A 57,671-nucleotide genomic window follows, 5' to 3' on the forward strand; every position below is an offset into this window, starting at 1 on the left:
GCTCCCCCGGAAATGTTTCTGCAGAAGCAGCGCCAAAAGCAGCCCTCCCACTAATGTCGGAATCAATGTCCCAAGTGTAAAAATCAACGTATTCAGTAATGCATCGTAAAATCTGGCATCCTTGAACAAGGCGATAAAATTGTCAAGGAACACAAAATCGTATGTCGGACTCATATAATCCCAGTTTGTAAAACTGATAAACAGCGATCGGATAATCGGATAAATCCAGAAAACGACCAGTGGGATCAATGCCGGTACTACAAACAGCAATACATTTGCCGAATACTTCCAATCTCTTTTTTTACGTTCCAATGCTTTTTCTCCCTTCTTTTGATTGACGTGAACAGTATAACGGATACACGTTAAAATCAACCTGTGCACAAAGTTAAATGAGCGTAAAAAAGAATGCACGTTTGTATAATTTCACGTGCATTCTCTTTGCATTTCTCATTTTTCTTTTACAAAAGTTTACATTCTTGTCTTGCCCGCTCTTCTGATCGCAAAGCAGACAAGCAGCATGACCGCCTGCGTGACCGGAAGCGAGATCCATACTCCGGATAGTCCCGAAAAAAGCGGAATGACAAAAAGCAGGATAGGAGATATGAAAAAAAGCTCACTGTAGACAAGTCCCATTGCCTGTCTCACGCACATCGTTGCGTTCATATAAGAAACGTTGAGTTTCGCATTTCCCATAAATAAAAACGCCACAGCACTCAATCTCATACCTGGCACAAACATCTTTCCCGCTTCCCCTGACATCCCAAAGATACCTGGAATAGCTGGAGCTGCCGCCGTCACAAGCAGACAAAATCCAACTCCAAGCAATATCAGACAGATACGCGCCGCCCGCTGTATAAATCTGCAGATGTCCTCTCTTCCTGCTCCGTGATAATAACTCACAAGCGGCTGTATCCCATCGCCCACTCCTGTGAGCATAGACTGAACCGGAAAAACGACGTAGGAGATGACCGCATAACAGGCAACCGCCGTATCGCCCCCAAATCCTCCACATCGATAGTTTGTAAAAATCAGCACAACCGATGGTCCGATGGACAGTCCAAACCCAGGAATTCCTGTCTTTAGAATCCGCCAAACCTGTCCTGCCTTGAACGAAATCTGAAATTTCAGTTTCTCCTTTCCATAGAGGCAAAAAAGCGCAATAGCCATGACGACACACTGTGCCGCCACCGTCCCGATGGCTGCTCCCCGGATACCGATCTTGACCCGGAACATGAGGATATAATTCAGTGTGACATTTACTGCCATACCGGTTATCATAGCCGCCATCGCCTCAAAAGCCCGATGCCTGTTCCGAAGCACAGGGACAAGTCCGGCTCCAAGGACCTGGAATACAGCGCCCCCGGCGATCACTGATGCATACTCCCATGCATATCTGTACACTTTCCCCTGAGCTCCCAGAAGACTAAGGAGCGACGGTCCAGCCACGAGAAACAGCACGCTGATCAACGCCCCAAAAAGAAAAAGCGATGTGATCGTCACATGAAAAATCGCGGAAGCTTCTTCTTCCTCCTTACTGCCCATGCATCTGGAATAAAGAACGCTCCCGCCGATCCCGATGCCGATCCCAAGCGCCGTGATGACTGCCGGTATCGGCCATGCAAGATTGACTGCCGCCAGCCCGTCATCCCCTACAGCATGTCCGATAAACAGTCCGTCCACTACCGAATACATTCCTGTAAAGCATAGGGCAAATATTGTAGGTATGCAGTCCCTTGCCATCTTTTTCAAAATTGCTTTTCTGTTCATCTGTGTATGTCCTTTTCTTTTGCATTTGCAGCATGGATTTTGTCCGTACTGCCGTTCTATAGGATATCACAGAATTGTAAATTTTGTTCGCAAATAGAGTAAAAAATATGTTTATTCTTTATTTTGCCAGTTTCTATTTTCCGAGTTTCTCTTTGATGAACTCGTGGACCTCCTCCGCAGGAATCTGAAGAGAGACGGCAAGTTCGTTATAAAGCGCATCCTGTGCCGCTTTGAAATAGCGGCTGTCAGCCGATGTCATCTTTTTGCCCTGCGCTTCCCTTCTCGTCTTCCTTCTGTAGATCGTCTTCATCAGTTTGACAAGTTCTTTTCCATCGCAAGTCTTGATCGCCTCTTTGTATGTCTCCTCACGTTTTTTCTCCTCCCGAATCTGAAGTTCTGCTATTCCATTCATCGCGTCGATCAAATCCAGCGCCTCTTTCTCTGTCATAACGTCCCTCAGCGGGACTTTCCGGCCATCCACCGGCGCAAACACCGTGCTGTCCTTGCTGCGGCACGGGACGAGCGTATAGTACATTCTGTCCTTTTCTGCGGTTAGTGTTTCCAGGGTTCCGATCTTTTTTACTTCACAGACTCCGTTATGTCCATATACAACAAAGTCGCCTACTTTAAACATCTGCTTCCCGCCTTTCTACCTATTTATATATAGTTTAGCATTTTTTTGGTATTTTAGTAAGCGGAAAATAAATTTTCTCTAAAAACCGGCGTTTATTTGTTGTTTTTTGTTGTTTTTTGTCCTTTTTATCCCGTATATTTGCATCTTCTTATGCCGCATGGTGTTTTTCTGAACCCCTCTTTTTACACACTGCATCAAATTCCCGAAGCTTCTGCTCAGCCTCCGGGCTTAGATTTTCCGGCACCTCTATCTGTACTGTCACATACTGATCTCCGTATACTGACGGATCTTTCATGGAAACGATCCCTTTTCCTTTCAGTCTTATCTTTGTACCGGACTGTGTACCCTTGCGAATGCTGCAGACCACATTTCCAGTCAGTGTCTGCACAACAGCCTCTCCTCCCAGGGCAGCCGTTGCAAACGGAATACGTACAGACGAATAGACATCCATTCCCTTTCGTTCAAATCCCGGCTTCTTTTCCACATTGACCCGCAAGAGCAGATCCCCTGCTTCTGCTCCGCCTTGGCCCGGCATCCCTTTACCCCTGAGCCGGATACTCTTACCTGTGTCAATGCCGGCCGGTATATGCACTTTCAGCGACTGTACGCTGCCATCTTCTTTCTGGATACGGATCATCTTTTCACAGCCAAACACCGCCTCTTCAAAACGCAGAGAGACGTCGCTTTGAATATCACTCCCCCTCATTCGAAATGTCTGCCCGCAAAATCCGTCCCGAAATCCCTTTTCTCTTCTCCCGGCACCGCCACGGAACATATCTCCGAAAATATCTCCAAAAATATCCTCCATATTGCCGCTTTCGAAATGAAATTCCCGGTATCCTCCATTCCCGTCAAACCCGCGGAAACCTGAGCCGGATGCGCTGCCGCCGTACGTCTGGGCACTTCCGTCAAAGGCACTGTGCCCGAACCGATCATAAAGCTTCTTTTTTTCCGGATCGCCAAGCACATCATATGCTTCCGTGACTTCTTTAAATTTCTGCTCTGCCGCTTTGTTTCCGGCATTGGTATCCGGGTGGTATTTCTTCGCAAGTTTCCTGTATGCCTTTTTGATCATCGCTTCGTCTGCGTTTCTGTTTATGCCTAATACATCATAGTAATCTCTTTTTTGTGTCATTTTATTACCCTCTCCAAAAACTACTGTTCTATATGTAATATAACAATTAATTTTCAGATTGTCAATTGTTCCAAGTGGAGATTGACACAACTTCCACTACTCCAGGAAAATTTTTCTTGTGACAAAATTATATACCATGACGATCACTGTAGCTGCAACTTTCACAAACAGATAGTTCCACCCGATGACATCCGTCCCTGTCTTCATGAGAATCTCTGTCAGAGCAAGCCCGATCACACTGAATACCACAAACAGCACAAAATTCCGGCCCTTTCCATAGGCCGGATTTGTGTTGAACACGTATTTGACACTCAGCAGATAGTTAACTATGACCGATACTGTAAAGGAAACCCCTGCCGACAGCAGATAGTATATGTCCATCCACTCTGTCAGCACATACAGCATCCCGAAATCGATAACAAAACAAAGTATTCCTACACCGCCAAATTTTATGATCTGCTCTGCTAATTTTCTTCCATTTCGCATATTCCCTGCTCCAATACCTGTAGTCTGAATTCGAATTCCCGCTTTTCAATCTTGATAATCTCGTCCAATACCATGCCGTTAAAAAAAGCCATCAGTGCAGCCATCATCATGAACCCGCAGACAATCAATGTAGGAAACTTTGCCACCATTCCCGTCGCAAAAAACGGTACCAGAACCGCCGGAACAAATACCGCCGCATCTATGAGGATCAAAAGAACCGCAAGCACTGTAAAAAAGTGCATCGGCCTGTAATTTTTCCACAGTTTCACGATGGTACGCAGAACAGCTATCCCGTCTGATATCGTATTGAGTTTGGACGTACTCCCTTCCGGACGGTCTCGGTATCCGATAATGACATTGTCAATATCCATATTTTTGTCAACAGCGTGGATCGTCATTTCCGTCTCGATCTCAAATCCCTGCGACAACACCGGGAAACTTTTCACAAAAAGATAACTGAAGGCACGATATCCGGTCATCACATCCCGAATATCGTTTTGAAACAAACGATTGATCCATGATCGGACCATCCGATTTCCCGTATTATGAAACCGTCTTTTATTTTCTGTGAAATAGGTGGATGACAGACGGTCTCCCACAACCATATCTCTCTGCTTTTTCAATACCAGGTCTGCCATCTCTCTGGCATTTTCCGCCGGGTAAGTATCATCCCCATCTACCATGATATAACACTTGGCGTCGATCTCCCGAAACATCCTTCGGATTACATTTCCTTTTCCTTGTTTGTTTTCATAACGGACTACCGCGCCTGCATTTCTTGCGATTTCATCTGTATGATCCGTTGAACAGTTGTCATAGACGTAGATGACCGCCTCCGGCAGCACTCTTCTGAAATCTTTGACGACTTTCCCTATTGTCTGGCTTTCATTATAACATGGAATCAAAACTGCAATCTCATCCATCTTTTTTCATCTCCAACTTTCTCTCTCTTTTATCTTGATATTACTATTAATCTTTTTGAATCAAATAAAATTTCCAAGCGCATGAATCAACATTGCACAAAAAACAGTCAAATCTATCATACAAATGGCCCCATAACTGTTCCATGGCACATATCCCCCGTTTCTCGCTGCCTGCCTCTGAGGTTTTATTCCCAGAAGTAGCGGATAAAGAAGAGGGATGAAATATCTTCCCTGGATTCCTTCTATCCATCTTTGTCCGACCGGAGTCCACTGCCCGTACAGCGTCACAAAGATCAAGAAGAAAATAAAGACAGATGTCCCGACCATCAATGCCCGAATCGGACGTTTAAATGAATATCCTTCCGTATCATTGTCGAGGAATACATCCGCTGCCAGAATAAATGCAAACGGAAATACAATGAACGGCGGAATCTGAATCGTAAGCCATCCCATCTGATCCCCCAGCATCTGCATGAAATAATCCATCCATGCGATCTCCAGCGTCCGGAAAAATGTGGCACAAAATCGAAGTGGATGAATCAGGATATATTTGAGCTGCTCTGCCGTGTCCACATTGACATCTGCTTTTATCCCGCCAAGAAAAGACGATGCGATGGCAAGCCAGCCAAATGTCAATATAACGATCGCACATCCTGCGATCACAACATGCAGAAAGAATGATTTCCTGCTCTTAAATCGTTCGATCGGAATCGCAAACAACAGCAGACAGAATGGCACGTATACAATCTTACAACAACACAGAAAGACAATCAGTGTATACAGTACTGCAATTTCTTTTTTTCCAATCACACCTTTTTTCTTATACCTCAAAAACAAAATATATGACGTAAAAAGAAGTACGACTGCCAGCGCCAGTCCATCGGCTGAAAGGGAGTTTGCAGCCTGAAGGCTCATCGGCAGAAGGGCAATCATCGCAATGAGATTTTTTCCAAAAGGCGCCAGTATGATGGCCAAAACGTGTCCAGGTTCGGCTCCCGGAGGGAATCCTCCACACTTTTGATATCAATAGTGTGGTAGCCAACCTTTTACAAAATGCCATCGAAGCTTCCTCACAGTCCGCGGAAAAATATCTCTCCCTTTCCTTGTCCCTCAGCAAAGGCGTCTTAAAACTCCGAATAAGGAACAGTTTTTCGGAAGAGGCAAAGCCATCCCGCTCCCGTCTCTTCTCTGCTAAAAAGCAAGATACTCTGCACGGCTTCGGTCTTCGCAGCGTCCGCCATATCGTAGAAAAATATGATGGAGTTTTAGAACTGAATAAACAAGGGAATATGTTTGAAGCCACTGCCATCCTTTATCTTCCGGATGAGGCGGATAATTAAATACGATTCAAAGATGGAAAACTGATTTTTACATAAAAACCCGCTTAATTTTACACTGTCCGGCACAGCAATCTTTTTCTGATAATATGCCAAAGGATGTCCGATCCATGCTATATAAATCATCAGAAAGAGAGGTACACAAATGCAAAAGAAAGCTTGCGCTATTGCTGCTATACTGAAAAAAATGATTATCAAAACTGCCGTTTTCATGGCAATTCTGGATGCGAATCAGGCCTGTGGATTTTGGGGGTATCAGGAGTCGGAACCGAAATCGGTAAAAAAGCTCCGTAAATTCTAAGCGCCGCCATGAAACTTTCAGAAAGACTTGCAAAAGATGGACTCATATCCTCCGAGGAATTGCCTGTCGTTGCATATGGACTTCGAAGTCTGCGGGATAATGTGCTGAGTTTTATCATTACCGTCGGAATCGGCTTTGTTTTTCAAGATATTGTTTCCGCTATTCTCTTTTTCTTTTTTTGTTTTCCGCTTCGAAGGAGTGCCGGCGGATATCACGCACAGACACGTGTCAGGTGTCTTCTTTTTTCTACCGGTCTCCTTCTTTCCATGTGGACTTCCTGGGAGTATATGAGGATATTTCAAAGCTGCCGTTTGGTAGCTTCTATTTTCAGCACGGCCATCCTTTTTATCCTTGTCCCAGCAGAAACACATAACAAAAAGCTGGATCCTGCCGAGCGTGCCGTTTACGGCAGACGCGCCCGCCGGATCGCATTTCTGGAGCTTTTTTTGTGTTTTATTTCTTTTCATATGAAATGGAACCTGCTTTTTAAAAGCACTGCCCTCAGTTTATATACCTCTTCCATCGCTGTGCTGGCAGGAAAGTGGGTAATGCGGAAATAAATATTTTTCCTCCATTTGGTTGCTAAAAATGCCCGATCTGATTTTTATTAGTCAGATAGAAGAATCAGATTCGATCGGGAGGAGGCCGAAGAGTATGGAACAAACAATCGTGGACGTTGCTTTATCACAGGGAATCTGGGCTGTAGTCGCAATATTCCTGCTGCTCTACATCGTAAAGTCAAATGAAAAAAGAGATGCAAATTACCAGCTGTTGCTGACAGATCTGATGGATAAATTCTCTATTTTGCACGAGATCAAAACGGATGTTGAGAATATCCAGGATATCCTTGATAAAAATCTGGAAAGCCCTGAGAAAAAAACATAATACACCCCGAAAACGGTGCTGCTGCGAGAGTCTTAAATCAGACTCCAAAGCAGCACCGCTGTTTTTATTCTTCATTTCCTAAAAAAGTGTTGACACTTCCATTGGAACTGTATATAATCATACTGTCCGAAAACATACAGTATGATTTGAGACAAAGTGGAGGTGGTATATTTGAAAGAATCAGATTCAGAGAAGTTGAAGCTATTCCGCGAAACGTATAAGGATCTGGAGGGGATCTACGACATATTCCCGAAGCTCTGTGGGTTGTCCGGGACAGAATACTGGGCTTTGACTATGATAAATGAAGGGATTACCACACAACATGGAATCTGCGAACGCCTTACCCTCAGCAGGCAGACTGTCAATTCCGCTTTTCGGCAGCTTCGAAAAAAAGGACTGATCCGTCTGGAAGCCCTGGATGACAATCTGCGTGTCAAACATATTTATCTGACAGAAGCAGGGAAGGACTTTGTGGAAAAAGAACTTCAGTATATGCATGGCCTCGAACAGGCGGTCTGGCAAATGTTTGAAGATAATGAAAAGGATGAGCTGGTCAGACTACTTGATAAGTATAAGACACTGCTCTTAAAAAAGCTGAAAGATTACAAGAAAAATGAAACGGATTCATCGGAGGACTTGCAGTCGCAACTGTAAGAACGAGGAAGATGTCGAGTGCGCTCGGTTTTTTTAGAAACCAGCGCGCTTTTTTTATTTTACAGAACTTGATCAAACAGCAGGAGGATTATAACAATGAAACTGATTTTAAGGTTTATAAAACCGTACTGGAAACTATTTACACTAACATGCATCCTGATTATCGTAGATGTGGCTGGGGCTTTATATATCCCCACATTAATTGCACAAATGATGAATGAGGGAACCGCCCAAAGTACACTGCAGGATCTTTATATGACAGGGATTCAGATCGTGATCGCATCGGTCATATCCGGAGCAGGCGCGATCCTTGGGGCATGGTCATGCTCTCAGCTCTCCTCCAGAGTATGTAAGGACATCCGGGATGCTCTTTACAAAAAATCTCTGAAACTATCTATCCTATGATTTTAAACAGTTCGGTACAGCGTCCATTACCACAAGAACGACCGCGGATATCACGAATATTCAGACCGCGCTGATCAGCTTTATACAGATGGTACTTCCTGTTCCGGCGATATTTATCATTGCCCTGATTCTTACATTTCATCTGGATACGTGGGCCGGCTTTCCATTATCGGACTGTCTATCATCTTATATACGGCGCTTACTATTTACACACCTTTTAAAAGCGCGGAAGTTATCGATGCCATCTGGCAAAGCATCCAGTCTTCCAGAGAGCAAGGCACAGCCTTTGTCCTCACATGGGATGGACTGGGGAAGGATATCCTGTCTCTGACTACCCTGTATTTTTTTACATGGCTCTTCTATTATCTGCAGTCATTTTTGATGGCAAACGTGGCAGACATGCTTGTATTGAATCTAAGACAGCAGATTGCAGCAAAATTAAACGTCCTTCCTTTGAAGTTTTTTGACCAGAACAAATCCGGCGAAATTTTAAGCCGTTTGACCAACGACCTTGACAAGATTACAGAGACATTACAGACGGGTCTTTTGAAACTCATCGTTGCCGTGGGAACCATCATCGGTTCAATAGCGGTCATGATCTATTACAACGTATTTCTCACTGTCATATTTCTGATTTTCATGGCGATCAGTATGCTGATCACACGCGCAGTCGCCGGAAAAAACCTGAAGTATGCCGCTCTTCGCCAGGATTCCATCGGGGAACTGACGGGGATAGTGGAGGAATACTACACCGGAAGAAATATTATCAAAGCATATAACCGCGAACAGGAAAGCATTGCAAAGGTTCGCAAAAGCACAGAAGAAAACCGTCTGGCATCTCAGAAAGCCGACTTTATGACAAACAGTGTAAATCCTCTGATCCGTCTGGTCACAAGACTCGGTCAGGCAGGAATCGCCGTGATCGCAGGGGCAGCCATGCTCAAAGGAACAATGACTATCGGTGTGGTACAGGCATTTTTCCAGTATGTCAATCAGGCGGCTGAGCCTCTGACCCAGGCGTCCTTTATGATCAATACGCTGCAGTCCGCGCTGGCATCTGCAGAGCGTACATTTGAACTCCTTGACGATACAGAGGAAGTTCCGGATACAAAGACACCTGTTGTCCTGGAACACGCAAAAGGGACCATCTCCTTTGAGCATGTAAGCTTTGGCTATGATCCGTCAAAAATGCTGATGAAAGATATCAGCTTTACAGCAAAGCCTGGACAGAAGATCGCCGTGGTCGGAAGCACCGGAGCAGGAAAGACAACACTGATCAATCTGCTGATGCGATTTTATGAAGTAAACGGCGGACAGATTCTTGTGGACGGCATACCGTCTGTGAATCTGACAAGAGAGGGGCTGAGGCAGAATTTCGGTATGGTCCTCCAGGATACGTGGTTATTCGGCGGGACGATCGCAGAAAACATTGCCTACGGAAAACCGGATGCCACACGGGAAGAAATCATCGCGGCTGCCAAAGCTGCCAAAGTAGATTATTTCATCCGGACCATGCCGCAAGGTTATGACACTATGCTGGACAATGAAGGCTCCAATCTATCCGTAGGACAGAGGCAGCTTTTGACAATTGCCAGAGTATTCCTGTGCAACCCACCTATTCTGATCCTTGATGAGGCGACGTCAAGCGTGGATACGCGTACGGAGACAGAAATCAACAAAGCCATGCAGAAACTGATGAAAGGCAGAACAAGTTTCGTGATCGCGCACCGCCTGTCCACCATACGGGATGCCGATATCATCCTCTTTATGGAGAACGGTAATATCATCGAGCAGGGAAACCATGCGGAACTTCTGGCAAAGAAAGGGGCTTATGCAGCACTTTATTACAGCCAGTTTGCATAAAAATCCTTGAAAAAGGGGTTATCAGCTTCTCACATACAACGGCCAAGTACGTCCTCCGGCTTCCATTCCCTTGCCGGAAGGACGATGGCCTGTTCTTTGACCACTTCACGGATGATCCGAAGCTCTATTTCCTGTCTGTGCCGGAAATGGGCGATCAGATCATCCCACCCCTGATATCCCCGTTCCTGACCATAAGGAGAATGCACCAGATAGGACACCATCAGGCGGTACCACACTTCCTCTCCCCTTGTATCCACACGCTCTCTTTTTATCTCTTCTGTGATTTCCTCGATTTGATCACTGAATAAATACAATAAAAGGAAATCCTGTCTGTTTATGGACGCGTACAATATTTTGTAAAAGTCTAAAATTTCATCGTCACTTACCTGCTGAAACAGGATCAGTTCGTCCAATATATTCTGCATAAATGCACATTCGAACAGATGGGCTGTCCTGGAAAACTTCCGGTATCGAGACAGAATGATCTCTTCCAAATCATGCAGAGATTTTCTTCCTCCATAGATTTCAAACGTTTCCATTTCTTTGTGGAATCCCGGTATATCTGTTAGGATTCCTGTGTAAGGCACAACATAATGAGCGCCCTCCTCAATCGTCTCCCGCCTGATCTCTTCACGAATCGGGACATATTTTTCCAAAATTCCATCGTACTCCTCTTTTGTCATCCAGGCACACCATGCTAAATCTACCGGGGAATACTCTCCTTCCCTGCAAACACGATAATAAGGAAATGCTGCAGAAATTTTTCTTTGCAAAGTTGATTTTCCCATGCCGGGAAGCCCTTCAATAAATATATTTTTCATAGTCCCTCCCTAGTGTCGGCGTGTAAAAGGCAGCCATATCGTCTTTGTGGCAATTTTCTCGCAGAATCGTTTGTCATGCTCCACAAACAGCATCGTCGGCTCATACTCCAGCAGCAATTTTTCAATCTGCATTCTGGAAAACACATCGATGTAATTAAGAGGTTCATCCCATATATACAGATGCGCAGGAGTAAGAAGGCTGGCAGCCAAAAGCACTTTCTTTTTCTGGCCTTCCGAATAGTCTTCCATATTTTTGGCAAACTGAGCCCTGTCAAAATCAAGCTGGCGCAGTATCGCACAAAACAGACTTTCATCCAGCTTCCGCTCGATGCAGAATTCGGACACTGTGCCTCTTAATCCCGATGTATCCTGATCTACATACGAGATCACAAGCCCTGAGGCCGTCTCACAAACACCGCTTTCCACAACAGGAAGACACGTATCTGCCACGTTTGCTTTTTGCAAGATCATCTTGATCAGAGTGGATTTACCGCATCCGTTCTCCCCACATACTGCGATCCGCTCCCCTCTTTCAACTGTAAATGTAAGATCGGTAAATACCGGGCCATCCGCTCCTCTATACTGTAAGCTATAATCTTTTACATTTACAATCCGTTCCTTGTGATGCACAAGCGGCATAAGTTTGAGATCTGCTGTTTCTTCTATGTCTGCCAAAAGCCCTTCTTTCTCATCGATCTCCCGTTTTAACCTCTTTTCCATCTGCTTTACACGGCTCTGCATCTTCTTCGTCTTTCCGCCGATATATGCCCTTGTAGGTCTGTCATGTTCTTTGACAGGATCATATCCAATCTTCGTGCGCTCATTTTTGTCCGCCCACCGTGTACTCTGCGCCGCTGCCTTCTTCAGCTTTCCAATCTCTTTCAGATGTTTTTCATTTTCCGTTTTCATAAACAGATCTTTCCGCCTTTTGTTCTCCCACCAGCTGGAAAAATTGCCGGCCTGTACTTCGATCGTCTGCCGGTTCAGTACGAGGACGTGGTCGATGCAGGCATCCAGAAGGTCCCTGTCATGTGAGACAAGAATAAATCCTTTCTTGGAAGACAGATATTTTTTCACACACTCTCTCGCCCCTTCATCCAGATGATTGGTAGGCTCGTCTATCAGCAGGAAATCATCCTCCCCGGAAAAAAGCACTGCCAGCAGAATCTTTCCCCGCTGTCCTGGACTTAGTGTTTTGAAAGGCCGATATAAAATTTCCGCACTCTCTTCCAAAAGATTCAGCTCACATATTACACGCCACAGCTCGCACCCTGCCTTCAGATCTTCCACAAAGTCTGCTGCCGGCATCTGTATATTCTCTTCCGTGATCTCGTAGGGGAAGCAGTCAAATACCGCCGCGGCACTGATCTTTCCCTGATATGGATAGTTTCCCATCAGCAAATTCAGAAACGTTGTCTTTCCTTTTCCGTTTCGTCCTATAAAGCCAAGTTTCCAATCCGTGTCAATGACAAAAGAAACATCTTCGAATACATTGTCAAAACTGCCTTCGTAACCAAATGTCAGATGACTGACCTGAATCTGTGACATACACATCTCTCCTTTCGGAATTTCAAAATCAACAAAAAAAAGAACCATTTGCTGCCAAACAGTTCCATTACATCCTTATACCTCAATTCCCAAAAGATTTCAGTTTTGCGCACAAAAAAGAGAGGTTATGAGATCATAATCCACTTTTGGCAACATGATAAGACAGCCCCGCGCATATCGCCCGGCATACTGTCCAAAAACTCTCATGCATTCAAAAGTAAATTATTTCCTCATCTTTCCACCTCTCTTCTTACACTGCTATTATCTTAGCACGTCGGTCTGTACGTGTCAACAACAAAGAATCCTGCGCAGTGCGCAGGATTCTTCGTTCATTATGATTAAGATGCGGATGCTTCTTTCAGTTCTTTGGAAAGTCCGATTCGATTTGTCTTAAAGTGGAAGAATGGACGCTCATCGATCTGGATGATATCAGCCGGATACATGTGCGGTTCCAGGCATTCCTCTACTTTTTCCCTGATATCATCGACCGTATATCCATCTTCCAGGACAACATAGAGATACGGCACGAAATATCCCGGATGTGCTTCATCTTTTAACAGAACGAAAAATTCATCGTCAATTCCTTCAATCTGTGCATTTGCAACAAGATTCTCCATTGGAAGTATAGCAAGCTCTCCTCCTCCATAACGTGGAGAGTATCCACGGTTCAGGACATAGAGAACTCCGTCCTCATCCATGTATCCGAGATCTCCTGTATGCAGCCACACTCTTCCGTCTGCATGTTTCTGAAGTGCTTTAGCTGTCGCTTCCGGATTATCATAACCCAGCATATTTCCAGGACCGGTCTTGCAGATTTCGCCCATCTGATTGTAAGACAACTCTTCCTGTGTTCCCGGTTTGAACACACTTACGATGCTGAGCGGCATCGGCACGCCTACGTTTCCGTCACGGATCGGTTTCGGCGCCATCGGAAGAGAAAAGTTAGATCCCGCCTCACTGCTTCCGTAACCGGTTGTTACGCGGATATTACAGTTATGCGCCTTTAAGAATTTCTCAATTCTATCCAGCTGAACATTGTTGCTTGCCTCACATCCAGGACCTGCAGCAACAAGATGGGACAGATCATAGTCCTCCGGAACACGTCCGTTTCGCATAACAGTCTCAATAAACATCGGAATGATCGGCCAGTTATTTGCTTTATATCTCATCAATTCCAGATCCACATCTTCCACAAAGCAGAATGGATCCAAAATCAAAAGTTTATTGGATGACAGCGGCAGCAAAACCATAGACACAACTACAGCTACCAGCGCCGGCGGCAGACAAGTTACCATCCAGTTAGCACGTTTTCCTTCTGTTCCGCCGTAGAAGTTCATCTGGCAGATGATGCCAAGCATCGTATTTGCAGAATGGATAACCTGTTTGGACGGTCCTGTGGATCCGCTTGTATATGCACGGAACAGCGGGCGGTTGATATCACGCTCTGCTTCTACTTTTCCTGTATAGTTTTCTCCCTGTGCAATAAACTCTTCCCAGCTCATAGTAGCCGGTCCGGAAGCACACGCAGACGGATAATTCTCGTTTAAGCATGCCTGGATATGTGCCGGCATCGCATCGCGGTCTCCATGATGCAGCGGGGATAAAAGCACAATCTTTTCCACACTGCTGTCATTTAAAAATGCATGCATTTCTTTTTGGGACATAAAGTCATGGGCGATGATCGCCTTCGCTTTTGCTTTTCTTGCCGCTTCCACGTTTTCCGCCACCGTATTGTCACGGCAGAGAATGGATGCTCCGATTCTTTCCGCAGCAAGAAGCAGCGGAACAAATTCAGGAACCAGACGCAGATAAACCGGAATCTGATCTCCTTCTCCAAATCCCAGCGCTCTGAGTGCACGGGCACATTTGTCCGTCTCTTCAAAAATGTTCTTCCAGGTAATATCTTCTCCGTAATAATGCATTGCTACAACGTCCATTCCCGGACAGCACTGTTTCAAGTATTCCTCTACTGTACATTCCGGCATTTTTATCATCTGCATCAACATATCCGGATAATATTTCATCCACGGACGGTCAACACTTGGTTTTCCCGTCAATATTTGCTCTTTGTTCATATCTTCTACCTCTTAAAATTCCTAATTCTTTACTTATATGTAAGTATGTAATATGCGCTTACTGGTAGAATGGTATCATTTTACTAGGTAAATGGCAAAGGACAGAACATGAGAATCCTGTCCCAAAAGATTGTCAATGTGACAAAAAGTGAAATTATGTGAATTTTAGTGAAATTGCTTCTTCTTATCTTACTATCTCTTTTGTTTGTATTGTTTCTTTGTCAGTGAAAATTGTCTTAAAATCTTTTGTTTTCCGAAAATAATTTCTTGTCTTCCCATATCCGTTTTGGTAAATCCGGCTTTCATAAATAATTTTACTGCCTCAGTACGGTCTTCAGGGAACATATCCAACAGTACTTCTACCCCATTTTCTTCGAAAGCAATACGTTCCAACTCTATCAATGCAGGATAAGCATACCCTTTTCCCCTGTATCTGGAAGCAATGACGATCCCTACCATATGAGCACTGATATCATCCTGATATTGATAATAGACTTCCCCTACCGGAATCTTCTCTTCAGCATCGTAAATATATGCAAAATACATCTTTTTCGTCGTTGTCCATTTGTCATACCATTCCTGCAGCTGTGTATCCGTTTTTCGAATTGTTCCCGTAGCTTTATCATATCCATCCACTTTCATATCGAATCCTGCATTGTATGCCATAGTTTCTGGATCCATCATCCACGCTTTCCTGTGGTGTAACTCATCTCTATCCGGAATTTTCAAATAAATGTGTTTCACTTCCATTCCCCCTGACAAATAACTTTTACGTGATATGATTTGCTTTTTTCATCTTTATAATCTGTTCTTATCTCCCCATTCACACATACCGTCTAAAATCGGAATCAGGGACTTTCCACGTTCTGTAAGACTGTACTCTACTTTCGGTGGGATCTGAGGATATTCTTCCCGGTGGACAAGCTGGTCCGATTCTAATTCCTTTAACGTAGAGCTGAGAGTCTTGTAAGAAATTCCTCCGATATATTTTTTCATCTCATTAAAACGGACAACTCCAAATTCCATCAGGGTATAAAGAATCGTCATCTTGTATTTTCCATTAATCAGCGACAAGGTATAACTAAACCCAGTAGTACTGAGGCATTCATTGGATATACATCGTTTACTCATTTTACGCTCTCCTTTAGGTAAGTATCGCACTTTTATGTGCGTACTTGCTTTTCTTTCTGTTCTTGCTATGATTATAATATCAATAATATAGAAAGTCAATTGTCCACTATGTGAAGAGCAACTGGACTTTCAGACAGGAGGCAACATTTATGAGCAAAAAAATCGTCATTTTAAATGGAAGCCCACGTAAAAAAGGGAATACATCCGCTCTCATAAAAGCATTTACAGAGGGCGCTGAATCGGCAGGAAATGCAGTGAAAGAATTTTTCCTGGACAGTATGAATATTCATGGGTGTAAAGGATGTTTTGGGGGCCACAGCAACCAGGAGTGTCCTTGTGTCCAGAAAGACGATATGAGCAAAATCTATCCATCTGTGAGAGACTGCGATGTGATCGTGCTTGCCTCTCCACTTTATTACTGGAATATGAGCGGACAACTCCGGACCACTGTCGATCGGCTGTTCGCACTGGAAGAAGGAGATGGCAATCTTCTGAGAGGACACAACAGATCTTCTGCACTTCTGATGGCTGCAGAAGGAAACGACTTCAGGGACGTTCTTCTTTACTACGATCATCTGATGGAACATCTGAAATGGAAAAACCTTGGCCACGTTCTCGCCGGAGGAAATGGGGATATCGGCGATATTGACGGGAAGCCGGAATTGCAGCAGGCCTTTGAACTCGGAAGGTCCATCCAGTAAATCAAGAAATTTTATAAAGGCGCAGGAATATCCTGATCTTCTTTCGTTTCGATCATTCCTGCGCCTCATTTCTTTCCTCATTTTTTTCTTAAACTTGCCTGTTTTTCGGTTCTATCGCCTCTGACCTCACGTTGTGTGTCTGATTCTGGTTCGCCGGTTTCTTTTTCTGTGTCACACTGTTAAATTTGTTTTGGCTTTTTTGTTCATTCTGTTGTTCCTGCTGCTTTTTATTCATGTTAATCTCCATTCCGCCGCCAAGTTGGCAGCACAAATAATAGTTAAATTCTTTCAATGAGGATAGTATGCAGCCGACAGCAGAATATATACATATGAATACTATCCGCAGTCAAAACTGTGGATATTTTTAGTCAAGAGGGCTTCTCAAAAATGGCCAACAGAGATATCATATGATTAATCGATCGGTTAATGGAGGCTGCACTATGAACGCGAAGTTTTTCACTTTGTCGGATGAAAAACCTATGCCTCCGAAAGGAGAGAACAGAATGGACGCAATTAAGATCAATAATTTGACAAAGTATTACGGAAAAGTGTGCGGAATCGACAACGTGGCACTTACCGTTTCAAAAGGAGAATTTTTTGGATTTATCGGGCCTAACGGTGCGGGAAAATCTACCACTATCCGAACACTGTTGGGGCTTATCAGACCCACTTCAGGAAGTGCGTCTGTATTTGATATGGACATTATAAATGACAAAGAAAAGATTCTTGCTCTTGTTGGATACCTGCCGTCCGAGGCTTTGTTTTATCCCGGAATGAGAGTGCGTGAGCTAATAAAGTTTTCTGCTGATCTTCGAAAGAAAAATTGCCAAGCTGCAGCCGCCCGATTATGCGAACGACTGCAGCTTGATACCTCCCGAAAAGTGGAGGATCTTTCCTTCGGTAATCGTAAAAAGGCCGCCATCATCTGCGCACTCCAGCACGAGCCCGATCTTCTGATCCTGGATGAACCAACCAGTGGTCTGGATCCTTTGATGCAGAAAGAATTTTTTGATATCCTGCGGGAACGAAATAAAGCAGGCGCTACGATTTTCCTGTCCAGTCATATTTTATCCGAAATTCAGCAGAATTGCTCACGGGCAGCCATCATTCGCGAAGGAAGGATCATTGCCTGTGACAGCGTAGAAGCTCTGTCAAAAACGAATGCTAAACGTGTAAACATCCAAGGCACTGTAGATCTCGGCCATCTTTGCGGCGTCCGTGATCTCCAGAAATCCGACATGGGCATGAATTTTCTCTATAGTGGCGATATGAACACTTTGTTGTCCACACTCTCCACTGGAGATATCCAGGATTTGTCCATTGCCGAACCGGATTTGGAGGAAATTTTCCTGCATTATTACGAAGATGGAGGTGCAAAATAATGACCATTGTCAAGCATGAACTAAAACAAGGACTAGTCTCCTTCGCCATCTGGACTGCATCCATCACACTTTTGATGATGGTTTGTGTATTTCTTTTTCCGGAAATAAAGGGCGAAATGGATACAATGGGCGATATATTCGCATCCATGGGGAGTTTTACCGCCGCCTTTGGTATGGATCGGCTGAATTTTGGAACTCTTGTGGGATTTTATGCCATTGAATGCGGAAATGTAATCGGACTTGGCGGAGCATTCTTCGCCTCGCTTATCGGCATTTCCTCTCTGTCTAAGGAAGAAAAAGGCCGGACAGCGGAGTTTCTGCTTACCCATCCTGTATCCAGGACTCATATCATTTCCGAAAAGCTGATTTCTGTACTTTTGCAGATCATTGTTATGAATGTTGTCATCCTCGCTTTTTCTCTGGGATCTATGGCTGCTATAGGCGAGGCGATACCGTGGAAAGAAGTTTTGCTGCTGCACCTTGCCTATTTCCTTCTTCAGGTAGAACTGGCAAGTATCTGCTTTGGGTTCTCTGCCTTTCTGCGCCGCGGCAGTATCGGCGTCGGCCTTGGGATTGCGGCAATGATGTATTTCCTGAATCTCATCGCCAACATGACCGAAAGCATGGAATTTCTCAAGTTCATTACACCATTTGGCTATTGCGACGGCGCAGATATTGTAGACAGTGGAAAGTTGGACATGACTCTTATTGCAATAGGAATCCTGTTCACATTTGCCGGTATTTTTACGGCATTTTCAAAATACCGCAGAAAAGATATACAGTAATCTGAAAATCAAATACTTTTATGGCAATCAGGATACGAAACTTTCCTTGAGTTCTTTGGCAAGCCCAATCCGGTTAGTCTTAAAGTGGAAGAACGGACGGGCGTCGATCTGGATAATGTCTGCCGGATACATATGGGGTTCAAGACATTCCTCTATTTTTTCCCTGATATCATCAACCGTGTACCCATCTTCTAAAACAACATAGAGATACGGCACAAAATATCCCGGATGTGCTTCGTCTTCCAGCAGCACGAAAAATTCATCATCGATTCCCTCAATCCGTGCATTTGCAACAAGATTTTCCATCGGGAGAACTGCAAGCTCTCCCCCTCCATAGCGCGGAGAATATCCACGGTTCAAGACATAGAGTATTCCATCTTCATCCATGTATCCAAGATCTCCGGTATGCAGCCATACTTTTCCGTCTGCATGAATCTGTAAAGCTTTGGCCGTTGCTTCCGGATTGTCGTAACCCAGCATATTTCCAGGTCCAGTCTTGCAGATTTCGCCCATTTGATTGTAGGACAGCTCTTCCTGTGTGCCCGGTTTGAACACACTTACGATGCTGAGCGGCATCGGCACGCCTACGTTTCCGTCCCGGATCGGTTTCGGTGCCATCGGAAGGGAGAAGGTGGAACCAGCTTCACTGCTTCCATATCCGGTCGTAAAACGGATATTGCAGTTGTGATTTTTTAAGAATTGTTCTGCCCTTTCCAGCTGCACATTATTATACGCTTCACTTCCGGCGCCTGCTGCAACCAGATGCGACAGGTCATAATCATCCGGAACACGTCCGTTTCGCATAACAGTCTCTATGAACATCGGGATCATCGGCCAGTTGTTTGCTTTATACCTCATCAGCTCCAGGTCCACATCTTCCTCATAGCAAAACGGATCCAGGATAAGAAGTTTATTTGATGCCAGCGGCATCAAAACCATGGATACGACCACAGCCACCAATGCCGGAGGCAGACAGGTTACCATCCAGGAAGGCCGTTTTCCTTCTGTTCCCCCATAAAAATTCATTTGACAGATGATACTCAGCATAGTGTTGGCTGAATGGATAACCTGTTTGGAAGGCCCTGTCGATCCGCTTGTATATGCACGGAACAACGGACGATCAATATCAGCCTCTGCCTCCACTTTTCCTGTATATTTTTCTCCCTGTGCAAGAAATTCTTCCCAGCTCATTGTGTGAGGGCCGGAAGCGCACATAGATGGATAGTAACTATTTAAGCACGCCTGAATATGTGCCGGCATTGCATCACGGGACCCATGATGCAATGGAGAGAGAAGCACAAGCTTTTCCACACTGCTTCCATCCAAGAATGCATGCATTTCTTTCTGTGACAGAAAGTCATGCGCAATAATAGCTTTTGCCTTAGACTTTCTTGCGGCTTCCACGTTCTCCGCAGTTGTATTGTCACGGCAAAGAATAGACGCTCCGATTTTTTCTGCTCCCAGAAGCAGGTAAATAAATTCAGGAACGAGGCGCAGATAAACCGGTATCTGATCCCCTTCTTCAAATCCGATCGCTCTGAGCGCGCGGGCACACTTCTCAGCTTCCTCAAACACTGTCTTCCAGGAAATGTCTTCCCCATAATAATGCATAGCTGCAATGTCCATTCCTGGGCAGCACTGCTTCAGATATTCCATCAATGTACATCCCGGAATTTTGATCATCTGCATCATGACATCCGGATAAAATTTCATCCACGGACGATCGACACTTGGTTTTCCTGTCAATACTTTTTCTTTACTCATATCTTTTACCTCTTCAATCCTTAGATTCTTTTCATATTTAAAAGGCCTTTGTTGTTTAAAAGGCTATCACTTTACTGTGTGAAAGGCAAAAGACAAAAGAGGAAACTCGTTCTTTCAAAAAATTTCCATATGATAAAAAGTGAATTCCTTTTTACCGATTCGATTCACAACGCAATCCAGACTTCATCCCCTCTGTTCAGTAGAGACAAAAATATTTCTTTGGCAAATACATTTCCAAAATATTATTCTGAAATCAAATGAGAAAAAGAATAGAAACTAAATTTCAGCGCACTCTATTATAGTAGAAAAAATTGATAAAGGAGGACACCGCTATGGCACAGTTGTCTGAAAAAGAGCTATCCGCTCTTAATGATCTGCTTGCAGACGAAGAATTATTAACTAAGAAGTTCGCTATGCTGGCCAAACAGACAGATGATATGGAGATTCAGCAGAAATTCGGGCAGATATCCCAACAGCACCAGGGACATTTTAATGCATTGTATGAGTATTTAAAATAGGAGGCGTAACTATGCAGGGATTTACAGACAAGGAAATTTTGGGAGACGGTCTTTCCACGCAGAAAGCTACCACAGAAAAATTTAACACATTTGCCGGCGAATGTGTGCACGACAGCCTGCGGGACACAATGATGAATATTTTAGAGCAGGAACACGGTATTACCACGGAAGTGTTTAATATGATGCACCAGAGAGGAATGTACGAAACTCCTCCGGCGGAAGAGAAAAAAATCATGGAAGCAAAACAGAAATTTTCCCAGAGTGCAAAATAAGAATATTACTGCAAAAGGAGCTCGTCCAAGGGCTCCTTATTACATAAATTTGGTCTATCCAGTTATAGTTAATGCACAGCCATACTGATAGGAAATATCCAGCATTTTGACTAAAAGATTTCCCCTGAAATCCTGATGAAATTTGTTTTGTCCATCGATGACAAATCCCTTTTTCTTCCAGGTTTTCTATCCTCAAATATTGTGTAAGCAAGAACCAGAAAAACCGATGCGTAACCTATATGAAGACTTAGTAAAACCTCGTGCTAACAGGGGGGCTCCCCACCCCTTACCATCAGGCAGATTTCTGGTTTCCTTAATCCTGTCATAAAATCCTTTTCATACTCTGGCGAAAGGATAATCTCTGGCATAGCAATTTCCGGAAAATATTTTTTACATTTTTTCCAAACAATCTACATCTGTATTTTTAAAATGTAATAATGCGATTTCCTGCATATTTTTCGACCCATATGCATAATCCTTATTGATGCGATATAGTTTCGGCTTCCTTCCTCCTATAATGGTGTCCTCTATACCACTTTCCATGCTATATTTCCACGATCAGAATTCCTCTTTCTCCGGCAGGCATATCCTTTATGATCTGTCCATTTTGGAAATATGCCGCACCCCCGCTTGCAGCGTCGGCAACACCAGGATCAGCACAGAAGGGATTCACATACAGAACAATATTACCACACTTTGCCGCCTGTCCTGCGTACTCATATCTGATTTTTTCATTCCAGTCTGCCGCCTTATAATCGCACCACACAGGCCAAAGAACAATATCCACATTCAGTGCTTTCATTTCCTCCGGTCTGCCCTCCGCCCAAAGGTCGCCGCACAGACCGATGGCAAATTTTTTCCCGTCAAAGGCAAAAGTTTCAAATTTCCTCCCCTCCCGGTAACGGCCATCAGTATGCCAGAATTCTTTCCAGCCGGCACTGACCCGTTGAAAATTGTGAATGATCTCTCCGGATGCGTCAATCACAATCTGACTGCTATACAATGAATCCGCCGCCTTCTCTATATAGCCAAAGGATACCGCAATCCGGTTCTTTGCCGCCGCTTCCCGAATCCGTCTGATCTCAGCTCCCTCCTTGGAGACTGCCATGACACGGTCCGCCTCATAATCCCATGTCAGGCACTCAAATCCCTGTAAAAAGGATTCTCCAAACACTACCAGATCAGCCTTTCCACTGCAGTGTTCTAAGAAACGCAGAATGGATACGATATTGTGTTCCACCTCCCCGGTCACTGCCGGGGCAGATGCCAATGCGATTTTCATGATTTAAAACTCCTTCTCATTGTCCGATTCTCCGGTTTTTCAGTTATATTCCATTTTCTGGACTTTCTAATTCATTATGGGCAGCTTTCCTTTCATCAGCAGTCAAATTCAGCTCGTCTATACTCAGACCGATCTCGATAGATGATGTTACTTTACATTAAATTTTGACAATAAACATACCGTCTCTACGTGCACCGTCATCGGGAACATATCTGCCGGGCGGACTTTTTTAAGCTCATATCCTTCTTCACAGAGGTATTTCAGGTCTCTTGCCAGTGTAGCAGAGTCGCAGCTCACATAGACGATGCGGTCCGGTTCCATACGTACCATCGTCTCCAGTAGTGCCTGATCGCACCCTTTTCTCGGCGGATCTACGACGATGACATCGGCGTGGGCCTGCCGCCCCGGATGTTCTTTTGCGAAGTTTTCATAGTAGGCCGGCAGCACTTCTTCCGCCTTCCCAACATAAAATTCGGAATTCTCTATACCGTTGATCTTTGCGTTTGTGCGGGCGTCTTCAATAGCCTGAGGGATGATTTCCACTCCGTATACCTGTTTTGCTTTTTTTGCCAGGAAAAGGGAGATCGTCCCGATGCCGCAGTACATATCCCAGACCGTCTCTTTTCCGGTCAGATCTGCATACTCGCATGCCAGACTATAGAGCACTTCGGTCTGCACCGGATTGACCTGGTAAAAAGAAAGCGGCGAGATCTGGTACTTGATTTCCCCGATGTAATCGGTAATGTAATCCTGTCCCCACAGCGGACGTATCTCTTTTCCCATGATCACGTTGGTATTTTCCCGGTTGATATTCATGGTAATGCTTGTCATTCCGGAAATGCCGCGCAGTTTTTCGACGAGCTTGTCCGCGTGCGGAATCTCTGTTCCGTTGACGATGAGGCAGACCATGATCTCCCCAGTCTTAAATCCGCAGCGGATCAGGACATGGCGGAAGAGTCCCGTACCCATTTTTTCGTCGTAGGCCTGCAGGCCATATTCTTTCATAAAGTCAAGCACGATATCCAGTATCTCTGTATTGACTTCTTTTCCGAGCGCGCAGGACGTGTTTGGGATGATCTGGTGTGTGCGGCCCGCATAAAATCCTGCGGTCGGACTCCCCTCCTTGTCTGTCCCGATGGGATACTGCGCTTTGTTCCGGTAGTGAAAAGGCTCTTCCATTCCACAGATCGGTTCCATCACTGCATCTAACATTTCCCTGGAAAATCTGCCGATCCGTTCCAGATTATTGCGCACTTTCTTTTCCTTAAATCTCAGCTGTTCCTGATAGTCCATCTCCTGGATCTGGCACCCGCCGCACTGTCTGGCCACCGGACACTTGGCTTCTTTTCGTTTCTCAGAAGGCGTGAGGATCTTCATCAGCCTCGCATATCCATAGTTCTTTTTCAGTTTCATGACTTTGGCCTCGATGACATCCCCGACTATTGCATCCTTCACAAAGAGAGTAAAGCCGTCTGCCTTTCCGATACCTTCTCCGTCTACCCCAATATCTTCTATTTTCAATGTCACGATATCATTCTTTTTCATGTGTATCCATCCTCTCCTTTCAAATGTTTCCCAGTTAATAAAAGGGCAAGCACGATATGTACTTACCCATTTTTCCAATTTTTTCATGAATATCAGGAAAGGCTTGTTTTTCTCAGATTAGATTCAAAAAGGCGGTTGTAGCCAAGCCATTCTGTCGTATTCTTGTCTTTAAAGATCTCTTTTAACGTCTGCATCTTGGCATCTGTCATGTCGGCCAGATTTAAGGCCAAAGCCTCCGCAAGGGCTGGCTTTTTCGGGGAGCCGTACTCCAGTTCTCCGTGATGTGCCAGGATACAGTGTTTCAATTCACTTGCCAGTTTTGGCGGGAAGTCCGGAATGGTGCGCACCGCTTCGTCAAACATCTCCACTCCGATCACGATATGGCCAAGAAGCTGTCCGTCGTCGGTATAGTCATTTTCCGGAAATGCCGACAGTTCCTTTGTCTTGCCGATATCATGGTACATAGCTGCCGCATAAAGAAGATCTGCATTCAGGATATCATATGCGCTCAGATAATATTCGCACAGCTTCAGGATGCTGAGCGTGTGTTCCAAGAGTCCTCCGCAGAATCCATGATGGACGCTTTTTGCCGCCGAATGGTTCTTGAATCTCCGAATGAATTCCTCATCCTTCACAAAGTAGAACTCTACTGCCTGTCGGAGCCAGTTGTTCTGGATCTTGTTTACAAATCCCAGCAATTCTGTATACATTGCGTCTGCATCTTTCTCGCTGGTCGGCATGTAGTCTGCCAGAATGTATTCGCCTTCCTGGGCTTTTCTGAGCTGTTTGATATTCAGCTGCAGGTTATTGTTGTATGTGATGACTTCGCCTACGATTTCCACAAAATCCATCTCGTCATAGTCAGAGATACCGTTGGAATTCGGATCCCAGATCTTTCCGTCCAAGGTTCCCGTTTTATCCTGCAAAAGCAGGTTGTCATATGGTTTTCCGTTTCGTGTTTCGGCTGTTCTTTTTGATTTACACAGATAGATTGCACGAATGGTTTCCCCTTCATGCAGTTCTCGAATATATCTCATTGTTCTCCTCATTTCCAATTCATTATTCTGCACTGCCGAGCGCTACTTCAAATTGGATATCTACGTATCCGTCATTGCTTCTGCGCATGCCTTTGATCGTGATATGGGATCCTGGTCGGTAATCCATAAGTTCTTGCCGGTATGCACTCATCGTGTAGACTTTTGTATCTTCCACCTCTGTCAGGATATCGCCGCTTTGTATCCCAGCCTTCATAGCCGGAGAATCCGGAACCGTCGATGAAACATAGATTCCTTTTGGCATCTCCTGGCTGTCTGCCACGGCATCTGAAACTTCCGTCCCTTCTATTCCGGTGTAGGAAATCCCAATTCCATTTGACATCAATTCAATCTCTTCTTTTAGTTCAGAGATGGCAAGTGCACTCAGCACACCACCGTCTTCTTCTTCCCTGCATATCACACCCAGGACTTCTCCTTTCAGATTCAGAAGCACTCCGCTTCCGGAAGCCGTCCCCGGCATGTCTGTATTCAAAATTGGGTATTCTCCGTCAATGCAAAGTTTTGTATTGGATGTTTCGCTGATGATCCCTAAACCGACTCTTCCGTCTGCACCGAACGGCATACCCGCCGCAATGACAGGATCTCCTCTGGACGCTGCATTGGAATTACCCAGTGTCGCCTTTACGATTTGTTCCTTCGTATTGTCCGGAAGACTTGATTTTGGCGCCGCATATACAGCGATACCGAGAGCGGTGTCTCTTTTTTTCACGGATACATCTACCTGATTTCCATCGTAGAAGGCGGCTTTGACCGGCTGATCTGCCTGAAAAGCGCTGTTCTGTGCAAGGATCAGATACTCTACCCCATTGTCCGCCACGATCACGCCGGAGATCTCGATCTGACCGCCCTGTATCGTCTGGCCGTCTTCCGTCTTTTCTTCTCCCGCTGATCCGCTCAGTCTTACGAGACTTTTCTCTGCCATCTTTGCAACGTCATCTATCTGCCGGTACATCTCCTCATAATCATCCAGTGTCAGTGCCTGTGTTTCCTGTGGGGTTTCCTCCGGATTTTCCTCTTCTTCGTCCTTATCGTCCTGCGGTATCGTCACACTTGTCGGATTGTTGTTGAAATGGCTGTCCACCCACGGTTTGGCCGCAGAAAATCCAGCGCACGCGCCAAGGCCGAAAATTACCCCCAGGCCTGCTATCTTCAACATTTTCAGAAGCACCGCTTTTTTATTCAGCGGTGGTTTTTTGATGGTTTCTTTCAAAAATGAATAGGATTCTTTTTCTTCTTCGCTCCTGTTATCATCATGAAATTCCGCAGACATCGCATCTTCTCCTTCTTCTCAGATCGCCTTTGCTTTTTCTAAAGCGCGCTCGTCTTGTTATAGTATACCGTATCGTTTGTCAATGTTCAATATTTAACCTTTTTTTCTCCTTTATTTTAAAGGTCAAATGGAGTAAAATAGAATCGGTAAATTATGTAAAGGGGATTTTCATGAATACAAAAACATTACGTAAACTGGAATACGATAAAATCATAAAACTTTTGGCCGACCACGCCTCTTCCCCTGGCGGAAGAGAGCTTTGTCTGGACCTTGTCCCTTCCTCCTCCCTTCCTCAGATCGAGAAGATGCAGGAGGAGACGGCGGCAGCATTTACACGGATCGTCAAGAAGGGAATGCTTTCCTTCAGCGGTTGCTATCCTGTGGAAGCTTCGCTGAAACGTCTTGAAATAGGGGCTTCACTTGGATCTTCTGAGCTTCTTTCCATCTGTAAGCTTCTGGAAGCTGCCAACCGGGCGAAGACGTTCGGACGGCACGAAACGCCGGATGAAGAACCGGACTGTCTGGATGAATACTTCGCTCATCTCGAACCTATTACCCCGCTTGCATCCGACATCCGCCGCTGTATCCTTGAGGAAGATGTCATTGCTGATGAGGCAAGCAGCAATCTTCTGAAGATCCGAAGAAGTATCAGCCAGGCTGGAGACAAGATCCACTCTACTTTGAACAGCATGGTCAACGGCTCTTTGCGCACCTATCTTCAGGATTCCATTATCACAATGCGGGGAGACCGGTACTGTCTGCCTGTGAAGGCCGAATACCGAAGCCAGGTAAAGGGGATGATCCACGACCAGTCTTCCACCGGATCCACTTTGTTTATCGAACCGATGGCTGTCGTAAAACTGAACAATGATCTTATGGAGCTTTACGCGAAGGAGCAGGAAGAGATTCAGGTCATCCTGGCTCGCCTCAGCTCCGAAGCAGCAGAATACATCTCGGAGATCCGAAACGACTACACGATCCTTACCGAGCTTGATTTCATATTTGCCAGGGGAAGCCTGGCCCTTGAGTGGAATGCATCAAGACCAGTCTTTAACGAAGAAGGGCGAATCCACATCCGAGAGGGGCGCCATCCTCTCCTTGACAAGCAGAAAGTTGTACCGACAACGATCCGTCTGGGAGCAGACTTTGACCTGCTCATCGTGACAGGACCTAATACCGGCGGAAAGACCGTCTCTCTTAAGACGACCGGACTTTTCACGCTCATGGGACAGGCGGGACTTCATATCCCTGCCCTTGACCGTTCCGAGCTTGGAATCTTCCATGAAGTATACGCGGATATCGGAGATGAGCAGAGTATCGAACAGAGTCTGAGTACCTTCTCCTCCCATATGACCAACATCGTGTCCTTCCTGGAACGCGTAGATGAACGTTCTCTCGTGCTCTTTGATGAGCTTGGAGCCGGGACCGATCCGACGGAGGGTGCTGCCCTTGCCATCGCCATCCTGTCAAGCCTGCACAAAAGAGGTATCCGTACGATGGCTACAACTCACTATAGCGAACTGAAAGTCTTTGCCCTGACGACAGCGGGTGTGGAGAATGCATGCTGTGAGTTCGATGTGGAGACGCTTCGTCCTACTTATCATCTGCTCATCGGAATCCCGGGGAAGAGTAATGCCTTTGCCATCTCAAAAAAACTGGGTCTTTCTGACGCCATCATCGAAGAAGCGAAATCACACCTGAGCGAGCAGGACGAATCCTTCGAGGAGCTTCTCACGGATCTGGAACAGAGCAGACGGACCATCGAGCAGGAACAAAATGAGATTCGGGCATACAAAGAAGAAATCGCATCTCTGAAAGAAGAAATCGAGAAAAAGCAGGCTCGTCTCAATGAACAGCGAGATCGAATCCTGCGTCAGGCCAACGAAAAGGCCAGCCAGATTCTCCGTGAAGCCAAAGACTACGCAGATGAAACAATGAAAAACTTCCGTAAATTCGGGAAAGAAAATGTTTCCGCAGCAGAAATGGAAAAGGAAAGGGAGCGTCTCCGCAAAAAAATGGAAAAGACAAACTCCCATCTTACTTTGGAAAAAGAAAAGCCGCGCAGACAATACAAACCGTCCGACTTTAAGCTTGGCACTTCCGTGAAAGTCCTAAGTATGAATCTCACGGGAACTGTCCGTTCCCTTCCGGATTCCAAGGGTGTTGTGGACGTACAGATGGGAATCCTTCGTTCCAAGGTCCCGATCACGGATCTGGACATTATCGAGGAGGCTGCTTCCTACACGTCCAAACAGACTCGGAAGACGTCATCCGGCAAGATGAAGATGGGCAAGTCTTTAACTGTCAGTCCCGAGATCAATCTCATCGGGAAGACAACGGATGAAGCAGTCGCACTGCTTGATAAATATCTGGACGATGCCTACCTCGCTCATATCAATCCAGTCCGCGTCGTTCACGGAAAAGGTACCGGCGCACTGCGCGCTGCAGTCCATAATTATCTGAAGCGGCAGAAACATGTCAAATCTTACCGGCTGGGCGCGTTTGGCGAGGGAGACGCCGGTGTTACTATAGTAGAATTTAAATAGGGAGGAAGTTATGGTAGCAAAACAGAAAATATTGATCGTAGATGACGATGAAAATATCGCAGAGCTCATCTCTTTGTATCTTACAAAGGAATGCTTTGACACTCACATGGTGTTCGACGGGGAGGAGGCGCTCCGCGCCTTTGACTCCTATCAGCCGAACCTGATCCTTTTGGATCTCATGCTTCCCGGCATGGATGGCTACCAAGTCTGCCGGGAGATCCGCTCACGCTCCAATACCCCGATCATTATGCTTTCCGCCAAGGGAGAGGTTTTTGACAAGGTTCTGGGGCTGGAACTGGGTGCCGACGACTATGTCATCAAACCGTTCGATTCCAAAGAACTCGTTGCCCGCGTAAAAGCAGTACTCCGCAGATATCAGCCTGCCAAGCCAGAGTACGCAGACGCATCGCGCGGAAAATGTGTGGAATACCCAGGCATCTCCATCAACCTTACAAACTACTCAGTGATGGTGGACGGGAAGCATGTGGATATGCCTCCGAAAGAGCTGGAGCTCCTTTATTTTCTTGCCTCTTCTCCAAATCAGGTATTTACCCGCGAACAGCTTCTTGATCAAATCTGGGGATATGAGTATGTTGGAGACACCCGTACAGTAGACGTCCACATCAAGCGCCTGCGTGAAAAAATAAAAGACCATCCTTCCTGGAATCTTGGCACTGTCTGGGGAATCGGATACAAATTTGAGGTTAAGTAGCCCATGCGCAGCAATCTATATGTAAAATTTATTATCCTTTATATCATCTTTGGATTTTTGAGTCTTTTTACGACTGCTACGTTGGGGTCTCACTTGATCTTCAAAAGTATTGAAAGAAACGATACGTCCGCACTCTACCGCGAAGCTTCCATCTTGGCATCGGACTATCTCCCGGATTATTTCACTGAAGACATGAGTGCGTCTGATACCCGGATACTTTTAAAGAACGTGAACACATATCTTGACGCGGATCTCTGGTTAACTGATACTGAAGGCAAGGTTCTTCTTACTGTGACGACAGGCAGCCTTGGTACCGTGCCTTCCCAAATTCGTAATTTTGATCCCGCCGAGAGCGGTAATGATCAGTATCTGTCCGGTACGTATCATGGATATTTCGACGAGGATGTAGTCACGATCATCACTCCTGTGACAAAGGGATTTTCCACTAATGGTTATCTCCTGCTCCACAAACCGTTATCGGTATACGATGCGCGGCATCACTCCGTGATGAACGCTGTGTACATCACATTGCTCGCCATCTATGTGCTGTCTTTCGTACTCTTTCTCGGCATTCATTTTTTTATCTACATGCCGCTTCGAAAGATTACGGAGGCTGCCAAACAGTATGCTTCAGGGAATCTTGAATATGAGATCCCTGTCTACTTCCAGGATGAGATCGGATACCTTTCGGCTTCTTTGAACTATATGGCGTCCCACTTAAAAGACATGGAAGATTATCAGAAAAAATTTGTGGCAAATGTCTCCCATGATTTCCGTTCTCCGCTTACATCCATCAAAGGATATGTGGAGGCCATGGCAGACGGCACGATCCCGCCAGAACTTCAGGGAAAATATCTGAATATTATCCTCTTCGAGACGGAGCGCCTTACCGATCTGACACGGGATCTCCTGACGCTGAATGAATTTGACACAAAGGATCTTCTGCTCAATAAAGAGAGCTTTGACATCCACGAAGTCATAAAGAACGTAGCAGCCTCATTTGAAGGTACCTGCACGAAACGGAAGATCTCCATCGAGCTGCTTTTGGCATCCCAGATACTGAATGTTCACGCTGACAGGAGAAAAATCCAGCAGGTACTCTACAACCTTCTGGATAATGCTATCAAGTTCAGCAACCCAAATTCCTCGGTCACAGTTGAGACAACAGAACGTGGGGAAAAAGTCTTCGTGTCCGTAAGGGACTATGGCATCGGTATCCCGAAAGAAGATCTCAACAGGATATGGGAACGCTTCTATAAGAGTGACCTTTCCCGTGGTAAGGACAAAAAGGGCACCGGTCTGGGTCTTGCCATCGTAAAAGAGATCATCCAGGCACACAACGAAAATATCAATGTCATCAGTACAGAGGGAGTCGGCACGGAGTTTATCTTCTCTCTTCCCCGCACTTAAACGCATTGGCACAAACAGAAGCGGGCAGCTTCCTCGTCCATGAGGATCTGCCCGCTTCCAGGTTGCTGATAACACCATATTTCTTATTCATACAGCATATTTTTGATCGCTGTCTCTTCCATATTTTCTTTCGTAACCCAGGCATAACCGGTATCCACAAAAGCTTCGTTTCCCATGTCCAGGGCAGATCTTGCAGAAGCGACTACAGTGGCATATCCGATACCGTAAGGGTTTTGGATGATAAGTCCATCCAGACTTCCGTCATCCAATGCCTCTGTCAGATTTTCTCCGCCATCAAATCCGATAATCTTCATATCCTCTTTCCCGGCCGCCTCACACATGTCCAGCACTTTCTCTGTTACTTCTCCGCTCGTTGCGATACAGCCTTTTGCATTCGGGTGCTGCTCCAGGATCTGCGCCATGACCTGCTCTTCTGTTACACTGTCTGCCGTGACTTCTTCCTCGCTCCCGTTTGCTTTATTCTTCTCTGTCAGCTTTTCCGCCGTCATCTTTTTCAGCTCTTCCAAATCATCCATATAGTAAGTGCCGCTGATCTGTATCTGCGGGTAATGGGCCTGGATCTGTCCTTTGATGCCGCTCTCCCTGTCTTGCGCAGAGGTTGATTTATTGTCCTGAACAAAAAGCAGCACTTCTCCCTGTTCATCGATAAGACTTGCCATCTTGTCCGCCGCCGTCATCCCAGCCTCTTTGTTGTTCGTCATTACTTTTGCCATAATTCCCTGATAGTCGCTTCCGGAATCAAATTCCACGATTGGGATATCATTTTCTGTAGCCAGATCAAACTGCACTTCACAGGCTGTCCGGTCGATAGGTGCGATCGCAAGAGCAGCCGGATATCTGTCGAGTTCCTCGTCCAGAATATTGATCTGCTCATCCACATCCCCTTCATGGCTTGGACCATTGTATGTTACCTTGATCTTGTCTTTTCCCTCGTATCCAAGCTGCTCATTCAAGGCTTTTACCGCATCTTCAGCTCCTTTCGCGATCTCGTCCCAGTAAGCGCTGCCCTCGGCCTTCCCAATGATGGATATATAGCTTCCTTTTTCCAGCTTGATCCCTTCCACAGAACTGTAGGCCTGAGGCTGAACCATGTTGAGCCTTGTCTGATATTTGCTCTCGGCTTTCTCCTCGTTAAGTACCACGTTATTTTTATCGGATGTATCATCTCGCCCACACGCTGTAAGAAACAACGATGCGCAAAGCATGCAAGTGAGTAATATGCTCCTGTTTTTCATCGTCTTTTCTCCTGTCCATCAAAATCTTCTAACCAACACTATACACCAAAACTCCAAAAAAAGGATAAATTTTTTCTTAATTTTCCGCGAAATCTTTGTGTTGTATTTAATTAAAAGCACGAATTTGCTTGTATATTCACAGTGTTTGCGTTAAAATATAGACACAAACAAGAAAAGGAGGAACATACTATGGCACACGTAATCAGTGATGAATGTGTAAGCTGCGGAGCTTGCGAAGCAGAATGCCCGGTAGGCGCTATTTCTCAGGGAGCAGATCATTATGAAATCGACGCAGATGCTTGCGTTGACTGCGGCGCTTGTGCAGCACAGTGCCCGACAGGTGCTATTTCCGCTGAATAATAACCGGTTTATACATAATGCATGAATGAAATGAATGAAAAATGCCGCCTTCTGTATGGAGGGCGGTATTTTTGTCCGAAGACGTCGAGAAGTTTTTCGGATTTTCTCCCCATAATATGCTATGATAGAAGTGCACCAGAAATGTATAAAGATTAACAGGGGGTTATGTGTATGGGCGAGGTTCAGTACATGCTTTCCGAAGCCGCCAAAAGAACCGGCGTCAAAAAAGATCTTCTCCTCTACTGGGAAGAATACTTAAGACTGCCTTGCGGCCGTACGGAAAACGGACATCGTTACTATACAAATGAAGACATACGGCTTTTTAGCTGTATCAAAGAACTATTGGAACAAGGTATCCGTATCTCAGATTTGAAAGAAGTGATACCGGATATTTTACATACGAAAGAAACGCTGAAGCAAGATAACGCGGATTCGCCGGAAGCATTTTTTGCCTCCGTGTTCCGAAGTGTACTTTTAGAAAACAACCCTGTACTGGAAAGACAGATCAGTGAGACAGTCACAAAACAGATTTCCCAGGATATGGCTTTCCTGCTCCAGGCAAAAGAACGACAAGAAGAAGAGCGCTACCGGAATCTGGATCATCTGATCCGGCAGCAGCAGACGTACCGGAAAGAGGCTGTAAAAACTGCCCCTGTACGGTTTTGGCACCGTCTGATCGGCGAAGCTTGACAAACTCTTTCCTTTTATAAGAAAGCCCCGGCCTTTTCGGCCAGGGGCTTTCTTTGTACGGCGTCATACTCTCTGCGCCGTTTTTATTCTCTTTTCATATAATTTGCAAACTTTGTATAATTTGGAAGCCAGGTAAGCTCCACTGTCCCGATCGGGCCGTTTCTCTGCTTGGCAATGATGATCTCCGCAATATTCGGGCGATCTGTATCTTTATGGTAATAGTCATCCCGATAGATAAACATAACCACGTCCGCATCCTGCTCTATGGCCCCGGATTCACGGAGGTCTGAAAGCATCGGTCTGTGATCCGGCCTCTGCTCTACCGCACGGCTGAGCTGTGACAGAGCGATGACCGGCACATTCAGTTCTCTGGCAAGTGCCTTCAAAGACCGGGAAATATCTGAGATTTCCTGCTGCCTCGATTCACTCCGTCCTCCCACGCTTCCGCTCATAAGCTGCAGGTAGTCGATAATGATAAGTTCCAGATTATGCTCCAGCTTATACTTTCTGCACTTGGAACGCATCTCAGAAATCGAGATACCCGGAGTATCGTCGATGATCAGGTTGGAACGCCCGATGATGCCGGCGCCTTCAATAAGCTTCTCCCAGTCTGAATCTTTCAGATTTCCTGTCCTGAGCGCCTGGGAATCCACCTGGGATTCCAGCGCAAACAGTCGGTTCACAAGCTGCTCTTTTGACATCTCTAAACTGAAGATCGCCACAGTCTTTTCCACTTTAAACGCCACGTGCTGGGCGATATTCAGTACAAATGCCGTTTTTCCCATGGACGGACGAGCCGCCACAAGTATCAGGTCGGACGGCTGAAGCCCCGACATTTTGTAGTCCAGATCAATAAATCCGGTAGGGATCCCTGTTACGGTCCCTTTACTTTTCGATGCTTTTTCAATTTTCTCAAGGGCATTTAGGACAACCTGTTTGATCGGTACATAATCTCCTGTGCTGCGTCTCTGGAGCAAATCAAAGATATCTTTCTCTGTCCGCTCCAGGATTCCTTCCAAAGGCTCCTTTGACGCGTAACACGTATTTGCAATCCCCTCCGTCATCCGGATGAGCTTTCTGAGCATCGATTTCTCCGCCACGATCTCCGCGTAATACTTGACATTCGCGGATGTCGAAACGGATGTCACGAGATCTCTGGCAAATTCCAGACTCTGGATCTCTTCCGGGACATCCTTTTCCTTAAGTTTTTCCTGAAGCGTAATCAGGTCAACCGGTGTCCCTTCGTTATATAGTTCCACGATAGCGCCGAAGACTGTCCCGTATGTGGACTGGTAAAAATCGTCCCCACTGATGATCTCCGCCGCAGTCATGATTGCTTCTTTATCCATGAGCATTGCAGCCACAACAGACTGCTCCGCTTCCACGCTGTGAGGCATGACCCTTTTGATCAGCGCTTCTTCCATGCCAATTCCTCCTGTCGTCTGTTTCCCTGGGCGAAGGATTATTCTTCCTGCACGGATACTTTCAAGTCAGCGGTTACTTTCGTGTGAAGCTTAACCGGCACGATGTGCATACCCAGCGTCTTGATGGCTTCTTTCATCTGGATCTTCTTCTTATCAATATCGTATCCAAGCTGTTCCTTCACTGCCGCCGCAATCTCTTTGGATGAGACGGATCCAAACGTTCTTCCGCCTTCCCCTGTCTTGATCTTAAGGACCACTTTCTTTTCCTCAATCTCGGCTTTTAATTTCTGTGCAGCTTCAAACTGTTCCTGCGCGATCTTTTCATCGTTTGCCTTCTTCAGCTTGAGATCGTTCAGATTCTTTTTGTTCGCTTCCACTCCCTTTTTCTGCTTTATGATCACGTTTCTTGCATATCCGTCGCTCACTTCCACAATATCGCCCTTTTTTCCGACGGATTTTACGTCTTCCAATAAAATTACTTTCATACCTCGATGTCTCCTCCTTCAATCATGTCGTCGATAACCTGTTTCAGCGTATCGATATCGCCTTCCAGATCTTCATTTTCAAACTGCGCGCCGGCGCTGTTGATATGGCCGCCGCCTCCAATCCGCTCCATAATAATCTGCACGTTGACTTCGTCGATGGAACGGGCGCTTACGTACACTTTTCCGTGGTATTCCGTCAGTACAAACGCCGCTTTTACTTCCTTGATATTCAGAAGCTCGTTGGCTGCCTGCGCTCCCACGATGGTCGGGCTTTCAATCTCCATGCCCGCCCCTCTTGCTATGATAAAGCAATCTCTGTATATCTCAGCATTCCCAATGATATCGGCCTTGGCTCTGTAGGATTCCAGGTCGTCCCGGAATATCTTATGCACATAAGTGATATCTGCACCGTTTCTTCTTAAGAACGCCGCAGCCTCAAATGTCCGCACACCGGTACGGTTCATAAAATTGTTTGTATCAATCATGATACCTGCATAGATACTGTTTGCCTCGATGGTGTCGAGTTTGATATCATCTGCGATATACTGAAGCACTTCCGCCACCATCTCACACGTAGATGATGCGTAAGGTTCGATATAAGACAGGATCGCATTTTCGATCACGTTGCTTCCCTGTCTGTGATGATCCAGAACTGCAATAGTTTTTACTTGTGTAAGCAGCTCTTCACATTCCGTAAGATTTGGTTTGTTGGTATCCACCACAATGACCATCGTATTCTCATCCACAAGTCTGAGCGCTTCCTGAGAGCTGACAAACATGTCGTCCGGGAATTTTTCACTGTTCACAAATTCATTGTAGATCGGCCGGAGCGACATCGTCACTTCGTTAATGACGATATGTGCTTTCTTCTCCAGTGTCCTTGCGATCTTATAAATACCAACTGCCGCGCCAAAAGAGTCCGAATCGCCAAGTTTGTGCCCCATCACGAGAATCTGATCTTTGGCGATCATAAATTCTCGCATCGCTTCTGCCTTGACTCTGGCCTTGACTCGGGTATTCTTAGCCGTCTGCTCTCTCTTGCCGCCGTAATACTTGATTCCTTCCATGCTCTTTACTACCACCTGATCTCCGCCTCTTGCAAGCGCCAGATCGATAGCTACGCGGGCATAATTATAACTCAGTCCATATTTTTCCCCGCTGAAACCAAGGCCAATACTGAGCGTAGCCGGAATCTTGTTTCCGATACTGATCTCTTTCACATCGTCCATGAGGGAAAAATGATCTTCCTCCATATACTGAAAAAACTTTTTCTTGATGACGATAAAATATCTGTCTTTCTCCAGTTTCTTGGCGATCCCATCCATCGTCGCCACATACTGGTTGATCTTCCGGTCGATGAGCGCGATCAGAAGAGACTGCCTTACCTCCTCAACACTGTCGATCACTTCGTCGTAGTTATCGATATAGATAAGCCCGGCAACCATCTTCTGTTCTTCCACTTCCGCCCGTGCCTGGTTAAGGCTGGTTACATCCCTCATATAAAGGGTAATAAAGTATTCCTTTCCTTCCGGGATCTGAAGAACTTCTTCCTTCCTGCTAAATCCCTCTATCGGGACTTTATAAAACTCTGCCACATAATCCCTGTTCTGATAAGTGACTTCCAGGGATGTGCTTTTGTCCTCCTCTTTTGGGAACACACTCCGGTTCAGCGCCGGAATATATTTGCTCAAATACGTATCCGGTCTGAGTCCATTTCCTATGATTTCCGCAAACTGGCTGTTCCCCCAGAGAATCTTTCCGTCGTCCAGCAAAATCGCATACGGCACAGAAAGCTCCCTTAGCAGGATATCCTGCACCCCACCGTACTGGGCGGCAAACTCTACAAGATTTGCTAGCAGCAAAGACCGATTGTAAAAATACAGGATGAATGCAATAACAGCATATACGATCACAAATGCGCTCATCAGAAATCCTGCACTCTGATTGACCATATAAATCCAGATATTCATAATGATCAAAAGGATGGTCATGATTGCCGGCCACTGCATATACAGTTTTAACTGGCCTTTAAAATGAATATTGTCTTTCTTGTTCATCTCTCCGTCCTCAAATCAATAAAGTTGCATGCTATATTATACCACTTTCCGTACATTTTTTAAAGGAATTTGTTTTGCTGCACCTCTTACTGCTTTTCTGTGAGCATTTTGAGGAATTCTACCGCGTTCTCCTTGTTGTGTCCATTCTGCAGCACACACGCATATACCGGTTCATAGGAAACACCTATATTCTCATCCAGATATGCATTGTCCTGGAAAATGGCCGCTTCTCCTTCCACAGTGCCTTCCACCGCCTGTTCCGGCATCATTTCCTCCAGATTTACGAGTCCATCCATTCCCTGATACTCTTCGTAGATTTCTTTCGGACAGATCAGCACATCCACAGACTCTGCACCGATCAATGTCGTCAGCGCGATACGGCTGTTATAATCTTCCTTGGAAGAGGATATATTGGAATTAAACTTTACACTCTGATTTTTCTTTTTTGCTCCCAGCAGTTCTTTGACGTCTTTCTCAAGTCCGGTACGATCCACGTTTCCTCCATCCACGATCGTTACGTTCAGGAGAACTTCCTCCGTTATCCCATGATACATCTGCACTCCTGTACAGATAGCCGCTATGACGAGGGCCAGGACGACGAGCCAGATCTTATAGTACATCCACAGATACTCGATCTTTTCCTTCCATGTCATTTTTTTTAACTTTTCCATCTCAAAACGGCGCTTTTCTTTTCCTTCCATCTGCCTCTCGTATTTTCGGTCCAGCATCTTTCGCTCCTCCTTGTATATGTGAATATTATCCAAAAGGTATTTTGACTCCGGTATCATTATTATGATATTTTCACGGCGAGAAGGCAAGTGAAAGTTTTGTGACGAGTGTCCATCCTATTGATTTTACAGCTGTTTTCCGATATACTTGTTCGCAGGGGCAGTACGATCTGCCTTTTGATATCAGGAGGTTTTTATGAGTCGCTTATTTAATATTGACAATCCATTCATGCAGTTTCTTTCCAGGATGTTTGACCTGATTGTCCTGAACGTGGTGTTTATCTTAAGCTGTATCCCGATTATTACCATCGGCGCCTCTTTGAGTGCACTTTATTCCGTCACACTAAAAATGGTCCGTGGGACAGATTCTTATGTCATAAAAGGATATTTCAAGGCGTTTGCGGCAAATTTCAAACAGGGTACTCTGATGTGGCTTCTTTTTTCCGCCCTTTTCTTCTTTTTGAGGTTCGACTATACCATTGCAGCTTCCCAGAATTCCGGCATGTTCCAGACTGTCCGGATCCTGCTTTTAATGGTCATCCTGGTTCTTGCTGCAGCCTTTTTTTACGTATTTCCGATCGCTTCCCACTTTGTCTGTACGACAAAGCAGCTGATCCGGAATTCCTTTTTGATGAGCATTGGGCACCTGCCGTACACAGCGGTCTTGTTTGTCTACTGCGGAGTTGTTATTTTCCTGGCATCCCGTTCCACATCCCTTTTTGGTGGAGTCATGGGTGTCAGTATGATTTGCGGTTTTTCTGTGACCGCCTACTTTTTCTCTATTATATTCAGTAAAATTTTTAAAAAATACGAACCGGAAGAATCTGATGAGGAGAACAATATATTGGAATAAAAAGTGTGCGCCAAGACGCACACTTTTTTCGTTCCCGCATATGCTGTTATAAACAGACTGCGCATCGGAGGAATGTTGATGCGAGATATGTATATATGTTTATCTGACCTGAAGCCGGGCGAAAGCGGTGTCGTGACTGGCTTTGCAAAGAAGGCTTTTCTTAGGAGGCGCCTTCAGGATCTGGGAATCATCGCCGGTACACCCATCCATTGTATCGGAAAAAGTCCTCTTGGGGATCCGCAGGCTTACCTTGTCCGGAGAACAGTCATTGCTCTCCGTAAAAAAGATGCGGCCCAAATCTTTGTCCGGGAGGTGGCGTAATGGAGCGGACGATCGCGCTGGCCGGCAACCCGAATGTAGGGAAAAGTACTGTCTTCAATGCATTAACCGGAATGAAGCAGCACACCGGCAACTGGCCTGGAAAAACGGTCGCTACTGCAAGCGGAACTTGCATGTGGGACGGATGTCTCTATCGTCTTGTGGATCTGCCAGGCTGCTACTCGCTCTTGGCCCACTCTGAGGAAGAAGAGGTGGCCCGTGATTTTATCTGCTTTTCCCACCCTGATGCCGTGGTAGCGGTATGCGATGCCACTTGTTTGGAGCGAAATCTGAATCTTGTCCTTCAGATTCTGGAAATAACAGACCGGGTCGTACTCTGTGTGAATCTTCAGGATGAGGCAGAAAAAAAGAAAATACGCATCCATCTTTCGTTACTTTCAGAGCGTCTTGGCATCCCCGTAGTCGGCACTTCCGCCAGGGACGGGAAAGGGCTTGCCGATATTTTTCATGCTCTTTCGGATCTGGAGCGCCAACCTTACTTTAGACAGATTACCCGCTATCCGGACATCCTTGAGTCTGCCATCCAGGAAATGGAAAAGACAGCGGCGGATTTTCTTCCGGATCCTTCCATCGCCCGCTGGTGTGCGGTCCGCCTTCTGGAATCTGACGGATATTTCCCGGATGCCCCGAAAGATGAAAAAGGGACTCCTCTTCCGGAAATCCCACAGATCCGCCGGAAGCTTTCCGCTCTTTCAGTGTCCCTTTCTCCTCAAGGATGGAACGCGGAGAAGATCCGGGACTGTATCGCCGAAACATTTATCAAGCGGGCAGAGACACTCTGCAGAGAATGTGTTCGTTTCGAAGATCCTCAATATGCAAAAAAAGACCGGAAGCTTGACTTTCTGTTTACAAGTAAAGCCACCGGTTTTCCTATTATGCTTTTGTTTCTTTTCTTACTATTCTGGATTACCGTGAATGGGGCAAACCTCCCTTCTTCACTTTTGTCTGACGTCCTGTTCTCCGTCGAGGACTGGCTTTATGACACGGCGCGTTCTCTCGGCATACCGGAAACTGTGTACGCTCCTCTGATTTTCGGTATATACCGTGTCCTTGCCTGGGTAATCTCCGTGATGCTTCCTCCTATGGCTATCTTCTTTCCGCTCTTTACTCTTCTGGAAGACTTCGGATATCTTCCTAGAGTAGCCTTTAATCTGGATCGCTGCTTTCAGAAATGCCATGCCTGCGGGAAACAGGCTCTTACGATGTGTATGGGACTGGGATGCAACGCAGTGGGCGTAACCGGATGTCGGATCATTGATTCCCCCCGGGAACGGATGATCGCTGTCCTAACGAACAGTCTTGTACCATGCAACGGTCGTTTTCCAATGATCCTGGCCGTCATCACGATGTTTCTCGCCGGAAACACTGAGGGATTTGCCGCTTCTTTTTTGCCCGCTTTTTTCCTGTCCCTTGTGATTGTCCTCGGGATTGTCATGACGCTTTTGGCCTCCCGTTTCTTGTCTGGAACACTCCTCAAAGGGATGCCTTCTTCCTTTACCTTAGAGCTGCCTCCTTTTCGAAGGCCTCAGTTTGGAAAAGTCATCGTTCGATCTGTGCTTGACAGGACCGTCTTTGTCCTTGGACGTGCGGTCATCACTGCCGCCCCTGCCGGACTCCTCATCTGGATCATGGCCAATGTGACTGTGGGCGATGTTCCCATTCTTACCTATTGTACAGATTTCCTGGATCCCTTTGCGCGGATGCTTGGTCTGGACGGCGTAATTTTAATGTCCTTCATTCTTGGTATGCCTGCAAACGAGATCGTCCTCCCCATCATGCTGATGACTTATCTGTCACAGGGAACGTTGACAGAACTTGCCGATCTTCAAGTCATGAAATCCCTCCTTGTGGAGAACGGCTGGACGTGGATTACAGCGGTCTGTGTGATTCTCTTTTCCTTGATGCACTGGCCCTGTACTACGACCTGTCTTACGATTCGAAAAGAGACGAAGAGCACAAAATGGATGTTCCTGTCTATCCTTCTTCCGGCGGCGATGGGAATGGTTTCCTGCTTTGTCTTTGCCACAGCTGCCCGTTTCTTCTCCGGCATGTTCTGACCCTTCTGTTACGCCACGCGGAAAAATGCTTTCTGTCACACAGGAATCCCTCCAGATCCTGAACGTTTACCACATGGTAAACAGTTTCAGGATCCATTTCCATGTCTTTGGAAATTCCTGCTGGATCAGTCTGCGAACTGTTTCCACATCCATGTCAGAAAAATTCGCATCCTGCAGTATCATTTCTTTTACCCCATTCACACTGTTTCCTATAGCGATATGCCCCACAGCATAGTTCCCCAGGGCAATCTTATTTCCAACTGCCACATTCCCTATTGCATAGAGCCCTACCGCCAGATTCCCAAACGCCAGAATGCCTTTGGCCAAAAAGCCGATGGCCAACACCCCTTTTGCTCTGGCGCCGATCGCGATGATCCCTTCCGCCTTTCCCCTGAATCCGATCCGTACCCCTCCTACATCACTTCTCCCTTCAAAATGGATATGATACAGAGGCAGCCCAAACAGTGTCCGACTGCTCTTGCGTTCATACACCCAGTTCCTTACTTCCTTTACATAGATGACATTTTCTTCTTTCTCCGGTATTTCTTCTTGCCGCTTCAGCAGATAATCCGTCGTCACACCAAACAGATCGCTCATCAGGACAATCTTATCCACATCCGGCACAGATACTCCAAGCTCCCATTTTGACACTGCCTGTCTGCTGACATTCAGCTTTTCGGCCAGGGCTTCCTGGGACATGCCCTTCTTTTTTCTTAATGACTGAATCTTTTCTGATAATTCCATTCGTTCGCACTTTCCTGCCTTTCTGTTTTATTTCCAGCGAAAAACGCCAGTGCTGCAAGGATGTCGACTCCCAAACACTGACGTTATCATATCGTAATATCTATAAATTTTCCAGCAACCGGGGACGGAACTTTGTCAACCGGCAGTTGCAATGGCCAAAATACACCGTTTTAGACCTCGCCTTGATTATCTTTCTTTACAATTTCGCGGATAATCGATTCAATGTCCTGCCCGTTGATAGAGACGTCCTGAATATCGCTGGATGCGGATACATAGTTCATGATCTCCATGCTGTCCGTCTTTTCCACGTCGTATTCCAGCACAAGATTTGTTTCCCCTACATCGAGCACTCGGACGTCCGGGATGGCAAACTCCTTCCCTTTGCTCCACGGATTGTCTGCAAGATCAAATGTAATCTGCTTTTTCTTCGTGAAATTCTTTCTGACTGCCCCGATCTTGTCATCGATAACGATCTTTCCGTGATTGATCAGGATGATTCTCTGGCACAGAGATTCGATATCCTGAAAATCGTGGGACGTCACGATAAAGGTCGTGTGTCTGTCCTCGTTCATCTTCTGGATAAAACGTCGGATCTTCAGTTTCGATTCACTGTCCAGCCCAATCGTCGGCTCATCCAGATAGACGATCTCCGGATTGTGGAGAAATGCCGCTGCAATGTTGCACTTCATTTTTTGTCCAAGGGAAAGCTGTCTCTCCGGCACCTGGATAATACGCTCCATATCAAGGAGATCTATGAATTCTTCCAGATTGTCCCGAAATGTTTTTTCCGGGATCTCATATAGTTTCTGAAGGACACGGTATGACTCCATGACCGGCACATCCCACCATAACACGGATCGGTTTCCAAAGACGACTCCCGTCCTTTTATTGATCTTCATCCTGTTTTTTCGAGGCTCAAGGCCATCGATCTTGATCGTTCCTGCAGTCGGTGTAAGGACGCCGGAAAGCATCTTGATGGTAGTGGATTTTCCGCTTCCGTTTGGGCCTACATACCCTACGGCCTCCCCTTTCTCAATCCCCAGATTGATATCGTCTACCGCCCGGAAGATCTCATAATCCGGCCGGAACATACTTCCGAGCGCCTTCAGGAGGGTACCCGGGTCTCTTTTTCGTTTATACTCTTTTACCAGATGGTTTACTTCGATCTGCATCATGTCTGTTCACTCCTTATGTTCCTGTGCTGTTGTAGCCTTTTAACCCAAGTCTCCATACAATGCTCGCTGCTCCCGCCACGAATGCCGCAACGGCTGGAAGCAGGATCTCCACCGGCATGTCCGTCTTCCCGAGGAGACACAGCACCGGGTAATAGGCGATAAATCCCAGCGGAAGAATGTACGTGAAAAATCCCTGGATGAAAGCCGGAAATACATGCAGCGGATACTTCACAAACTCTCTGCATGTCTGGACAAATTCTGCCAGGTCGCTCCCCTGGACGATCCAGAAATTCAGGCTGTTAAAAAGCGTGTAGATACCTGAATTGATCAATGTCCCGCATATCACATACTCCACAAGAACAAAGGCGGTGTGGAGATTGAGCGGGACATGTGCACCCCGTGCCGACCAAAGAAAAATCCCAATGTAGACGAGCATGCTTAAAACCGCCTGAAAATGCATGCGGTTCCCCACCATCTGCACGAACGGGGATGCCGGACGGACAAGATAGACATCCATCTCCCCTCTCCGGATCATAGAATCGATACTCCACACATTGTCAAAAAATGCCATACTGATGGCTTCAATGACTGCGCACATGGAAAAGAGCAGGCAAATCTCATAGAAACTCCAGGCTCCAAGACTTCCCATGACGCTTGCAATTGCCAGAATCCCTACAAATCCGGCAGCCTCCCTAAGAAGCATGGAAATGATCCATATGACCGTATCCGCAGGATACTGGGTTGTTGTCAGCAGCCCGATTCTCATATAGGCCTTCCAAAGTCTGCCATAATATCTCAATCTCATCTCATCAGCCTCCCTGCACAACAACTTTTTTGATCGCAAACCGGTAGAATGCCAGAACGCCCAGTCCGAGCAAGATCGCCCATATGATCTGCAGCCCGATAAACTGCACGGCCTGGTTCCAATCATATTTTCCAAGATAAATAGAAGCCGGCACGGAAACCATTCCTGCAAACGGCATGTAGTTCAGCACCTGGGCAACCTCGTCCGGAAAAAGGAATAGCGGCACCACCCCTCCGGACAAAATAGAAAGGAGGGCGCTCTTCGTAAAGGTAAGTCCCCATACATTCAATGTAAAAAAGCCGATCAGTCCCACCGTCACTTCTATCCAGAACAGTATCACAATGGAGACAAGCACACTCATCCCGAAAAGCAGCAACTGTCCTGCTCCCGCCGGCCCTGTACCTCCAAGGATCAAAGTTGCGAGAATACTGATCGGTATACCTTTGAAAAGGAGAAAGAATAAAAATTCTCCAATCCTTTTCCCAAAAAGATTATATAAAAGCGGTACAGGCCGCAGGAGTTCTACCACAATATTTCCTTTGTACACCCATTCGGAAAATTCCCGGTCGATCCCACCTGAAAACTGGGAAGAAAGAACACGGGAAATGATGACGTATGTAGTCATCTGAGCCGCCGTAAAACCGTTTAGTTCTTCTCTTGTCCGGAAGACATATTTCCACAGAAAGTAGTAGATCAAGATCGAAACCGCAGTTCCGAATATATTGAACCAGAAGGCTTTGATATAAGCAAATTTTGTCATAAAAGCCATCCGCATCAGATAGTAAAATTTCTTCATGTTCAAACCCTCTTTTGCTTTGTTTGCTTTCTATAAAATTATATCATTCCAGCTTCCGGAAACGCCATAGCGGTTTTAGTCAATAACCATTGCAATTTCTCATATTTTCACGCATTTCTTGAAAAAACCTTCCACTTTTCATAGCAAAATAGTATAATTATCATATTGTGATACAGAGGTGAACAGACATGTTTCAAAACAGCGATATTACATTAAAAGACATCGAAAAAGAAGCACAGGATCTTGCCTTCCACTCCAGCGGTATCGACCAGTGCGTCAGCGGGAACCTGTACGGGCCCAGAGTGCGGCGTTATCATCTGATCCATTTCGTGCTCTCCGGCTGCGGCATCCTTCGGATCGATTCCAAGCGGCTGAAGGTAAAAGCGGGACAGGCCTTCTATATCCCGGCCGGAGCATCCGCTTCCTATCAGGCAGACACACAGCATCCATGGAAGTATTGCTGGATCGGATATCATGGAACGATGGCCTCCTACTATACATCCCATATCTTCGGCGATTCTTTTGTGACTGACATCCAGGATGTAACCGTGTATGAGAAAAAGATCATGCGCCTGCTTTCCTGCACGGATCATCGGATCCAACCGGATTTTCAATTTCTTCCGGAAACCTTTCCGATCTCATGGTTTTCAGAGGCAAAGACGCTGCACCAGCACCTCAGGATTGCCGGACTTTTAAAAGAATTTTTCGCGGACCTGATCTTGGAGAAAAATTCAGATTTCGACAATGTCTCGACTGCCAGCTACGCAAACCAGATCAAAGCATACATAGAAAAGCACTACAGCGAACACATTAAAATCCAGGATATCTCCGACTTCCTCGGACTAAATCCTCACTATGTTACCGCTGTTTTTAAAAAGAAATTTGGCCTGACACCAAAGCGCTATCTCACAGAAATCCGTGTGGAAAAAGCAAAAGCCTTCCTGGCAGATACCGAATACCCGCTTCAGGTCATCGCCAACGCAGTGGGACTTGAGAATCCATTTTCCTTTTCCCGGCTTTTTAAGTCCATGACCGGTGTCTCTCCATCCGAATACCGGAAAAACTTTCCAAACAGAAGTGCTTTCTGATAACCGCCGCTTTCTATAAAATATCCCCGCAGGATTCCATATTTTTCCAGGATTCCTGCGGGGATTTTCTATTGCCCTTTATTTGATGATATCTGGTCCTAACAGAAGGACATTTTCTAATTCCATTTCCTCTTTTGGATTCAGATCAGTCAGAGCTTTCATTGTGATGACTGAAAGCTGGCCGCTGCCATTATAGAGCGGTTTGTCTCCACGGTTTGCAAACGCCAGGTTTACATATGCTGTTCCGTCTGAGTAGGCTTTATTCACAGTAAGATTTTCCATCTGTTCTGCTGCTTTCTCCTGATCCACAGAAACAAATTCCAGTTTCGCCGGATCATAGTGAAGCACTTTTCCGTAGGCATTCAGGTTTGAAACCTCCTCTGCCTGCACTGCGATGGCAAATGTTTCTCCCGCTTTGACCGCTTCTTTATCTGGTACAAGACGGATTTGTCCTTCGGCAGTTCCGGACTGTTTTGTGCCGCCGTCCAGTTTAAACATGGTGTATGCGTAATCATATACATCATAGATACCATTGTTATTTATATCGCCGCCGCGTTTCTGGATCTGATCCACAAAGTTGGATCCATCTTTTACGGAAGTTCCCAGATAGTTCTTCATGTTTGTATAGTCGCCTTCTGAGACCTCTGCATTTTTGTTCGTACTTCCCACTGCAAACGGTTTTGTGCCGTCTTTTTTGTAGACTGGAAGTTCATGGGATGCAAAGAAGTTGCGGATAGACTGTACGATCTCGAGTTTCACATACCGTGCCAGCACTCCGTTAAGCGGTACTGTCTTTGCGTTTTCCTCCACTTCAAGATCTGTGTTGTATGTCCATTCTTCTTGTTCTGCCCCGTTCCATTCGAGCTTCCAGTTTCTTCCGTCGAGACTGGAGTAGACATTCATGCGCTGTACCGTACCACTTCCATAGCTGTCTCTCGGATAGTATTCAAATTTATCCAGTTCGTATGCAGCTCCAAAATCATAGATAAACGGAATCTTGCCGCCTACAACATCATCTGCAGAGAAGAACAAGCCGCGGAAACTGTGATCTGTCGCATATTTAAGCGGACCGGCCTCATCGCTTCCTGTCCATGTAATTGTTCCGGACGCCCCGATTTCATTTCTCCACGGATCGGAAAGAGAGCTTGTCGTGACTTCCTCACTCCATCTGGAATATCCTTCCGTATTTCTTGCGCGCACACAGTATGTGTGGGCAGAGTTGTATTCCAGTTCATCGTGCAGATAGGATGCATGATCTCCCATTGCATAGAGCTGTCCGTCCACGAGCATTTCGTAAGATGTCGCGCCCTCTGCCTTTGTCCATTCCAGCCAGATGCTGGAAGCTGTCTTTTTGTCTTCCGGAATAGAAAGTACCGGAACCGGAAGATTTGCATTTTCTTTGTCTGCCTTCCTCACGATCTCATTGACATATCCGCCGACCACAACTGTCTGTTCCTCTTTTTGTGTATCAACAGGTGCCATCTTCACATAAAGTTTCGGTGCTGTCCGAACATCCGCCATGATATGCTCGAATTCTTTTTCTTCGGCGGAGGCATATGTTTCAAGCTTCGGAGATGGATCGTAGAAGAATACCGCCTCATGAGCTTCCGGTTTGGCTGCATCAAATGCTTCCTTGCTGGCCGCCTCTGTCATATGCAGATTTTCAGATCCGCTTCTGGCTTCCACATATTCTGGTTTTTGGGACAGGTTCACGATAAACGTCGTATTTCTCACTGCTTCGTACCCTTCGTACTCTCCGACTGAAGGTTCTGCTGTCAAAGTTGCCGTTGTCCCTTCCACGTTTGCCGTGTATGTGGTGGAGACGTGGCTTCCGTAGGAAACATGGTCGATCGTTCCGTACGCCTCGTCTTCTTTTGTTTCGTTTGTGATATATTTTCCGTCATCTTCATATACGGTATATCTGCTGGATCTTGCTGGCCAGAATTCGACAATTCTGTTTTCCTTGCAGATTTCATCCGGTGTATTGTTTTCCTCATACATCGGGAGGATTGCACCATTTTTCACAAATACCGGAAGTTTCCAAAGCGGTACTGCAAAATTATTGATTACCTGTCCGCCTTCATACTTCTCTCCTGTCAGATAATCGATCCAGATCTGATCTTTGTCCGGGAGATAAATGTGGTTTCTCACGTCATTTCCCATCTCATCTGCCGCAATATTTTGGTATACCGGAGCCACCAGAATGCTGCTTCCCAGCATGAACTGGTACTGCATGGATCTGCTGTATGCGTAATCATCATTCGGATATTCCAGGAACATGGCTCTTACCATCGGAAGTCCGGTATCATCATTTCCGGTATCCAGATTTGCCGCGGACGCCGCGCACGTATAAATATATGGCATCAGCTCAGACTTTTTCTTCATATACATCCGGTTGATCCCTGTGTACGGATCGCCAAATGTAAACGGTGCTTTCATATAACTTCCCCATCCGTCCATGTTGAGCATCTGAGGAGTAAAGGATTTCCACTGATAATCACGGGCTGCGATCAATGCCTTCCCTCCGAAAATACCGTCCATGTCACTTCCGATATTTGGATTTCCGCTTAAGGAACTTCCGATATAAGTCGGGATATGGAAACGGATGTACTCCCAGTTTCCGCCAGTCTGATCTCCGCTCCACACACTGTTGAAGCGCTGGGATCCAGCCCATCCGTCCAGGGAGATGATATTCGGGCGGAACTGCTGTGACGTCGTAATGACATCATACGCTGTCTTCACACCGTTTAACTGGAAAGAGTATCCCGGTCCTACCCAGGCTACGTCTGTTTTCAATGTAGTAGCTCCACCTTTGGTAACTTCTTTTCGGAAGTCACGGAGCAGATGCCAGTATGTCTGCGGATCTGAATCCGGGGAAAGATTGCTCTCCGTCCAAAGTCCGGACGCCACCCCTTTGCTGTTCGCATATTCAGTAAATTTTGCGAGATTTTCCACGTTGGCATCGACAGCTGCAATTCTCTCTTCAGAACTGCTTCCGTCCTCGTTTACTCCACCTTGCACATAATATCCATTCTGGCCGTACCCTCCGCCGTATCCGTCATTCGGAAGGAAGTATCCAAGCGGCATATCGTAGCGGATATATTCATCCAGTACTGCTCTTGCGGAATATTCATACGGTGTATCTACATTTGCAGGATAATGTTCTGTGGCCACTGTCGGCTGCTCTCCGTTTAAAGATTCGGAGTGCTGTCCTTCGCTCAGGCGATATCCCGTAGCCATGCCGCTTTCATACCTTGTTTTCCCTTCGCTCTGATGGCTGTCTGTCCCTTTGACATTCCATGCTTTGGCACCGGATTCATCTGACCAGGAATCTCTGTTGTAACAGTTTAAATGTCCTTCGTAAAATCCGTACTCCGGAAGAAGCATCGGATTTCCGGTCACATGATAATAGTGTCTCAGAAGCTCCTGAGTAACCGTTCTTCCGTCGTTCTGTCCAGATACAAAATAATATGCGCTCAGTCTGTTTTCTTTATGCGCCGCCCGAACAGCCGCATGTTCTGTCTCTCCGAAATCATAGGATCCATCTGAGAACGTGTTGCGCAGAACGCCATATCCTCCGGTTGTATAGTAGAATGGGTTTGGAGATGCTACTCCTCCGTCCATCCAGGCACTTTCGTTCACGATCTGGATCGTCTTTCCTGTATGTACAAAACGTCCGTTCTGCGTTCCTCCTCCGTAGAAATTTTCCTCTTCCTTACGGATTATGGTCTGGATCGTCTCTTCTCCGGTAAAAGTCAGCGCTTCCGCTTCTTCCATAACCGTCTTTTCTCCGATCCGGACTTTCATTTTGGCTTCGGACTTGTCAAAAATGACTGCAGTATCGCCGCAAACGATCTGATAAGTACTTTCGTCCTCCATGATTTTTACTTCCGGCTTTGCGTATGCGTCTGATTCATCCGGATACTGCTGGATCTTTGCCGTGTGTTCTTCCTCTCTTGGCTTTGCGTAGCTTTCGAACTGTCCGTCCGGGCTTACATCATAACGGAAAATCCCTTCTTCCAGAAAAATCACTCTTCCCTTTATTCCATCCTGAAACAAAATATGGACAATATGTCCTTCTGAAACGTCTTTGCTCATGGACTCCACTTTACACAGACGTCCCTGAAAAGACTGCTCCATCTCATTCATCATTGAGTTCCTCCTTTTTTCGTATCCATACAGATGCTGTATTTTTCTTTTCTCAACTCACACATTATCTTATCAAAATTGATGTAAAAGCGCTATAAGCATCTCTGTTTTCTGTTCAATATGACAAAATAATTGTACTTATGTATAAGTTGTATAAGTTTTTTCAGAATAAAAAGGATACCCCTTCTGCTTTTCGCATCAGGGATATCCTGTCTTAAAACGTTGTTTGTTTTAGCCCTTGATACCAGACTGTGCAACACCTTCGATAAACTGTTTCTGGAAGATGATAAATACGATGATCATCGGAATAACCGCCAGCACCGCACCTGCCATCTGTACCGGATAGTTTGTCGCATACTGTCCTTTCAGAAGAGACAGAGATGGTGCAAGTGTCATCTTCTGTGGGTCTGTATTTACAATTAACGGCCACATAAAGTCGTTCCATGCAAATCTTGCTGTAAAGATTACCAATGCTACAATACCTGGCTTTACAAGCGGAAGCATGATCTTTCCAAAAATCTGGAATCTGTTGCATCCATCCAGAAGAGCCGCCTCTTCCAGTTCTTTCGGCAAGGACATAAAGAACTGCCTCAGAAGGAACGTACCGAACGCACTGAACAAGTGCGGAAGGAACAGACCAGGAATGGTATTTGTCAATCCCAGATTCTGGATGATCAGGTACTGAGGGATCAAGAAGATCTGCCCAGGAACCATCAGAATCGCCAGCAAGATCAGGAAAAGCGCATTTTTAAATGGAAATTCAATTCTTGCAAATCCATATGCAGCCATTGTACAAAATGCCACCTGGAATAAAACAGTCAACACTGTGATAACCACTGTGTTAAGATAAATTTTTGCAAACGGTAATACGTCAAATACATATTTGTAGGATTCCGTATTTAAACTTTCTGGAAGAATTGTCGGCGGTATCTTCATAGATTCCGGCAATGTCTTAAACGACGTAAAAATCATCCAGAGGAATGGGAATACTGTGATCGCAATACCAGCAATCAAAATAATATGTATTATTAAATGGCCTCTAGCCCTTGATGTTTTCACGATATCTCATCCTCTCTTTTAATCGTAATTTACCCATTTCTTCTGTCCCCAAAGCTGGAACACTGTAATGATCATGATGATCACAAACATGAAGATAGAAATGGCTGCCGCATATCCCTTATATCCATAAACGAATGCGTTCTGGTAGAATAATACGTTCACAGTCTTCACTGCGTTGAATGCCGGGTTCTTATCCATATCGATCATCATGTAGAGTGTATCGAATACCTGGAAAGCACCGATCAGTCCTGTGATTGTTACGAAAAAGATCGTAGGAGATACAAGCGGGATCGTAATTTTGAAGAACCTCTGCACCGGTCCGGCGCCGTCGATCTCTGCTGCCTCATAATAGGATTTTGACACTCCCTGCATACCAGCAAGAAGGATGATCATATTATATCCGGCACCGCTCCATATACCAACCAGCATGACGCAGAAGAGCGCTGTGTCCGGGTTTGTCAGCCAGCTTTGTCCCTCGATTCCAAAAACGCCAAGGATTTCGTTTAAAATACCGTAATCTCCGTTGAAGATCAGTTTCCACACGAGGGCTACCGCTGCCGCCATTGTGACTGACGGCAGGAAGTAGATCGTTCTGTAAAGTCCTTTCCCTTTTATTTTGGAATTCATGAATGAGGCCAATACCAGCGAAATAATGAGTCCTATCGGCACTGTGATAATCGCATACAGGAATGTATTCTTCAATGCCAACAGAAGATCCGGTTCATGAAACAACTGTTTGTAGTTCTCAATCCCATTGAATGTTGCCATATTAAATTTGTTTACATCGTTAAAACTGAACCAGAAGTTCTGAAGAAACGGGAACACATAAAATATGAACAACCCGATTGTAACCGGTGCAATGAAAAGATAGCCTGCAACCCAGTCTTTTTTCTGGCGTCTTGTAGCTTTTTTCTTCACTGCTTTTGTATTTGCTTTACTCATAGTATCACCTTAATTATTTAGAATTCATTTTTTCAAGGATTGGATCCTGTTCTTTTGCAATGTTCTTGCATGCTTCTTCAAGGCTGATCTCGCCTTTCCAAGCTGGTTCAAGGTATTTCTTTTCTACCTGGCTAAGTTCGGATGTCACTTTGCAGTGCGGCAGCAGTTCTGCGTTTGCTACGTTGTCAAGGAATACCTGGCAGTCTACTTCATCGTGTGCATCAACAAAGTACTGCTGGCAGTCGTTTCTTGCAGAGATACATACACCAGATTCTCCCTGGATCTTCTGAGCTTCTTCGCTTCCTAACCACAGTGCGAAATCTTTTGCTTCTTCTGGGTGTTTTGTGTTAGCGGATACAGAGAATGCCAGACCGTTGATGATGTCTGTGTCTTTTCCGTTGAATGTAGGTCTCTTTGCAATACCATATTTTCCTTCCAATGTATTATTGTAGGAAGTGATCATGTAGTTACCGGAGAAGTACATTGCAAGCTGTCCGCCCTGGAACATAGCGTCTGGATCTGTGTCTGCCATCTGCTGCAGTGTCGGTGAAAGTCCGTCTAATACAAGGTCAAGCCACGGCTGTACAGCATCGATTGTTGCCTGTTCGCCCCATCCGGATTTTTCATTTCCTTCGCTCAGGAGATATCCGCCGTTAGCAAAGACAGAAGAGATATATGTTGTCTGTCCGGAGTTTCTGTTGATTGCTGTCGGGTATACACCTTCGCCTAAGCCTGCTGCCTGCAGATCTTCACATGTCTTGCGGAAATCTTCGAATGTCCATCCGTCCTGCGGATATGCCACGCCTGCTTTGTCAAAGATTTCTTTGTTGTAGAATACTGCGTTTGTATCGAAGTCTTTCGGGATTCCGTACAGTTTTCCGTCTACTGTGTATCCGTCTACCAGCGGAGCCGGGAAGTTTTCGTTGATCTTCAGATCAGATTCTGCTTCTGCTTCTGTCAGATCCATGAGGATACCAGCATCTGCGTATTCTTCTACGTGAAGAACGTTCATTGTGATGATGTCCGGAGCGCTTCCGCCTGTTGCGCTTGCTTCCAGTTTTGTCCAGTATTCGGACCATGTTGTCAGCTGAGTCTTAACAGTTACATTTGGATGCTCTTTGTTGTAAGCTTCAGCCATTTTTTCCATAACCGGCTGCTGGTCAGAGTCCCATACGCTCATGACAAGCTCTACTTTTCCATCCTTGCTTTCTCCGTCTTTTCCGCCGCATCCTGCCAGAAGGCCTGCGCCTAAGACTGCTGTTAACCCTACTGCTGTGAGTCTTTTCAGATTCTTTCTCATAATACATCTCTCCTTTTCTTTTTGGGTTTCTCAGTTCTCGCATATATATGAAACGGGTCTGCCCGTTTACATATCCTTTTTATCAACTGCGCATGCTGTCGATTTCTACTACCGCACCGTCGTGCAGCCTTGATTTCTCCGCTGCCAAAGCACAGTAGTGACTTTCCACAGATTTTTCCAGTGAGGTAATGGATGCGCTCTCTTCTCTGTTTCCAAGAAGAATATCAATGAATTCCTCTACCATCACATTGTCTCCGCCGCCATGTCCGGAAAAATCATCGGACAGACTTGCTACATCGATCTCCTCGTGGGTAATGTTTTTGTCAAACATATTGACTTCAATCACATTTTTCTTGATGTCGTCCCCATTCATATTGACGATCAGTTCGCCTTTTGTTCCATAAAATCTTGCATACCTTGCGATGTCTGCTGAAAGTCCGCACATCGTAAAACTCATGGTCGATCCATCTGTCATGTTCAGATTGACTACCTGATGATCTACCACATTGTTATTGCAGTGGTAGACGCATCTGCCATAACGTCCCGTGCGGATCGCATCCATGATGCTTTCTTCTGTCGGCACCGGTGCAAGTACATCCAGCGGCCAGATCCTGCGTCCATTGTTGTATCCGACAATTTTGTTGTCCATGTAAATGGCTTCTGCATCAAACGGGCAAGTATCTTTTGCCTTGCATCCGTCCAGGCATCTCTTAGCGCATCCTTCCGGTGCATTCTCTTCTTTAAAGAGATATGTGCTTCCGTAGGAAGATACTGACTTGCATTTCTTATTGGCAAGCCACAGATAAAGATCCATGTCATGACAGCACTTCTGAAGAATCATCGGGCTTGTCTCATCGGAATTAGCCCAGTTCCCGCGAACAAAGCTGTGAGCCATATGAAACCATCCAACATTTTCCACAGCCATGATGGAAACGACGTCTCCGATCTTTCCGGAATCTAATATCTCTTTTACCTTGCGGTAGATTGGTGTGTATCGAAGTACGTGACATACAACAACTTTTCTGTCGCATTCTTTTGCGACTTTTACAATTTCCCTGCACTCATCGAGATCCGGGGAAATCGGTTTTTCCAACAGAAGATGATATCCTTTCTTAAGTGCTGGAATCGCATGTCCCACATGCTGACGGTCCTGTGTGGTAATAAACATCACATCGGCCAGTCTGTCTTCTTTGAGCATTTCTTCTGCGCTGGAATAGCAGCGTTCCTCCGGTATGCCATACTCCTCTGCCACCATCTTGACTTTTACCGGGTCGATATCCGCGATCGCCACAATCTGCATTTTATCTGGATACAGTTTTGCAGCTTTTGCGTAAACGTCCTTTCCTCTGCTTCCAAGTCCAGCCAGTGCAACTGTAATCTTATTGCTCATGCTGCCACCTGCTTTCTTTTTTATTGGATTTGTAAATTTCTACTATCGATGTAACTAATTATATATTTTTTTATGCATAAATGCTTTTCCTTTTGTCCTCTTCTCTTGTCATATTGTCCTTCTTTTGTTCTCTTTGCATAATCAAATTTCTTTTCTTTTGTTTTCAATGTACATTTTGACAACTATATTCCCCCTTGTTTTGTCGCATTAGCACAATAAAGTGGGGCTCCATACATTTTAATGCATAGAACCCCTTTTTTTCTTCCTGTTTTTATCTATTCCAACTATTTATCTGTACAACTCACACTGACAACCATTTTACTGGATTTCATATGTTTGTTTTTCAAAGTCAACGGTTACTTGTGTTCCGTCTGAGAAAGTCGTCCGCTGAACCATTGGATTTCCGCCTACCATCTCATGGCGTACCATTTCACATTTGGCCACTTTTTCATGGAGATCCGATACCACTTTGGAACGTCTGATATCTTCTTCCAGCTTCAGTTCGATTCCATCATCAAAAGCGCCGTCAAAATTCGGGTATGCCGCATCCCGGATCAAATACGGTGCACCGCCGTTCAAGAGGGCGTAGAGCATATAGTCTTCTTCCTCACTTACCTTATCCATCATCCAAGGTTCGATGACACAGTCATGATATACAAGGTTGTAAAGCGGTACCGGGATACCCTGCTTTGGTTCTCCTGGCTTGCGCAGCATGAAATCATACGGCGCATAGTGACAGAAGACAAGGCTTGGCACTGCCCAGTCGCTGACTTCCTCTGAGCTTGGGAGGATTCCCTGTGACAGAAGATATTCAAAACATGCACAGCGATATTCATAACACTCTCTTCTCGTCATGCGGTGGTGCGGATTGTCACACTCATCCCCTTCATTACATGTAAATACATCCAGATATGCCCCGTCAAGATCGATGCCGTTCTTTTTGAGCTCCTGAAAATTGCGTTTTACATAGTACGGAGCCTGAGTAGCGCACAGATAAGACTGCGGTCCGCCAGCCCATCTCTGATGCTGTGGGATCGTTCCGTCTGTAAGGCGGCACGCATACTCCTCATCAAAACTTGGAGCCGCCAGATAATAATCGCGGTACTGGTCGTGAATACCGAACATGTAGCCGCACTCGTGCATCGCATCTGCCAGGGATTTCATTCCTTCCCATCCGCCTGCCTCTTTGCATGCCGGAAGATAGTCCGGATGCTGGTTGTCATATCCCGGCTGCGCCCATCCATCCAGATGGAGATACAGCTTCTTTACCCCCAGATCATGCAGGTGCCGGATTTCTTTTTCCCGCTGTGCGAATGTCGTGAGATGGTTATTCTTCTCCGGATTTTCCGGATCGTAGAAATCGGAATTTGGCTGCACCTGCGTCTTAATTCCTTTATGTACGAATGCGCATCCGATAAGGTCATTGACGGATCCATTGCGGGCTGCCTTTTCTTCCAGCGTGCGGAGTCTTCCCTGCTCATTCACGTATTTTCTGTACACTTTGCAGAGATCGTTGTAATCACAGTCTGAAAGGAATGTGTATCTCATCACTCTGCGGTAATCCATTTTTCCAAGACTCGGCTCAAAACGGACGCTGACATGTGTGTACGGTCCTTCCGCCGGATGGCATGCCTGGTATCCTGCATTCCACGGTGTCACACAGACAGCGATATATCCTGCCCTGTCTCTTACCTGGCCAAACCACGGCATATATCCTCCTGCTGTCCCGAAGAACCCATCGAAAATGACCGGCTTTAACTCCTCTTTCCACGTATTCGGGATCAACATTCCCTGTTCCTGATTCAGAAGCGTATACCAACTGTCTTTTGCCTCCTCAAACTCCATCTCGCCCGGCCAGAGTACTTTCTGTACACACAGTCCTTCCTCACACACCGGGATCCATTCGAAGTAGACATGTCCTGTCGCTTCTTCCACCCATACGTTTGTCTCAAAGGCATACGGAATCTGGGATCCGTCTTTTACAAACCCTTCGTATCGGCTGCGGATTCCTGCCCCTGTTCCACATTCGTACTTTTCATGGGAAACCTTTTTGGCATCCCGAAAAAATACTTCTCCATCTTCACAGACGATTTTCGGTTCGTAATCTTTGGACCATTTCCACATTTCCTGATCTTTCTCCACTGCAAAAGACAAAGTGTTTTCGTCAAAATGAAGTGTTGTACCGTTTTTTGTTAAATCGTTCATTCCAGTTTCCTCTCTTTTTGTCTATTTTGTCCAATCTGCTTCTATTGTAATCTTTATTATATATGCTTTTGTATAAACACGCTTGTTCTTTCGTCTATATTTCTTGTCATATCATCCGACTTCTGCTAAAATATTTCCAAAGGAGGCCCTTACATGACATATATAAAAACTTATCTAAAAAAAGATATAGTAATCAATTCCATCATCACAATTCACTATTTTGAATATATGAAAGACTTTGTCTTCCAGGGAGAATCCCATGATTTCTGGGAATTTCTCTACGTAGATAAGGGAAGCGTCATAGTCCAGTCCGGCGAGGAGCACCTGCTTTTGAACACCGGAGATATTATCTTCCATGCTCCTAATGAATTTCATTCGATCCGTTCAGTGGGAAATGCTTCTCCGAATCTGGTTGTCATGTCTTTTATCTCCCACTCTCCGTCCATGAATTTCTTCCAGAAAAAGCGTTGTACTTTAAATATGGAAGAGCGGACACTTGTCTCCCACCTTCTGAGCATCGCGCGAGAAACCCTTGCGACACCGCTCAACCTGCCTTCCATCG

Annotated in this window: 54 protein-coding genes (2 of these 54 cut by a window edge); 22 read left to right on the forward strand and 32 right to left on the reverse strand. The window is 45.7% G+C overall.

Translation table 11 applies throughout. The annotated features are described in order from the left end of the window. From FLB61_RS02750 to FLB61_RS02780, 7 genes are all read right to left on the reverse strand, one after another. Nucleotides 1-312: the start of a carbohydrate ABC transporter permease gene (locus FLB61_RS02750; protein WP_221919338.1), read on the reverse strand. The gene continues 573 nt to the left of window position 1, outside the view; the window shows 312 of its 885 coding nt (coding positions 1-312); its start codon is at nt 310-312; the stop codon falls past the left edge of the window. Between the two features lie 156 nt (nt 313-468). Beyond that, nucleotides 469-1,767 (reverse strand): MATE family efflux transporter, encoded by a 1,299-nt coding sequence (locus FLB61_RS02755; RefSeq protein WP_221919339.1) that lies wholly within the window; start codon nt 1,765-1,767, stop codon nt 469-471. A 133-nt stretch (nt 1,768-1,900) separates the two neighbouring features. Then, complete coding sequence (locus tag FLB61_RS02760) at nt 1,901-2,401, reverse strand: CarD family transcriptional regulator (protein WP_087199852.1); 501 nt, start codon at nt 2,399-2,401, stop codon at nt 1,901-1,903. A gap of 148 nt (nt 2,402-2,549) precedes the next feature. Then, nucleotides 2,550-3,536: a DnaJ C-terminal domain-containing protein gene (locus FLB61_RS02765; RefSeq protein ID WP_221919340.1), complete on the reverse strand. Its 987-nt coding sequence runs from the start codon at nt 3,534-3,536 to the stop codon at nt 2,550-2,552. A gap of 96 nt (nt 3,537-3,632) precedes the next feature. Further along, nucleotides 3,633-4,022, reverse strand: a complete 390-nt coding sequence (locus FLB61_RS02770) for a GtrA family protein (protein ID WP_087199856.1) — start codon at nt 4,020-4,022, stop codon at nt 3,633-3,635. Beyond that, the gene (locus tag FLB61_RS02775) at nt 4,001-4,945 is read right to left on the reverse strand and encodes a glycosyltransferase family 2 protein (RefSeq protein WP_087199858.1); all 945 of its coding nucleotides are present in this window, start codon (nt 4,943-4,945) and stop codon (nt 4,001-4,003) included. Before FLB61_RS02775 ends, FLB61_RS02770 begins: the two co-directional genes overlap by 22 nt. Nucleotides 4,946-5,005: 60 nt before the next feature. Next, nucleotides 5,006-5,920: a DUF2142 domain-containing protein gene (locus tag FLB61_RS02780; RefSeq protein WP_221919341.1), complete on the reverse strand. Its 915-nt coding sequence runs from the start codon at nt 5,918-5,920 to the stop codon at nt 5,006-5,008. Nucleotides 5,921-5,949: 29 nt separating this feature from the next. Between FLB61_RS02780 and FLB61_RS13440 the strand changes: the two genes are divergently transcribed. The 7 genes from FLB61_RS13440 (at nt 5,950) to FLB61_RS02815 (ending at nt 10,390) form a co-directional block, all read left to right on the forward strand. After that, nucleotides 5,950-6,285 carry a GHKL domain-containing protein gene (locus FLB61_RS13440; protein WP_405121559.1) on the forward strand — a complete coding sequence of 112 codons (336 nt, stop codon included), beginning with the start codon at nt 5,950-5,952 and terminating at the stop codon, nt 6,283-6,285. Between the two features lie 184 nt (nt 6,286-6,469). Continuing rightward, nucleotides 6,470-6,583, forward strand: coding sequence for a cyclic lactone autoinducer peptide (locus tag FLB61_RS13315; RefSeq protein ID WP_221919403.1), 114 nt, complete (start codon nt 6,470-6,472; stop codon nt 6,581-6,583). Between the two features lie 8 nt (nt 6,584-6,591). Further along, a complete protein-coding gene (locus tag FLB61_RS02795) occupies nt 6,592-7,143 on the forward strand; it encodes an accessory gene regulator B family protein (protein ID WP_087212506.1) in 552 nt (183 codons plus the stop codon). Nucleotides 7,144-7,237: 94 nt separating this feature from the next. Next, nucleotides 7,238-7,468, forward strand: coding sequence for a BhlA/UviB family holin-like peptide (locus FLB61_RS02800; RefSeq protein ID WP_087199874.1), 231 nt, complete (start codon nt 7,238-7,240; stop codon nt 7,466-7,468). 171 nt (nt 7,469-7,639) lie between these two features. Continuing rightward, entirely contained in the window at nt 7,640-8,122 is a 483-nt protein-coding gene (locus FLB61_RS02805; RefSeq protein WP_221919343.1) for a MarR family winged helix-turn-helix transcriptional regulator, read from the forward strand. Between the two features lie 96 nt (nt 8,123-8,218). Then, nucleotides 8,219-8,527, forward strand: a complete 309-nt coding sequence (locus FLB61_RS02810) for an ABC transporter transmembrane domain-containing protein (RefSeq protein WP_221919344.1) — start codon at nt 8,219-8,221, stop codon at nt 8,525-8,527. A 150-nt stretch (nt 8,528-8,677) separates the two neighbouring features. After that, nucleotides 8,678-10,390: an ABC transporter ATP-binding protein gene (locus FLB61_RS02815; protein WP_330625478.1), complete on the forward strand. Its 1,713-nt coding sequence runs from the start codon at nt 8,678-8,680 to the stop codon at nt 10,388-10,390. 29 nt (nt 10,391-10,419) lie between these two features. Here the strand turns inward: FLB61_RS02815 and FLB61_RS02820 are convergent, their stop codons facing one another. The 5 genes from FLB61_RS02820 to FLB61_RS02840 form a co-directional block, all read right to left on the reverse strand. Continuing rightward, on the reverse strand, nt 10,420-11,211 hold the full coding sequence (locus FLB61_RS02820; RefSeq protein WP_221919345.1) for a P-loop NTPase family protein: 792 nt from the start codon (nt 11,209-11,211) through the stop codon (nt 10,420-10,422). 9 nt (nt 11,212-11,220) lie between these two features. After that, entirely contained in the window at nt 11,221-12,759 is a 1,539-nt protein-coding gene (gene abc-f / locus FLB61_RS02825; RefSeq protein WP_221919346.1) for a ribosomal protection-like ABC-F family protein, read from the reverse strand. A gap of 338 nt (nt 12,760-13,097) precedes the next feature. Next, entirely contained in the window at nt 13,098-14,834 is a 1,737-nt protein-coding gene (locus FLB61_RS02830) for a class I adenylate-forming enzyme family protein (protein WP_221919347.1), read from the reverse strand. Nucleotides 14,835-15,026: 192 nt separating this feature from the next. Further along, entirely contained in the window at nt 15,027-15,578 is a 552-nt protein-coding gene (locus FLB61_RS02835) for a GNAT family N-acetyltransferase (protein WP_221919348.1), read from the reverse strand. Nucleotides 15,579-15,632: 54 nt separating this feature from the next. Beyond that, a complete protein-coding gene (locus FLB61_RS02840; RefSeq protein WP_221919349.1) occupies nt 15,633-15,965 on the reverse strand; it encodes a winged helix-turn-helix transcriptional regulator in 333 nt (110 codons plus the stop codon). Between the two features lie 149 nt (nt 15,966-16,114). On the opposite strand from FLB61_RS02840, the gene FLB61_RS02845 reads away from it, so the two are divergent. The 3 genes from FLB61_RS02845 (at nt 16,115) to FLB61_RS02855 (ending at nt 18,833) form a co-directional block, all read left to right on the forward strand. Next, nucleotides 16,115-16,666 (forward strand): flavodoxin family protein, encoded by a 552-nt coding sequence (locus FLB61_RS02845; protein ID WP_221919350.1) that lies wholly within the window; start codon nt 16,115-16,117, stop codon nt 16,664-16,666. Nucleotides 16,667-17,169: 503 nt separating this feature from the next. Continuing rightward, nucleotides 17,170-18,048, forward strand: coding sequence for an ABC transporter ATP-binding protein (locus FLB61_RS02850; RefSeq protein WP_087212551.1), 879 nt, complete (start codon nt 17,170-17,172; stop codon nt 18,046-18,048). After that, complete coding sequence (locus FLB61_RS02855) at nt 18,048-18,833, forward strand: ABC transporter permease subunit (RefSeq protein ID WP_087199884.1); 786 nt, start codon at nt 18,048-18,050, stop codon at nt 18,831-18,833. Before FLB61_RS02850 ends, FLB61_RS02855 begins: the two co-directional genes overlap by 1 nt. 27 nt (nt 18,834-18,860) lie before the next feature. Here FLB61_RS02855 and FLB61_RS02860 read toward each other — a convergent pair whose 3' ends face one another. Then, nucleotides 18,861-20,597: a class I adenylate-forming enzyme family protein gene (locus FLB61_RS02860; RefSeq protein WP_221919351.1), complete on the reverse strand. Its 1,737-nt coding sequence runs from the start codon at nt 20,595-20,597 to the stop codon at nt 18,861-18,863. Between the two features lie 332 nt (nt 20,598-20,929). On the opposite strand from FLB61_RS02860, the gene FLB61_RS02865 reads away from it, so the two are divergent. Then, complete coding sequence (locus FLB61_RS02865) at nt 20,930-21,115, forward strand: hypothetical protein (protein ID WP_087199889.1); 186 nt, start codon at nt 20,930-20,932, stop codon at nt 21,113-21,115. A gap of 11 nt (nt 21,116-21,126) precedes the next feature. Beyond that, on the forward strand, nt 21,127-21,387 hold the full coding sequence (locus FLB61_RS02870) for a spore coat protein (RefSeq protein WP_087199891.1): 261 nt from the start codon (nt 21,127-21,129) through the stop codon (nt 21,385-21,387). Nucleotides 21,388-21,931: 544 nt separating this feature from the next. On the opposite strand, the gene FLB61_RS02875 is transcribed toward FLB61_RS02870, so the two are convergent. The 4 genes from FLB61_RS02875 to FLB61_RS02890 all read right to left on the reverse strand — a co-directional run bounded on the left by FLB61_RS02875 (nt 21,932) and on the right by FLB61_RS02890 (nt 26,539). Next, nucleotides 21,932-22,669, reverse strand: coding sequence for a carbon-nitrogen hydrolase family protein (locus FLB61_RS02875; RefSeq protein ID WP_221919352.1), 738 nt, complete (start codon nt 22,667-22,669; stop codon nt 21,932-21,934). A gap of 147 nt (nt 22,670-22,816) precedes the next feature. Continuing rightward, nucleotides 22,817-24,214, reverse strand: coding sequence for a 23S rRNA (uracil(1939)-C(5))-methyltransferase RlmD (gene rlmD / locus FLB61_RS02880; protein ID WP_221919353.1), 1,398 nt, complete (start codon nt 24,212-24,214; stop codon nt 22,817-22,819). A 92-nt stretch (nt 24,215-24,306) separates the two neighbouring features. After that, nucleotides 24,307-25,251 (reverse strand): 3'-5' exoribonuclease YhaM family protein, encoded by a 945-nt coding sequence (locus tag FLB61_RS02885; RefSeq protein ID WP_221919354.1) that lies wholly within the window; start codon nt 25,249-25,251, stop codon nt 24,307-24,309. A 22-nt stretch (nt 25,252-25,273) separates the two neighbouring features. After that, the gene (locus tag FLB61_RS02890) at nt 25,274-26,539 is read right to left on the reverse strand and encodes a S1C family serine protease (RefSeq protein ID WP_087199904.1); all 1,266 of its coding nucleotides are present in this window, start codon (nt 26,537-26,539) and stop codon (nt 25,274-25,276) included. Nucleotides 26,540-26,709: 170 nt separating this feature from the next. On the opposite strand from FLB61_RS02890, the gene FLB61_RS02895 reads away from it, so the two are divergent. From FLB61_RS02895 to FLB61_RS02905, 3 genes are read left to right on the forward strand one after another with little or no spacing between them, the layout of a single operon-like run. After that, complete coding sequence (locus FLB61_RS02895; RefSeq protein WP_087213648.1) at nt 26,710-29,085, forward strand: endonuclease MutS2; 2,376 nt, start codon at nt 26,710-26,712, stop codon at nt 29,083-29,085. A gap of 10 nt (nt 29,086-29,095) precedes the next feature. After that, entirely contained in the window at nt 29,096-29,797 is a 702-nt protein-coding gene (locus FLB61_RS02900) for a response regulator transcription factor (protein WP_087199908.1), read from the forward strand. Nucleotides 29,798-29,800: 3 nt separating this feature from the next. Then, nucleotides 29,801-31,207, forward strand: coding sequence for a sensor histidine kinase (locus FLB61_RS02905; protein WP_087199910.1), 1,407 nt, complete (start codon nt 29,801-29,803; stop codon nt 31,205-31,207). 83 nt (nt 31,208-31,290) lie between these two features. On the opposite strand, the gene FLB61_RS02910 is transcribed toward FLB61_RS02905, so the two are convergent. Continuing rightward, nucleotides 31,291-32,463, reverse strand: a complete 1,173-nt coding sequence (locus tag FLB61_RS02910; RefSeq protein WP_221919355.1) for a substrate-binding domain-containing protein — start codon at nt 32,461-32,463, stop codon at nt 31,291-31,293. Between the two features lie 141 nt (nt 32,464-32,604). On the opposite strand from FLB61_RS02910, the gene FLB61_RS02915 reads away from it, so the two are divergent. After that, a complete protein-coding gene (locus FLB61_RS02915) occupies nt 32,605-32,823 on the forward strand; it encodes a DUF362 domain-containing protein (RefSeq protein WP_144018231.1) in 219 nt (72 codons plus the stop codon). 171 nt (nt 32,824-32,994) lie between these two features. Then, nucleotides 32,995-33,513: a MerR family transcriptional regulator gene (locus tag FLB61_RS02920; RefSeq protein ID WP_087209985.1), complete on the forward strand. Its 519-nt coding sequence runs from the start codon at nt 32,995-32,997 to the stop codon at nt 33,511-33,513. Nucleotides 33,514-33,596: 83 nt separating this feature from the next. Here FLB61_RS02920 and dnaB read toward each other — a convergent pair whose 3' ends face one another. The 4 genes from dnaB to FLB61_RS02940 all read right to left on the reverse strand — a co-directional run bounded on the left by dnaB (nt 33,597) and on the right by FLB61_RS02940 (nt 38,207). Further along, entirely contained in the window at nt 33,597-34,937 is a 1,341-nt protein-coding gene (gene dnaB / locus FLB61_RS02925; protein ID WP_087199918.1) for a replicative DNA helicase, read from the reverse strand. Between the two features lie 38 nt (nt 34,938-34,975). Next, nucleotides 34,976-35,422, reverse strand: coding sequence for a 50S ribosomal protein L9 (rplI, locus tag FLB61_RS02930; protein WP_087209988.1), 447 nt, complete (start codon nt 35,420-35,422; stop codon nt 34,976-34,978). Next, complete coding sequence (locus tag FLB61_RS02935) at nt 35,419-37,479, reverse strand: DHH family phosphoesterase (RefSeq protein WP_087199922.1); 2,061 nt, start codon at nt 37,477-37,479, stop codon at nt 35,419-35,421. The genes rplI and FLB61_RS02935 overlap by 4 nt, the downstream gene beginning before the upstream one ends. Before the next feature lie 86 nt (nt 37,480-37,565). After that, nucleotides 37,566-38,207 (reverse strand): hypothetical protein, encoded by a 642-nt coding sequence (locus FLB61_RS02940; RefSeq protein WP_221919356.1) that lies wholly within the window; start codon nt 38,205-38,207, stop codon nt 37,566-37,568. A 196-nt stretch (nt 38,208-38,403) separates the two neighbouring features. Between FLB61_RS02940 and FLB61_RS02945 the strand changes: the two genes are divergently transcribed. The 3 genes from FLB61_RS02945 to feoB all read left to right on the forward strand — a co-directional run bounded on the left by FLB61_RS02945 (nt 38,404) and on the right by feoB (nt 41,456). Continuing rightward, nucleotides 38,404-39,060 carry a YesL family protein gene (locus FLB61_RS02945; RefSeq protein WP_221919357.1) on the forward strand — a complete coding sequence of 219 codons (657 nt, stop codon included), beginning with the start codon at nt 38,404-38,406 and terminating at the stop codon, nt 39,058-39,060. Nucleotides 39,061-39,138: 78 nt separating this feature from the next. After that, nucleotides 39,139-39,381, forward strand: a complete 243-nt coding sequence (locus FLB61_RS02950) for a FeoA family protein (RefSeq protein ID WP_204244128.1) — start codon at nt 39,139-39,141, stop codon at nt 39,379-39,381. Then, nucleotides 39,381-41,456 carry a ferrous iron transport protein B gene (feoB, locus tag FLB61_RS02955; protein ID WP_221919358.1) on the forward strand — a complete coding sequence of 692 codons (2,076 nt, stop codon included), beginning with the start codon at nt 39,381-39,383 and terminating at the stop codon, nt 41,454-41,456. The genes FLB61_RS02950 and feoB overlap by 1 nt, the downstream gene beginning before the upstream one ends. Nucleotides 41,457-41,522: 66 nt before the next feature. On the opposite strand, the gene FLB61_RS02960 is transcribed toward feoB, so the two are convergent. The 4 genes from FLB61_RS02960 to FLB61_RS02975 all read right to left on the reverse strand — a co-directional run bounded on the left by FLB61_RS02960 (nt 41,523) and on the right by FLB61_RS02975 (nt 44,976). Continuing rightward, nucleotides 41,523-42,200 carry a helix-turn-helix domain-containing protein gene (locus FLB61_RS02960; protein WP_087209998.1) on the reverse strand — a complete coding sequence of 226 codons (678 nt, stop codon included), beginning with the start codon at nt 42,198-42,200 and terminating at the stop codon, nt 41,523-41,525. Nucleotides 42,201-42,370: 170 nt separating this feature from the next. Further along, complete coding sequence (locus FLB61_RS02965; RefSeq protein WP_221919359.1) at nt 42,371-43,375, reverse strand: ABC transporter ATP-binding protein; 1,005 nt, start codon at nt 43,373-43,375, stop codon at nt 42,371-42,373. Nucleotides 43,376-43,388: 13 nt separating this feature from the next. Beyond that, on the reverse strand, nt 43,389-44,180 hold the full coding sequence (locus tag FLB61_RS02970) for an ABC transporter permease (RefSeq protein WP_221919360.1): 792 nt from the start codon (nt 44,178-44,180) through the stop codon (nt 43,389-43,391). Between the two features lie 4 nt (nt 44,181-44,184). Continuing rightward, on the reverse strand, nt 44,185-44,976 hold the full coding sequence (locus FLB61_RS02975) for an ABC transporter permease (RefSeq protein WP_221919361.1): 792 nt from the start codon (nt 44,974-44,976) through the stop codon (nt 44,185-44,187). Between the two features lie 188 nt (nt 44,977-45,164). Between FLB61_RS02975 and FLB61_RS02980 the strand changes: the two genes are divergently transcribed. Further along, nucleotides 45,165-46,064, forward strand: a complete 900-nt coding sequence (locus tag FLB61_RS02980) for an AraC family transcriptional regulator (RefSeq protein ID WP_221919362.1) — start codon at nt 45,165-45,167, stop codon at nt 46,062-46,064. Nucleotides 46,065-46,142: 78 nt separating this feature from the next. Here the strand turns inward: FLB61_RS02980 and FLB61_RS02985 are convergent, their stop codons facing one another. The 6 genes from FLB61_RS02985 to FLB61_RS03010 form a co-directional block, all read right to left on the reverse strand. Beyond that, complete coding sequence (locus FLB61_RS02985) at nt 46,143-50,216, reverse strand: TIM-barrel domain-containing protein (protein ID WP_221919363.1); 4,074 nt, start codon at nt 50,214-50,216, stop codon at nt 46,143-46,145. 228 nt (nt 50,217-50,444) lie between these two features. After that, nucleotides 50,445-51,272 carry a carbohydrate ABC transporter permease gene (locus FLB61_RS02990; RefSeq protein ID WP_221919364.1) on the reverse strand — a complete coding sequence of 276 codons (828 nt, stop codon included), beginning with the start codon at nt 51,270-51,272 and terminating at the stop codon, nt 50,445-50,447. A gap of 18 nt (nt 51,273-51,290) precedes the next feature. Next, nucleotides 51,291-52,214 (reverse strand): carbohydrate ABC transporter permease, encoded by a 924-nt coding sequence (locus FLB61_RS02995; protein WP_221919365.1) that lies wholly within the window; start codon nt 52,212-52,214, stop codon nt 51,291-51,293. A 13-nt stretch (nt 52,215-52,227) separates the two neighbouring features. After that, nucleotides 52,228-53,514, reverse strand: coding sequence for an ABC transporter substrate-binding protein (locus tag FLB61_RS03000; RefSeq protein WP_221919366.1), 1,287 nt, complete (start codon nt 53,512-53,514; stop codon nt 52,228-52,230). Between the two features lie 82 nt (nt 53,515-53,596). Then, nucleotides 53,597-54,904: a Gfo/Idh/MocA family protein gene (locus FLB61_RS03005; RefSeq protein ID WP_087210022.1), complete on the reverse strand. Its 1,308-nt coding sequence runs from the start codon at nt 54,902-54,904 to the stop codon at nt 53,597-53,599. Nucleotides 54,905-55,222: 318 nt separating this feature from the next. Beyond that, nucleotides 55,223-57,109 carry a DUF5696 domain-containing protein gene (locus tag FLB61_RS03010; protein WP_221919367.1) on the reverse strand — a complete coding sequence of 629 codons (1,887 nt, stop codon included), beginning with the start codon at nt 57,107-57,109 and terminating at the stop codon, nt 55,223-55,225. Nucleotides 57,110-57,262: 153 nt separating this feature from the next. Between FLB61_RS03010 and FLB61_RS03015 the strand changes: the two genes are divergently transcribed. Beyond that, on the forward strand, nt 57,263-57,671 hold the 5' end (the start) of the coding sequence (locus FLB61_RS03015) for an AraC family transcriptional regulator (protein WP_087199950.1). 524 nt of this gene lie beyond the right edge of the window; only the first 409 of its 933 coding nucleotides appear in the window; its start codon is at nt 57,263-57,265; its stop codon lies beyond the right edge, outside the window.

It is taken from the genome of Sellimonas caecigallum, from assembly GCF_019754295.1.
Lineage (GTDB): Bacteria > Bacillota > Clostridia > Lachnospirales > Lachnospiraceae > Sellimonas > Sellimonas caecigallum.

Bases quoted from the DNA above. Each gene is read 5' to 3' on its own strand.
- FLB61_RS02755 (WP_221919339.1), bottom strand. From the start codon at position 1,767: ATGAACAGAAAAGCAATTTTGAAAAAGATGGCAAGGGACTGCATACCT.
- FLB61_RS02760 (WP_087199852.1), bottom strand. From the start codon at position 2,401: ATGTTTAAAGTAGGCGACTTTGTTGTATATGGACATAACGGAGTCTGT.
- FLB61_RS02765 (WP_221919340.1), bottom strand. From the start codon at position 3,536: ATGACACAAAAAAGAGATTACTATGATGTATTAGGCATAAACAGAAAC.
- FLB61_RS02770 (WP_087199856.1), bottom strand. From the start codon at position 4,022: ATGCGAAATGGAAGAAAATTAGCAGAGCAGATCATAAAATTTGGCGGT.
- FLB61_RS02775 (WP_087199858.1), bottom strand. From the start codon at position 4,945: ATGGATGAGATTGCAGTTTTGATTCCATGTTATAATGAAAGCCAGACA.
- FLB61_RS13315 (WP_221919403.1), top strand. From the start codon at position 6,470: ATGATTATCAAAACTGCCGTTTTCATGGCAATTCTGGATGCGAATCAG.
- FLB61_RS02795 (WP_087212506.1), top strand. From the start codon at position 6,592: ATGAAACTTTCAGAAAGACTTGCAAAAGATGGACTCATATCCTCCGAG.
- FLB61_RS02800 (WP_087199874.1), top strand. From the start codon at position 7,238: ATGGAACAAACAATCGTGGACGTTGCTTTATCACAGGGAATCTGGGCT.
- FLB61_RS02810 (WP_221919344.1), top strand. From the start codon at position 8,219: ATGAAACTGATTTTAAGGTTTATAAAACCGTACTGGAAACTATTTACA.
- FLB61_RS02820 (WP_221919345.1), bottom strand. From the start codon at position 11,211: ATGAAAAATATATTTATTGAAGGGCTTCCCGGCATGGGAAAATCAACT.
- abc-f (WP_221919346.1), bottom strand. From the start codon at position 12,759: ATGTCACAGATTCAGGTCAGTCATCTGACATTTGGTTACGAAGGCAGT.
- FLB61_RS02830 (WP_221919347.1), bottom strand. From the start codon at position 14,834: ATGAACAAAGAGCAAATATTGACGGGAAAACCAAGTGTTGACCGTCCG.
- FLB61_RS02840 (WP_221919349.1), bottom strand. From the start codon at position 15,965: ATGAGTAAACGATGTATATCCAATGAATGCCTCAGTACTACTGGGTTT.
- FLB61_RS02845 (WP_221919350.1), top strand. From the start codon at position 16,115: ATGAGCAAAAAAATCGTCATTTTAAATGGAAGCCCACGTAAAAAAGGG.
- FLB61_RS02850 (WP_087212551.1), top strand. From the start codon at position 17,170: ATGGACGCAATTAAGATCAATAATTTGACAAAGTATTACGGAAAAGTG.
- FLB61_RS02855 (WP_087199884.1), top strand. From the start codon at position 18,048: ATGACCATTGTCAAGCATGAACTAAAACAAGGACTAGTCTCCTTCGCC.
- FLB61_RS02860 (WP_221919351.1), bottom strand. From the start codon at position 20,597: ATGAGTAAAGAAAAAGTATTGACAGGAAAACCAAGTGTCGATCGTCCG.
- FLB61_RS02865 (WP_087199889.1), top strand. From the start codon at position 20,930: ATGGCACAGTTGTCTGAAAAAGAGCTATCCGCTCTTAATGATCTGCTT.
- FLB61_RS02870 (WP_087199891.1), top strand. From the start codon at position 21,127: ATGCAGGGATTTACAGACAAGGAAATTTTGGGAGACGGTCTTTCCACG.
- FLB61_RS02875 (WP_221919352.1), bottom strand. From the start codon at position 22,669: ATGAAAATCGCATTGGCATCTGCCCCGGCAGTGACCGGGGAGGTGGAA.
- rlmD (WP_221919353.1), bottom strand. From the start codon at position 24,214: ATGAAAAAGAATGATATCGTGACATTGAAAATAGAAGATATTGGGGTA.
- FLB61_RS02885 (WP_221919354.1), bottom strand. From the start codon at position 25,251: ATGAGATATATTCGAGAACTGCATGAAGGGGAAACCATTCGTGCAATC.
- FLB61_RS02890 (WP_087199904.1), bottom strand. From the start codon at position 26,539: ATGTCTGCGGAATTTCATGATGATAACAGGAGCGAAGAAGAAAAAGAA.
- FLB61_RS02895 (WP_087213648.1), top strand. From the start codon at position 26,710: ATGAATACAAAAACATTACGTAAACTGGAATACGATAAAATCATAAAA.
- FLB61_RS02900 (WP_087199908.1), top strand. From the start codon at position 29,096: ATGGTAGCAAAACAGAAAATATTGATCGTAGATGACGATGAAAATATC.
- FLB61_RS02905 (WP_087199910.1), top strand. From the start codon at position 29,801: ATGCGCAGCAATCTATATGTAAAATTTATTATCCTTTATATCATCTTT.
- FLB61_RS02910 (WP_221919355.1), bottom strand. From the start codon at position 32,463: ATGAAAAACAGGAGCATATTACTCACTTGCATGCTTTGCGCATCGTTG.
- FLB61_RS02920 (WP_087209985.1), top strand. From the start codon at position 32,995: ATGGGCGAGGTTCAGTACATGCTTTCCGAAGCCGCCAAAAGAACCGGC.
- dnaB (WP_087199918.1), bottom strand. From the start codon at position 34,937: ATGGAAGAAGCGCTGATCAAAAGGGTCATGCCTCACAGCGTGGAAGCG.
- rplI (WP_087209988.1), bottom strand. From the start codon at position 35,422: ATGAAAGTAATTTTATTGGAAGACGTAAAATCCGTCGGAAAAAAGGGC.
- FLB61_RS02935 (WP_087199922.1), bottom strand. From the start codon at position 37,479: ATGAACAAGAAAGACAATATTCATTTTAAAGGCCAGTTAAAACTGTAT.
- FLB61_RS02940 (WP_221919356.1), bottom strand. From the start codon at position 38,207: ATGCTGGACCGAAAATACGAGAGGCAGATGGAAGGAAAAGAAAAGCGC.
- FLB61_RS02945 (WP_221919357.1), top strand. From the start codon at position 38,404: ATGAGTCGCTTATTTAATATTGACAATCCATTCATGCAGTTTCTTTCC.
- FLB61_RS02950 (WP_204244128.1), top strand. From the start codon at position 39,139: ATGCGAGATATGTATATATGTTTATCTGACCTGAAGCCGGGCGAAAGC.
- feoB (WP_221919358.1), top strand. From the start codon at position 39,381: ATGGAGCGGACGATCGCGCTGGCCGGCAACCCGAATGTAGGGAAAAGT.
- FLB61_RS02960 (WP_087209998.1), bottom strand. From the start codon at position 42,200: ATGGAATTATCAGAAAAGATTCAGTCATTAAGAAAAAAGAAGGGCATG.
- FLB61_RS02965 (WP_221919359.1), bottom strand. From the start codon at position 43,375: ATGATGCAGATCGAAGTAAACCATCTGGTAAAAGAGTATAAACGAAAA.
- FLB61_RS02970 (WP_221919360.1), bottom strand. From the start codon at position 44,180: ATGAGATTGAGATATTATGGCAGACTTTGGAAGGCCTATATGAGAATC.
- FLB61_RS02975 (WP_221919361.1), bottom strand. From the start codon at position 44,976: ATGAAGAAATTTTACTATCTGATGCGGATGGCTTTTATGACAAAATTT.
- FLB61_RS02980 (WP_221919362.1), top strand. From the start codon at position 45,165: ATGTTTCAAAACAGCGATATTACATTAAAAGACATCGAAAAAGAAGCA.
- FLB61_RS02985 (WP_221919363.1), bottom strand. From the start codon at position 50,216: ATGATGAATGAGATGGAGCAGTCTTTTCAGGGACGTCTGTGTAAAGTG.
- FLB61_RS02995 (WP_221919365.1), bottom strand. From the start codon at position 52,214: ATGAGTAAAGCAAATACAAAAGCAGTGAAGAAAAAAGCTACAAGACGC.
- FLB61_RS03000 (WP_221919366.1), bottom strand. From the start codon at position 53,514: ATGAGAAAGAATCTGAAAAGACTCACAGCAGTAGGGTTAACAGCAGTC.
- FLB61_RS03005 (WP_087210022.1), bottom strand. From the start codon at position 54,904: ATGAGCAATAAGATTACAGTTGCACTGGCTGGACTTGGAAGCAGAGGA.
- FLB61_RS03010 (WP_221919367.1), bottom strand. From the start codon at position 57,109: ATGAACGATTTAACAAAAAACGGTACAACACTTCATTTTGACGAAAAC.